The organism is Paenibacillus sp. VT-400, assembly GCF_001029205.1.
Classification (GTDB): domain Bacteria; phylum Bacillota; class Bacilli; order Paenibacillales; family Paenibacillaceae; genus Paenibacillus; species Paenibacillus amylolyticus.
On the sequence record NZ_LELF01000047.1, the window covers coordinates 346,029 to 403,699 of the forward strand.

Below are 57,671 nucleotides of genomic sequence, written 5' to 3' on the forward strand. Positions count from 1 at the left end.
CACAACAAACAACACCATCCATAATACATATGGAATCAGATACGCATTGCGTGTGCTGGCCTTAGTCTGCATGAGCGGCCTCTTGGTAGGCTTCGAGTCGTTTGTCGAACTCTTCTTCGGTCTCGTTAAAGCGCATGACGTGTACCGCTTCCGGGTCAAAATACAGTCCAATCCGTGCGCCTACAACGGCTTTTTTGGTTGAATGAACAAGCCACTCATTGCCCGCATCATCGTACGTGGATATCTCGTAATGCACCCCGCGGAATAACTGGGAGTCCACATTAACCTTGAGCTTGCCTTGGTCTTCGGTTGTAATCTCCAGATCCTCTGGGCGAATGACAATCTCTACCGGCTCGTCCCGCTGGAGACCCTGATCGACACACTCGTGCTGTGCGCCAGCAAATTCCACCACAAAGTCCTGCTTCATTTTGCCTGATACAATGTTCGATTCTCCGATAAAGTCCGCCACAAAACGGTTAATCGGCTCATCATAGATATCATTCGGTGTACCGCTTTGTTGGATCACGCCACCATTCAGGACAAAGATCTCGTCGGACATCGCCAAGGCCTCTTCCTGGTCATGCGTAACAAAGATAAACGTAATGCCCAGTCGCTGTTGCAACTCGCGCAGCTCGTACTGCATTTCGGTCCGTAATTTCAGATCGAGTGCCGAGAGCGGCTCGTCCAGTAGCAGAATTTCAGGTTCGTTCACAATGGCGCGTGCAATCGCGACACGTTGTCGTTGTCCGCCGGACATTTCGCCAATTTCCCGGTTTTCATACCCGGATAGATTGACGAATTTGAGGGCTTCCAACACTTTGCTGCGAATTTCAGCCGTTTTCATCTTTTTGATCCGCAAACCAAAAGCTACGTTCTCAAATACATTCAAATGTGGAAATAACGCATAATCCTGAAATACGGTATTCACCTGCCGCTGGTGGGCAGGCACACGGTTGATAAGCGCACCGTTAAAATAAATACTGCCCTGTGTCGGCTCCGCAAAACCGGCAATCAGCCGCAATATTGTTGTTTTCCCGCAGCCCGATGGGCCAAGAAGCGTATAAAATTTACCCCGCTCAATCTCAAAGCTGACTGCCTTCAATACGGCTTCATCCTGATCGTATTGCTGAGTCACCGCTTCGAAGCGGATAATCGGTTGTTGTTCTGACATGCTTCACATCGCCCCCTTATACTTGAGGTACCTCTTAAGTCTGTACACTTTTCGTTCATGCATCCTTATAGATAACCCATCTATTATATATGATTCAGGTATATCCGCAATGGTTTTGATGTAAACGCCGCGTGTCATTTCTTCTTATTTTCAAAAATTCTGCATACATTACGGGTAATGTAGATAATACGTACCCATATGGAGTAAATGAAGGATTTTTAGGATTCCATTTTATGTGTGAGAGGAGTCTTGGCTCTTGGATATTCGTCGTAACCTGCCTTTGCTGATGACCATTTGTTTCTTAAGTCAGATGGGCGGATTCATGATCCTGCCCCTATTTCCTTTGTTTATTGAAGAATTCGGCCTGTCCGGCTGGATGATGGGGGTTATTTTTGCACTCTTTTATGTGGGGAAAGTAATTGGTGGCGTTCCAGCAGCGGCAATTTATAAGAAACTAGGTGGTAAAAAGGCTCTCATCCTGATGCTGATCCTGCTGGCTGTCTGTATGGGTGGCTTTGCGGTGTCTGCTGCTGCGGTGTTATTCGGCCTGCTCCGACTGCTGCAAGGGCTCGCTTCCACTGGCCTTACCGTGGTCGTACGTTCCATCATCGGAGATGAGGGTAATGTAGACAACCGCGGCCTGTACAATGGATATATCAGCAGTAGTGAAGGTGGCGGTATGGTACTCGGTCCGGTCATTAGTGGCTGGCTCGCGCTGCACTGGCCATTGTCGGTGCCTTTTTTGCTCGTTACCGTATGTTGTCTGATGGCCGTGGTCGCTGCGATGGGGATGAAGACGACGGCACAAGCTAGAGCTAATCATGAGTCTGGGGATACGCTAAGTGATCCTCTGATGGAAGAGCCTTCAGCTGGCGTAAAGCAAGAACCTCTGGACAACTTAACACATTCACTTATCTCCACGGATGAAGTTGTAGAACCCAACACAAATGACTCCCACCCTCATACTACTGTATCAACTGCGCCTCCTTTATCTTCATCACCTTCTGATGCAAAGTATACTCAAGATTTGTCTACAAGGCGCACACAGCGTCAACAGCTTCTCGGTTATGGCACAGTACATTTTCTGGAGATGAGCGCGTATGCGGTATTCCTCACCTATTTTGCACTGTATGCAACTCACATCATGCATTGGGACCCGTTTGCAACCAGTCTCGCCTTCACCGTCTCAGGGATTTCTACGCTTGCCGCTGCTCCCTTTGTCGGTTATCTCTCTGACCGGTTAGGCGATCGTCTGTTGCTTTGCATGCTCGGCATGTTCCTGATTGGAATCGAAGTTGTTGTATTTCTAAGCACGTCCTCCCATCTATGGGTCTACGTTGGCATGTTGATTGGCGGGGTTGGTGGTGCATGTTACATGGATTCGTTCTTTGCTCATATTGGCGATCATATCCCAGACGAGAGTCGAAGCTCTGTCATAGGCAAAATTGTCTCTGCGGCCGAGATCGGCTCCATCGTATCTCCACTGGTTGCAGCGCTACTTATGGAAGTTGGCTCGCTGTACTCCGTGTTTGTGTTTAATCTAGTGCTGATTGCTGTTGCCATTGTAGTTCAGGCTGTGATGCGCAGTCGATATCGATTGAAAGAGGGGTAGTTCTTCCTTTGATAAAAAAGGATCACAAAAAATAACCCGTCTGCACAATTTAGTGTGCAAACGGGCATTTCATTGGTGCATCTCCGGCCTGCGGCTGGTGATTCTCTACCTGTGCATTCTGCTGCTCACTGCTTCGCAGTTCTGCGGCAGATGCCACGCCATCTTTCAGAGTATACGCCTGATCCTGACGGAAAAAGTTCGGCTTCACGATCTCATTACGATAGGAGCTGTGGAAAATATGTGTTGTCGCAGGGGACACTGGCGGAATCAGCCACACCCAATCTCCGGTCAGTTCACGCCCAGCTTTCTCTTCCCGCTGTTCAAATAAATCGAACTGCGTTGCCGCCGTGTGGTGATCCACAATGCTCACACCTGCTTTTTTGAACGAATGCAGCACAGCCACATTCAGCTCAACTAACGCACGATCCTTCCACAGCGTCGTTTCACTCGACGTATTCAATCCAAACGCTTCCGCCACCGCAGGCAGCTTGTTATACCGGAACGTATCCGCCAGATTACGGGCGCCGATCTCGGTACCCATATACCAACCATTAAACGGCGCTGCCGGATAAGATATGCCACCAATCTCCAGTCGCATATCGGCGATCATCGGCACACCATACCAGCGCATGCCAAGTTCCGCAATCTCCGCTCGCTCCGGGTGTTCAATAAGTACTTCCACAATCTCTTCTTCAGGCACAACATACCACTCTGGGGCTTGTCCTTGGGCCTGAATAATGAGCGGTAACACATCATAGGGGCTACCTGCCCCGTGCCAGCCAAGTGACATCGCCGCCTTGGTCAGTTCCACCGAAGCAGGATCTCCAATAATGCCTTGCTCTGTCTCATATCCCGCATAACGAATGAGCTGATGATTCCAGAGTCGTACCGGAGTTCCATTCGGCCCATCGGGTGGAAGAATGGTAATCATCGGGATTACTTTTCCACCGTTGGATGCCACATGGATATGATTCAGCACAGCTTCCGCTGCCGTTCCTGCCGTATCGGCGTGTCGGGCGTCCACGATCCGAAGTTTATCCCAGAATAGCCGTCCGATGCAGCGGTTGCTGTTCCGCCATGCCATTTTACAACCCTGCTCCAATTCCTCTGTGGTGTGCACATAAGTACCGGTTACTTCGATCTCTCCCATAACGGCAACAAGCCGGGCCTCTGCGTCTTCACGCGAATGGCCCAGCTCTTCATAACATGTATATATAAACCGTTCAGCTTCTTCCTGCAATTGTTCCAGGTCTGACCGCATCGTTCATTCCACCATTCTGTACATCTTGAATGCCATCATTATACGGCAAGCGCACCGGATTTGTAAGCGAACGGACACTTTGTTCACGGACTCTACATATCGTTGTCAGGATGTAGGGTGACTTTGCTTATTTGCCCAGAAATGCGGTTAACATCCAGACCTCTTTATCCAGCGCAGCGGTGAATCCAATCAGCATATCTTCCGTTGCGTTATCTTCCGCTTCTCCTGCTTCGTGAATGCCTTGACGAATCACTTCCACCATCGTGTGCAAATCAGCAACCACCGACTCTACCATACGTTCAGCAGACAACCGGCCTTGTGCCTCTTCAATCGGAGAGAGACGCAACTGTTCACCCATCGTAGCCACTGGACGTCCACCAATAGCAAGCAAACGTTCTGCAACTTCGTCCATATTTGCCGTAGCCAAGTTGTACAGCTCTTCAAATTTGGCATGCAGTGTGAAGAAATGAGGTCCTTGAACATACCAGTGGAAGTTATGCAGTTTCGTGTACAACACGGACCAACCTGCGATCTGACGGTTCAAAACCTCTTGAAGTGCTGTGGCGTTGTTAGTAAAAGTGTTGTTTCTAGTTTGGATTGTGCTCATGGAATTTATCCCCTCTCGAATATAAAAATAGAATTTGAATTTTATAATGGATTGCTTTGATTCGCTTCTTTTTAATTTAGACTTAATCTAAATCTTGTTTTAATTATAACACCGCATATCCTGTTTGGGAAGGCTCTGAACTACTCTTTCAAATGAAGATTCCATGAAGTACAGCTTCATAGAAACGTTGGAACAGGCTAATTAAAAAAGATGATTTTAAGCAAACTCTCCCCAACCTATTGGAGTTATGATAGACTCATCTGATCGGATTATCCATAAATTAGTGAAATAGGATGATACCCATCATAAAGATAGTTACCATTATAGGAAGTTAACTTAGTCACTATTGCGGAGGTAAACATGAGGATATTTCAATTTAAACAAGAGTCAGGGAAAAGATTACCAAATTCGATTCTAATTTCGTAATGTCACGTATAACGCAGACCAAAAAAGCAGCTCATATCGGATGTATGCATTTAGCTGAGGGTGGGGTCATAGGTTATCACCAAGCTGTAGTTCCTCAACTCCTTTTAATAGTAAGTGGAGAGGGTTGGGTTAGAGGGGAAGCAAATGAATACATCAAAGTTCGTTGTGGCGAAGCGGTTCTCTGGGATAAACATGAATGGCACGAAACCAAAACAGAAGCTGGACTCATGGCAATTGTAATTGAAAGCGAAGAGTTAGACACCTCATTAATGATGCCTTTATAGAAGGTATAATATAAAAAAGCAGACCTGCACCTAAGACGGTAACAAGACTGCTCCTTTAAACATAAATCTCCTTAAGCTTGAACACACTCAAAAGTCAGAATACGACTGATCTCTTCATAGCTTGATGCAACAAAATGAGGTTGATGATCGGACTCCGGCAGCGCCTCCCGATGGTTAAACCAGATGACTGTCCAACCTGCATCCACTGCACCTACCACATCATTACGCCACGAGTCGCCGATGTAATAGCTGGAACGGGCATCTGTCCCGGACTGCTTATTCACATATTCGAACAACCTGCGATCCGGCTTCGCATAACCAGTCGTACCAGAGATAAAGACCAGTTGCTCGTCCACGAGACTGAGTACATCCAATGCTTCAAGCTTACGTCGCTGATGCTCTCCTTCTCCATTGGTGATTAGACCAACGGTATGGCCTTCTGCCTGAAGCCTTCTGATCAGCTCATACGCTCCTTCAAAAGGTACAATCTCAAACTGTCTGCTCAGATACTGTGCTTGTAGTTCTTCAGCCTGTCCCGATTGTAGGGGGAGTCCAAACTCCTCCATCGTCAACTCAAACCTCCGACGGCGCATTCGCTCCACTGCATCCGGCTCTGGTACAGCGGACAAATCTTCTTGTGCAGACAGCCAGTCACTGTAATAGCGAAAACGGTGATAGGCCTCAGCATAAGAGAAATCATCCGGCAGGCCGAGAACGTCCTGCAACGCGCCACGAAGTGGCTGCAAGTGATCATATAACGTATCATCTACGTCGAAAAATATCGTTTTAGCATTATTTATTTCATTCATAATGGTTGTCTATCCTCCTGCTTTTGCATCCAGACATTCTCTTCTTACTATATATGTATTCCTATGCCTCGTCCAAACCATGAAACATCATGCTATGGAGATACATTAATTCCATGGGAGGATTAGCCCATTATTCAGCTGGCATATAGATGATTGCTTCATTCCATTTAATGGAATAAAATTATCTAATAACACATTAAACACTAACTACTAAAAGGTGGAATACGCGATGAATACTTCTGAAAAGAAATGCACGGATTGCGGAGGCACGTCTTTCGTACAAGCCTCGGACTTCATCAATCTTCGTCCATTGGACAAGAAAATGGCACTAGGTTCGGAAAGAGTATTTACGGTTTGTTTAGATTGCGGTGAGGTTGTTTCAATAAAAGTAAAGAATCCAGAGAAATTATTATAATCATAAGCAAACGATATACGATATGAAGAGCAGCACACTTTATTGAAGACATGCTGACGATTATTTTTAATACATTGAGAAACACCCCTGCTCACACTTGTGAGCAGGGGTGTTTTCTCAGATTAAACAATCAACGATACAACCTTACCTGCATTCACATCAATCAGGCCATAGTCCGTAATCTTCAGCGCCGGACTTACTGCAAGAGAGTGCGTGCTAATCGACATGATCGGGTTGTAATGCACATATCCAAGAGACAACATCGCTGCTCTTAGTTCCTTCACTTGATGGGATACTACTGCGAGTGGTTCTTCCGTCAATATTCCACCTACGGGAAGTTCCAGATGGGATAGCACCTTACCATCTTCCACCACACAGAAACCACCTTGGCTCGAAATTACCGTGTTAGCTGCCAATATCATATCTTCACGATTACGTCCTACAACCAGCAGGTTGTGATTGTCGTGTGAATATGTCGTTGCAATGGCACCGCGTTTGATGGTGTCTCCACCGATCAGACCATGTGCACGATTGCCGTTCACGCCATAACGTTCAAAGGTAGCGATTTGTGCATATCCGCTTTCTTCCCATAATAATTCGCCATCCGCAGACTGAACCGGTGCAATATGTTCTTCTACAAAAGTAGAACCATCTTTGACCATCATGACACGGCATTGGTGCTCACCTTCACCAGCGAGATCAACACCTGATCCACTGACTTTCGGATCTGACAATTGAATCGCAAAATCTGCTACGCCCAGCTTCTCCAACTGTACGCTCTTATAGAAATGAGGTGGGAACTGCCCGGTTATGCGCTCCTGCTTATACGGTTCGTAATCGTCATAAGCTTTGCGGCCGTTTTTGTACACCTGATCAATAGCGAGCTCCTCTAGGTTGGATACCAACACATAATCGGCCACTTTGCCTGGGGCAATGCTGCCACGATCGGTCATTTTCATCCGGGAAGCAGGGGTTGATGTTGCTGCATAAATCGCGTCTTCCGGACGCATCCCCATCTGAATTGCTTTGCGTACGATATGATCCAGATGACCACGCTCCACCAGTGAATCCGGCATTACATCATCTGTTACAAAGCAGAAATGCTGCGCCACATCATGTTGAATCAGGTACTCCATGACTTCCGGGGTCATTGATTTCTCCTGAATTTCAATAAACATACCTGCCGCAATCCGCGCCTGTAATCCCTCAATGCTCTGATGAGTATGATCGGAATCGATACCTGCGTAGATCAGTCGATGCAGATCAAGTCCAAGCAGTTTCGGTGTATGTCCTTCGATCACAAGATCCGGATAGTTTTTGCGAATATGCTGTAAAATCTGGTTTGTCTTGCATTCCGGATCACGGATGACATCGACATAGTTCATGATCTCGCCCAGACAGATGATCTCGCCAGTGGCGAGCAGCACGTCCATATCTTCAATCTCGATCGAACCGCCTGTTGTCTCCATCGGGGTTGCCGGAACGGAACTCGGGATCGCATAGAACATATCTACTGTCGTCTCCCGACTCACAGCCATCATCTCCTGCACACCCTCCAGCCCGAACACATTCGCCATCTCATGCGGTTCTGCGACAATGGACGTTACCCCGCAGCCAATCAGACCATGGGAAAAGGTTTCCGGTGTCACCATCGTACTTTCGATATGCAGATGGATATCGATCAAGCCAGGAATCATGTATCTTCCCCGGGCATCAATGACTTCGTCTGCCTGAATCAACTCAGGTCCACCGGGTCCAACATACAGGAATCTGCCGCCCAACACAGCAACGTTGTTCATTTCAAACCGTTTATAATAACTGTTATACACATGTACATTTACAATTAGTTGATCTGCACGCATGGGGCATAATCTCCTTCTTCACAAGCATTTCACCACGATGCGAACCGGACAATGAACCTGCACTTTAATCTGCTGTACTGCACATGACTGCGCACCACTGCCTCGTCCGGAATCATCGCATGAATTGCCTTCTTTACTGCTCTTATTTCTTAAAGCTACTCGCTACATTCACGACTACTCTACCAATACAAGCTTGTCCTGTGGGAAGATCAGGCTAACACGTTGCCCGCTAAGGTATGGTGTTTCCATCTCCTGATTTGCTGTAAAATCACCGAGTTCCGTCTCGATCACATACTGATAACTGCGTCCCAGATACGTGCTGACCTTGATAATCCCCGGCAAAGCATTCACCACATCCGCAGAAGTATCTCCACTAACGATCAGATCATCCGGGCGAATCGCACCTTTGCGTGCACCGGGACGTGCTGTTCCAGGATGCGCTGTTGCTGTAAACGTACGTCCACCTGCGGTCAGTGTAATCACTTCACCTGCATCACTGCGCTCCGCGAATTCAATGAAATTATGGAACCCGATGAATCGTGCTACAAACTCCGTTGCCGGATATTTGAAAATCGTTTCCGGGCGGTCGAGCTGCTCAACCACGCCTTTGTTCATAATCGCTACCTGATCCGAGATCGAGAAGCACTCTTCCTGGTCATGAGAGACATACAGCGTTGTAATGCCCAGCTCTTGCTGAATCCGGCGAATCTCCACCCGCATGTTGAGACGCAGGTTGGCATCCAGGTTACTGAGCGGTTCGTCAAACAAGAGCAGGTCAGGCTCAATGACCAATGCACGAGCAATGGCTACACGCTGACGCTGTCCACCGGACAGTTCTTGTGGAAAACGTTTCTCAAATCCATTCAGGTTAACGACTTCCAGGATTCGCATCACACGGGAAGAAATATCCTTGTCTTTTACCTTACGCATCCGCAGGCCAAAGGCCACGTTGTCATAGACAGACAGATGCGGGAATAACGCATAACTCTGAAATACAAATCCGAAGTTCCGCTTGTTCGCCGGAACCTTCGTATAATCCTTGCCGCCGAACATAAACTTGCCCTGTGATGCTTCCAGAAATCCGGCGATGAGGCGCAGCGTAGTTGTTTTGCCGCAACCGCTCGGTCCGAGCAGGGAGAGCAGTTTACCTTTTTCCAGCTCCAACTGAAAATCCTTCAGGATTGTCTGCTTATCGTATGCCACGGATACGTGGTCTAATGTCAGCAATGCCATAGCGTTCTGCGCCTCCAATTAACGTTTAGTAAAGTATGAAAATCCGCCCATGATCCGTTCGATCACGAACATTAAGAGTCCGGTCAGTACCATCAACAGCACGGAAATCGCTGCAATCGTTGGGTCAAAATAATTCTCCACATACGTCAGCATCTGGATCGGTAATGTGCTTACCCCTGGTCCGGTCATGAACACCGAGATGTCCACGTTGTTGAAGGACTCCAGGAAGGCAATCAGCACGGCAGCGATAATTCCTGAGCGGATGTTAGGAAGCACGATCGTGAAGAACGTTCTTACCCGTCCCGCACCAAGACTCAGCGCAGCTTCTTCCACTGCAAAGTCAAAGCTCGACAGACTCGACGCGATAACCCGAATGATAAATGGAAGCATGATAATCGTATGACCGATCAGCAATCCGAGGTACATCGGCAGATGGTAGATTACGATCAGGTATTTCATCAATGTAAAACCAAGCACGATTCCCGGGATCAGTACCGGGGACAGGAACAGTGCGTTCAGCACGGACTTGCCTTTGAAATCGTAACGACTAAGTGCATACGCAGCCGGAACTCCGAGCACCAGTGCCAACAAGTTTCCCAGTAAGGAAATGATGATGGACGTCTGGAATGTGCGGAGGAAACCGCCTGTGTTGAAAATATTCTCATACCAGCGGAAGGAGAACCCTTCCGGCGGAAATTTGAGTACCGTTCCCGGTTCAAACGAAGTGACCGATATGATCAGAAGCGGGCCCAGCAGAAAGATAAAGACCAGCAGACTGAACAGGCCCAGCCCGATATGTTTCTCCCGCATATGTCTACCCCTTCGGATTTAAAGTTTTGGCCATTTTGTTCATGACACCAACCACGACAAATGTAATTACAATCATAATCGCGGCAACAACCGAGGCCAGATACCAGTCGTTGAGAGTCATGGCGTTTTGATACAGGAACGTAGCAATCACGCGTTGCTTTCCTCCAAGGAGGGCAGGTGTGGTATACGCCGTCAGGCTTCCGACAAAAACAAGCACAGCTCCGATCACAAGTCCTGGCACAGCCAGTGGGAACACAACCCGGCGGAATGCCGTAATACGCGAGGCGCCCAGACTTTGTGCTGCCTTGAGCAGGTCACCGTCAATGTTTTCCAGCACGCCCACCAGAGAGATAATCATCAGTGGCAGGAACAGATGCGTCAGACCAATCATCATCGCTGCTGGTGTATACAGAATATCCAGCGGCTTGTCCACGATACCCAGACCAACAAGGGTGTTATTGATCAACCCTTTGCGTCCAAGAATGATCATCCAGCTAAACGAGCGCACGACCGGGCTCGTCAGCAGTGGGAAGATCGCCAATGCCAGCAAAATGCCTTTGCGGCGCGGCGCTTTCTGCGAAATATAATAAGCTGTCGGGAATCCGAGCACCACACAGACGATGGTGGTGACCACGCTGACTTGCAGCGTCGTAAGCAATATTTTCAAAAAGTATGGGTCTCTGAAAAAATGCATGTATCCTTCAAACGTGAAGGAGTTTTCTTGGAAAAACGTCGACCCGATCGTCAGGACAATCGGAATGATCATAAATGCCGCCAAAAACACGAATCCCGGCAGCAATAGCCAGTAGATTACTGATTTCTTCATCGCGATACTCCTGACTTGTAAATTTAATTCGAGATTGATACTTGAATACTCCGATTGCAGTACCGTCCTTCGATCCCTGTTATCCCCCGATTTATTGATTCACTTTCATAGGTAAAAATCGGGGGATAAAGGGGAACGCTTCGCTTCTCCAGATCGGTTCTGCACTCTCCGCAATCGTATAAATATCTAATTGGGGCAGAGCAACTACGCGTTTAATGCGTTGATAAACAGTTCAAGGAATGCTTCCGCATCTACGGTTTCGCAGACGAGGGTGTTGGGCTGCTCACCCAAACGATTTTGGAAGTCGCATACCATCTGGCCATCGCACAGGCGGCTGGCGGTTTCGACATCGACGTAATACGATTTGCGTCCTACCAGTTCCGGGGCAAGGACTACGCCTACGGCTAGTGGATCATGTAAAGCGCAAGCGCGGACGCCGTTCATTTGTTCGTAACGGTTGATGTAAATCTCCGTGCTCTGAGCAACGTATGCGCGCAGTGCAGGATCAGTGAGACGCTCAATCGTTGCTTCATTCAGCAATGTTTGACGCGTCACATCCAGTCCGACTTGGGTAAGCTTATCAATACCTGCGTGCAGTACGATACGTGCGGCCTCTGGATCAGCGTAGGTGTTGTACTCGGCGGTTGGTGTAATGTTGCCATGTCCACGAACTACGCCACCCATGAAGATGACTTCCTTCAATAAAGAAGGCAATTCAGGACACTTCATCAGCGCGAGTGCCAGGTTCGTTAAGGGTGCGGTCATGATTAATGTCAGTTCGCCCGGATATTGCTTGGCTTGTTCCACGATAAAGTCTGGCGCAAAACCTTCCTCGGCTTTCTTAGACACGGCCGGATCAGGCAGCGCACCGCCCAATCCGTCCTGTCCATGTACCCGGTGTTCATAATGCGACTTGCGAGTGAGCGGCCCAGCTGCTCCGGCAATGACCGGAATTTCAGGTGCACCCGCGAGTTCAAGAATTTTGCATGTATTCTCTGTTGCCTGCTGGAGTGATACGTTCCCACAGACTGTGGTGATGCCGAGAATGTCCAACTTCCGACTTTTGACGGCCAGCAAAATCGCCAGTGCATCGTCAATCCCCGTGTCCACGTCCAGAATGATGCGATTTTGCGCTTCACTCATCCGTTCTCAACTCCTATGCGGTGATATGGTTGCTTGCTGCAAATGATAAGTTGAACTAAAGAATATTTACACTTACCACTCCGATGACAGAATAACCTTCCGATCGCTGTTATCCCCAGATTTTTTTGAATCCCTTCTTCAAGGGGAAAATCCGGGGATAAAGGCGAACGCTTCGCTTCTTCACGTTATTTCTGCCCTCTCCGTTCTCGTGTAAAAAGTTTAGTTAAACATGTTGACCCAAGATAACTTTAAGTCAGTCGGTTACTTGTTTATTGTGCAATCTCACGGTTCCAGCGATCTGTCCAGCCTTTAACCTGTTGATTCACGAATTCCATATCCAGCTTGTTCAGCTTCTCAACAACTTCAGCGCCGTATGTTACGCCTTCTGCTTCTTCAGCAGTCAGTTCAACCTTTGTATTAACCGGGGAATCGACTTTTGCTTTAGCAGATTTCGCTTGTACATCCTGGCTAAGCTGCCAGTTGATGAACTCTTCAGCGAGTTCTTTGTTTTTGCTGCCCTTGACGACATTGATTGTGTTCATCACGGCATATGCACCTTCACTAGGTGTAACAAACTTCGCATTAGGCACGGCTGCTTTCAGATCTTTGAAATACATTTCCATGATCGGTCCGCCTGCAATCTCTTCTTGGGAGAACATGTTCACGAATTCGGATGTTTGACTGTAGAATTTCACCACATTGCCGCTCAGTTTTTTCAGTTCAGCAAATGCCGCATCTTCATTAAACGTATCGTTACCGGCTACACGGGAAGCTGCATCCACAACCATTGGGCCTGCTGTTGCCGTAATATTCGGGATGGTCAGGTTACCTTCGAACGCCGGGTCCCACAGGTCACTCCATGAAGTCACTTCTTTGGATACGAGATCCGGGTTATAAGCGATACCGAGCTGTCCAACCGTGTAGGCTGGGCCATAATCTTCACCAAGTGGTGCTTTGGCAATATCATAAATGTCATTTACATTTGGAATTTTGGAGCGGTCGATTTTCTCAAACAGACCTTCATCGATACCTTGCTGTGCATAGTAATCAGACAGGTAGATAACATCGACATTGGATGTACCTTGACGAATTTTATTCAGACGTTCAGCGTTATTGCCGACTTCGAGCACGATGTCTACATTATGTTCTTTTTCGAATGGACCAAATACTTCTTCATTAAAGAAATCTTCGGAGAAGCCCCAAGTGGAGATAACCAATTTGTTCGCTGCGGTTCCCCCACTCCCTGATCCGCCTGTTGCATCATCCGTGCTGCTGCCACAACCTGCAAGTAATACTGATGTCATTGCCACTGCTGCCAAACCGCTAATCCACTTTTTCATCATGATCCTTATTCCCCCTGATATGTGTGATGTGTATGAAAAAACAAAAAGAAAAGTGCTCTTGTATAAACAAGAACACTTTTCTTCGTAAACAAAGGAAAGCGACACCCGCTGCCGGTACATCATCGGTTTCTGCTTCAGAATCAATCCAAAGACAGACGCCATCATATGAAATTGTACGGAACCTGATCATGAATCCGGGCCATAACCTCTGCATACATCAACAAGAATCAATCCTGCCGATCCATCCTTAGGCCTGTTCCAGAATCACATTTGTGATTGCCCACTGAGTGGACGCATCATAATCCCGCAATATAGCTTCAATTGGCAAACCCATGTGTTGCTCGAGCTTCTCCCGGAATTTCTTCTTATATAAGACAGACATGCGGAAGTCCACTTCCAGCTTTAAGCCGGGGGCCTCCCCTTCCAGGGCGTCAGAGCGCGGTGAACGTCGGTGCTTCGCGTAGAAGGTCACAATATTCTGGTCAATGGTCACTCTCAGGAGAGTGGTGCCAAATCCGAACAGTTCCTTCGAGATTTCGTTATAATACTGGCACATCTTCTTCTTGCTCTCATTGCTGTCCAGTAGTTCCATGAACTCACCCACATCTCTTACTACCGTACATTCGACGTGTTAACACGATTGATTATACATAAATATACGATCATAGGCAACCCAAAAGATATAGTTAACATGAGAATAACACATAAAAGCGAACGATGAGACATTAACAACTAAAAACAATTCGTCTTAAACCACAGTGAATTTACATTAATATGCCTGCATGTCATTCCTATACTATTGTTGCTTCTATACTCCGTTTTCATACACAGGATTCGAGGCTTTGTTTCAACTTTCCCTAAATGGGTACTAATTCCTGCGAAACATAGACAAACTTCGTCATTAACCGTTAAAATGAGACACAATGTTGACATGTTTTTATTTTCTAGAAATTGGAGGATTATACCATGAAATGTCCAGTATGTAATCACGAAAATGGAGATGCCCATTTTTGCGAGAGGTGCGGCTCTAATCTAACGCAAACAACCTCATCACCAACTCCTGTACCGAACTCGGAATCTGCTGCTTCCGAACCCGAATATACCCGTTGGTCCAGCACGCAGGCTACCTCTTCCCAGGCATCCGTTCCACCCAACACACCATCCATCTCCATTCACAAGGAACAGGCGAGAGAATCAACAGGTACCAATGACCATGCTTCTGCAGAAGACAATAGCTCCAATCAGTGGAATAATATTGTGCAGAATGAGAAAGTTCAGCAAGCCAAAGAAGTAAGCAAACAGTATCTATCCTATTTCCTCAGTGTCTTGGCCCGTCCTTATCAGACGATGAAAACCGTTGGCGACCAGCATTCCCTAAACGGATGGCTAACAATGGCGCTAATCGCAGTTCTATCTTCTACATACTTCTTAATTACCTTTAGTCGCATAGGCATGGACGGCTTGTTCATTGGTGGATTTTTAAGACCGTTGTTGTTCACCGTCATTATCCTGATTGCCTCTATTGCACTGATGTACGCTATTCTGAAGATTGAAAAAATAACCTTCCGTCCCAAAACACTGGTTGCCCAGTTTGGTACATTGCTTGTTCCTGCTGTCGTATCCCTTGTTCTGGCGAATCTGTTTATTATCATCTCGTATTCCATCGCGATTTCATTGCTTGCTGTCTCGTATATCATTATCTTTGTTGCGCTGAACTCGGTGCTGTTCCAATATCCACTGAATCGTACCAAAGCAGCCATCGACAGCATGTACAGCGTGCTGATCGCCAATGTGGTCGTGTTCTTTATTCTGTATCGATTGTTGGGTGAGATTATCATTGGACTGATTGGCATGATGCTTTCGCCTTTTGGACGTCTGTAAACTATATCAGTTGGAATAAAGCTGTTTACACTCGTTACTTCGATGACAGAACAACCTTCCGATCGCTGTTATCTCCAGATTTTTTTATTCACTTTTACAAAGGTGAAAATCTGGAGATAAAGGCGAAGCATATGCTTCCGAAGCAGCTTTCTTGCAGAAAGCTTTTAGCTTCCGCTTCTTCAGGTTCTTTCTGTCCTCTACGTTTCGTGTAAATGGTTATTTCAATAAATATAAATCTTACTGACTCTTTGGATTTATATTAAGGCCTTCCTTGCTCATGCCGGGAAGGCCTTTTTTAGGTTTTCTATGGCAGCGTTGCGCCGAGCATGTATCATACACTATAATGTGTAGTGCAACAGGTATGTTCTTATTTACGTAATAAACCAATCCAGCAACTCTCGTTACGTAATGTGAGGATTCATCGTTGCCACCAACACTACGTTATGTAGTGTATTAATCACTCATTTTACAAAGAAAGCAGAGGAACTCTCTATGGACATGACTCATATGAATCATATGCAAATGGAGCACGAGGCAGGTACATCCTACCTGTGGCTCATCGTAGGTGTAATTGTATTGCTGTTCTCCATCGCCACCTATATCTGGGCATCACGCACACAGGGTAAAATCCTGAGCCACATGAAAAAGAAGGAAAGGGCGGACATCCAGAAAAAAAGTCGCTCCCTTCGGCTGGCTGCACATGTAATGATGGCAGTGTCGATTATTACGTTTGGCCTGTTCTTCATGCAAGGAGCAGGTAAAACATATAATGTAGCTGATCTGGAATCCAACGCGACAATCGACGTGACGGACGATAAATATTATGGGGCAGACCATACGGAGGACCCCATTCAGTATGAGATGACAATTCCAACATCGGGGCCGCATAATCCGCATGATATCAAGTTTGGATTTTACACCGACTTCCCAGGCTATAATTATCTGGTACACAATCTGGAGCACGGGGACATCATCATCTATTATCGTGAGAACGCAAGCCAGGATTTGAAGGAACATCTGAAATACCTAGCCAAATTCCGCGAAGCCGGAGCAGGTATTCTGGCTGTACCCAACAAGGATATTCCCGAGGGCAGTGAAGTCGTGGTGACCGCATGGACCAAAACAATGAAGCTCGACCAATTCGACGATGCCAAAGTAGGTACTTTTATCAATAAATATATTAATCAGGGACCTGAAAAGATTCCTGCCTCTGTTCGCCAGGGCGGCGGAACGATGTAATGACGTAATCACTCAGTCATGTGAAGCCCCTCTATGTAGTGACAATGAGGTGTGTTCCAATGATGAGCATGGTCAATATAGGATTGAAACGAAACCAGCTCCCGGGTCAAATTGACTCGGGAGCTAATTCTTTATGGACCGGATGCCGATATTTCAAGTAGAAAACTGTATATTTGATATACAATACATACGAACCAAAGAAGAACGACAAGCACCAAGTAAAGAGACAAAAAGACGATTGATTTAACAGATCAAGGGGGAACACTTTTACCAATGAACAGTTTGTTTATGAGGATCTTTTTATTTTTTTCCTGTCTGATGCTGGCCGCGGGTGCGGTTCTTGGCATTACCATGTACCGTTCATCGGCCCAACTGGTCGAGCAATCCATGGGGATGCAAGCACAGGCTGTGGGTGAACGGGCAGCTGCATTAATTGACACCTCTCTGTATGCACCACTCAGTACCGGACAGGACGAGACAGCGTATTACGGCATATTGCGTGAGCAGCTCAGTCAGCTGCGAGAGGCCAATGGACTCAAGTATCTGTACACCCTTGGTACACGCGAAGAAAATGGAACAAATACATATTTCTACGTTGTGGATGGGGCTGCTGCCGATGTGGCAGAGGATGACTTCTCCCCTTACGGTTCCGCAGAAGAGACCCATTATGAAGGAATGCTGCAAGCTTTTGAACAGAATGAGCCTATTCGGGGTGAACTCACACAGGATGAATATGGCGCTACCATTACAGCATATGTGCCGATCCATGGGGCTGACGGGAAAGTACTAGGATTGGTCGGTGCGGATCTGGATTCCACTGCGGTCTATGAACTGATGTCCCGCAACCGTATGACCATGATCTGGACAGCCTTAGCTATTGTTCTGCTGAGTGTCTTGCTGGTGTATGGATTCGCCCATTACTTGACCCGACCATTGGTGAAGTTGAAGAAGTTAATTACCCAGGTAGGAAAAGGCGATCTGACCGTCAACGTTGAACTTAGTCGCAAGGACGAGGTAGGACAACTCGCTTCCGAGTTCAAACATCTGGTTACAGGTACCCGTGATGTCATGACGGGCATCCGTCAAAGCTCCGACTCTCTGCTACAGGCTGCAGAAGGAGTATCGAAACATTCACAGGCGACTGCAGAAGCCAGTCAGCGTATTGCCGAGCATACGAATCATACGGCCAGTGGAGCTGCCGAACAGGTGGCTCGTGCGGGCGAAGTTACGGTAGCCATGGAAGAGATCACACGCAGCATGCAGCACATTGCGAATTCTTCTTCTATAGTCGCGGATGTATCACAGGAAACGACCAATAACGCGGTGCAAGGTCAAGCCAACATCAACACGGCGATTGACAGCATGGACAAAATTCATCAAGCAAATGTGCAGATGGTGGCCTCCACCTCTCAGCTGGAGCAGTACTCAGGTAAAATTGAGTCGGTAGCACATCTGATGAAAGGCATCGCTTCACAGACCAATCTGCTCGCACTTAATGCAAGTATTGAAGCGGCTCGTGCAGGAGAGTATGGCAGCGGGTTTGCGGTGGTTGCCTCAGAGGTTCGCAAGCTTGCGGGGGAATCAGAGCAATCGTCCCAGCATGTAACCGAACTGATCGCCGAGATGACACGCCAGACTGCCCTGTTGTCAGAACATATGTCTGCCAGCACATCAGCAGTCCAATCCGGTCTCGCTGTTGTTCAGGAGGCAGGCCGTTCATTCACATCCATTCATACCGGGATTGAGACGATGAATGAACGTCTGCACGAAGTATCCGCAGCATCTGAGCAGCTGTCTGCCAGTGCAGAAGAAGTATCCGCTTCTGTGGAGGATATGGAACATATCTCACGCGAATCCTCTTCGAGCATCCAGAAGGTATCGCACGCTACCGGTAGCCAACTGCAATCCATGGATGAGATGAGTGCATCCGCCGAATCGCTGCGGGTATTGTCCAGTGAGCTGAACGGATTGATTGGTCGATTTAAAATATAGCGGGTAGCTAGATTACTATATAAATCAGCCCAAAACAAAAAGCCGCACGGCAGGGACGGGATTAAGGGGTTCAACCCCATATCCAGACCACTGCCTGCGGATTTATTTTTGTACCTTTAATGTTGGCAAGCCCTGAGGCTGCCTGAATTAGTAGCGCTGCGGAGCAGCTTTTTTACCCAAATCCGTCATGTACGTAAAGAACGCTTCCGGATCGGTATCATACACCAGTTGTACTGGACGTCCGTCTGCTTGCTCCACCGTGCGGCCCTGGCTAGGACCATCCGGGATGACAATACAGTTTACGGTTTTTTTCTTCACGATGTCCTCGCGTCCAACGGAAGCCGTTGTCAGAACATCCCACAGATAGTATGTGGAATTTGTCTCACTGTACACCAGTGGCGGACAACCTGCGTAACAGTTACCCAGGAAATCAACACCTTCGAAGCGACGCTCTGCTGCCCAGCGGTTACGAACGGCTGGAGTCAGAGGTACTTTATTCGTGCTTTCCAGTGCAACCAGATCGATCTGGATACCACTCTGCCATACACGGTAAGCCGCTTCCGGGTCCCAGAATACGTTCCACTCAGCTGTGCCATCATGCTCAGGTTCTTCTACGTTACCACGCTCAAATGTACCGCCCATCCATACCAGCTTGTCGATTTTCTCTTCAATGTCTGGTGCTTCGTCCAGTGCACGCGCAAGGTCTGTCAGTGGGCCTGTGAACAGGAGCAACGTTTTGCCTTCGGTATTGCGCACTTTCTCGATCAGATGCTGGTGTGCCGGAACGGCAGAGAGTGGTGCTTCCATTTTGCCGGACTCGTTCAGTACAGGAAGTGCATCTACATAGAAGGAATGCAGTCTCCACGCCGCAGGAAATGGATTTTTCCCTCTGGAGTTAGATTTGGATACCTCTACGGAATATGTACCGAAACGATCGATAATTTTACGGCTGGCATCTGTTGCTGGCTCCAGATATCCGTCTGCCGGAATAACCGATACGCCGGTTACATGTACATTGTCCATTTGCAGAAGCATGAACAGCGATACGAGGTCATCCACGCCGCCGTCATGGTTAAAATACACATTAAGTTGGTTCGTCATGCTTGCTTTCATCCTTCCCCTGGTTGTCCCATTGATGTTGATCATCCGTCTGCTCAAGGCCGACGCTCTCTCTATTATGTCCCATAACCCTTGGCTACGTAAACCTTCCCCATGCAAAGAAAACAAGGATCACGCCTCATCCTGCGGATATTTTACAGTTCCACCATTCCATCTCAGGAGGACAACTGGTAGAGGTCATCATCGTTCGGAAAATAAAGAAATGGACAGCAGGCTTGAAGCCCCGCCGTCCATCTCACCCAATCCATGCATTACATGGACTGGTTTTGTTTCGCCTCATTCTTCTCTGCAATCGGAACATACTTGCCTGGCCAGAAGGCCCATTTACCCAGCAATGCGGTGATCGCCGGTACCATGAAGGGGCGAACCAGGAAGGTATCCAGCATCACACCAACGGCTGTGATTATACCAAACTGCACCAACACCTGAATTGGCAATGTAGCAAGTACCGCAAACGTTCCTGCCAAGATCAGACCTGCAGATGTAATAACAGAGCTTGTCTCGCCAACACCTTCTCTGATCGCTTGACGAAGCGGCATCGTTTTGCGTTTCTGCCAGATGCTAGAGATCATGAAGATGTTGTAGTCTTCACCCAGTGCCACGAGGAATACGAAGGAATACAGCGGAATCGCTCCCTGAATGGCATCTGCGCCAAGTCCGTAGTGAATGATGATCCAACCCAGACCCAGTGCAGAGAAATACGACAGAACAACAGTTGCAATCAGGTATGCTGTGGCTACGATTGAACGCAAGTACAACAGTAGTAACAATGTAATCATGCCGATGACCACCGGAATAATGATCTTGGCATCCCGTTCTCCGGTTACTTCAATGTCATACTGTTCAGCCGTCTGACCATCAATCCAGACTTGACTGTCCACATTAGCTACACCAGCATCTTGAAGCGCCTGTTCCGCAGTAGCCCGCAGATCTGGAATATGCTGCATTGCCTCCATGGAATATGGATTCAGATTAAATTCCACATCAAAGGCGGTAATGTTGGCATTCTCGGCACCCTGCTGAGCATCGCCTACTTTACTAATGTAATCCAGCGATTCGAGACGTTGCTTCAGATCAGTTTCTTTGCCTTCGGCATCAACGATCACTTTGACTGGAGCCAGCTCACCTTGGGAGAATTGTTCACCGATGACGGTGAAACCTTCGCGGGAAGGCACATCCTCCGGGAAGGAAGACAACAGATCATACGTGAATTTAACCTGAGTAGAGAATGCCGCCAGTCCTCCCAGCAATACCAACGTAATTGCAAGAACGGTCCATGGCTTTGTTACTACAACACGGCCAATCCAGCTTTCCTTCACTTTGCGCGGGGCAGGAGCCGGTTTGCCTTTTTTCTTAGCACGCTCCACTTCCATCTCATGTGTACGTGGTACGAACGGATAGAATGAACCCCGACCGAAGATCGCCAGAAGCGCCGGAACCAGTGTCAGACTTGCAATAAACATGATAAAGATGGACAGACTGAATGGTACGGCAAAGCGATGATATGCACCGTATTCAGCCAGCAACAGTACCAGTAGTGCTGCAACGACCGTGAATCCACTCATGGCAATGGCGCCAGATGATCCGGTAATTGCCTGGAAAATGGCTTTCTTTTTGTCCGGCTCATGATAGAGAATCTGGCGGTATCTGGAGATCATGAACAGGCAGTAATCCGTTCCTGCTCCAAATAACAACACGGTCATGATCGAAATGGACTGTGCATCCACCGTAATCCAGCCCTGATCTGCCATGAATCCGAGAATGGGGCTTGTCACCATATACGCGAATCCAACCGCAATGATCGGGATAATTGCCAGTACAGGCGAGCGGTAGATCAACAGCAACAGTACTAATACCAGTACAACCGTAGCGATCAGCAAGGATACATCGGCGGAGGAGAATAGCCCGCTCGCATCAATGGATATCCCTACTGGCCCTGTCACACGGGCAATCAGTGTATTGGCATCATCTATGGCTACATCAAACGGGTTTGCCCCGAAGATGTCTTGTGTTTTTTGCTCAAGTGCTTCAATAGCTTCCTTCAATTGTTCTGAATCGGCACCTTCATTGAAGAAAAGTGGCATAACCAAAGTACTTCCGTCTTCCGAAAGCTGGCCTTTCAATGCCTGTGGTGGCAATTGATAGAGTGGCACAACGGACTGTTGTTGTTCTACCGGATCTTGATCCAGTCGCTCCGTTAATGCCTGAATGTTCTCAATCTGCTCATCCGTCAGACCGCCGGCTTGACGCCATACGATCAGTGCGGGCAATCCTTCACCGCCAGGGAATTCCTTCTCGGCAAGTGCAGCTGCCTGAACCGATGGTTTAGATTCACTCAGATCCTGTGCGTTATTGGTTTCACGATCACCTACAGCAGGCCATACCATACCAAGCACAACGGCGATAATGACCCATACCAACAGCGTAATCCATTTGCTTCGTTTGCCGGCAACCCAGCGGCCGTAACCCGAACCTTCCTGCATTGTCTCTTCATCTCCCTATTCTGTTTCTATGAAGCCCTAATATATATGATGGTATAGTAATGAACCACGGGTCATAGTATAATCGAGTTAATTATATATACCGGAAGGTTAATTTTGCAATGCCTAATTTTGTGAACACTTCTAACAAGCAATTAAATACGTAAAGAGGTATGTACTTATGAGCAAAAAAACAAACATTCCCCGTTCACCGGGTAGACCCAAAACAGCTGTGGATCAAGCATCTGTGCAATCCAACATATTGATGACCGCGTCACGTCTGTTTATGGAATACGGGTATGAACCCGTCTCTCTCCAGCAGATCGCTTCGTTATGTAATGTGACCAAAGCATCAATCTATTATCATTTCACCAGCAAAGCCGACCTGTTCACCGTTGCCATAACCCGCATGATGGCGATGGGCATGCAGCAGACTTCGCTACGCCTGGATGAACCTGGTACGTTGCAAGAACGACTGGTTAAGGTTGCTGAAGCGAAGATGCAGCATTCCCATATTGAAACGGAGACCATGATGCGAGAAGCCGAGAAACATCTGGACACGGAGCAACTCGCTCAGATTCGGGAAGCAGAGGTTCGCATATTCGAAGTACTAGCTACCCATTTTCAGAAGGAGATGGATAATGGTTATATGCGGGTCGGGAACCCTATGCTGCTTGCCCATGCATTTACGTCACTGCTGATGCTCGCAAACCGCGAAGATGTACGCAACATGAATGGCGGCAGCATTGAGGAACTTGCGCAGGAACTGGTGGCCCTGTTTCTGGATGGAGCTGTTAGGCGAAACTAAATATATAGCTGTATCTCAAAAGCAGTTATGCCAAAAACCATCGGGCGATGCAATGAACACACCTACCGATGGTTTATTGGTTGAAATCTAATCATGATTATAGGACTCTGCTCCTGAAAGTTTTGAATTGATCCTGTAATTACTTACCTGTTACTTAATCGACAGTGATATAAATAGATATATTAGGGCCATCACTACTATTCTCCGTATAGAATTTACCTTCACCCGTTGGTCTTCCGTTTTTAAACATGCCCACATAGACTAACTTACCGTTTAAGTACCCTTTACCTTTGCCGGTAATAGCTCCATTTTTAGCCTGCCCATCATAGATGATTACACCATCTTCGTACAATTTAATTTTGCCAGAATACGTGGGTACTCCTTTATCAAATGCACCAACATAGGCAATTTCTCCATATTGATATGCTTTACCTTGTCCCTGTGGCAAACCATTCTTAAACGTACCCTGATAGAACATTTCACCATATTCTGTATACCACTTACCTTGACCATGAAACGAACCATTCAAAAAATCGCCCTTATATTTAACCGTTCCATTTATGTCGTACTCGGTACCTTTACCTGAGGGAAGCCACGTTTCCTTATCCACCTTACCAACATAATTAAACTTTCCATTTGGGTAATAGATCTTTCCCTGTCCATTAGAGATATCCGAGTAAAGCTTCCCATCAGAGTTATACCTTTTTCCTTCATGAGGCCTCCCCGCTACAAACTTACCTTCAAAGCTCTTCTTCCCATTTGGAAAGTAGGATATTCCTTTACCATTAGGAACACCATTTTTGACTTCTCCCACATATCTGTGTTTCTCACCAGAAAGAGTAATATAGATTTCTTTTTTCGCTGCTAAGACCTGTCCAGGTGAAGTAAACAGCGGTGTAACCAAAATTAAAAAAACAGTAAACCACTTCAAATAATTCTCTAACTTTCGCATTTCGTTAAATCCCCATTTCTATTATATAAAATCTATCGGCCTGCTAAGGTAAACTGATACGTCTGTTTAAGACTATGAATGTCTGGTTTACTACAACGCAGCTATGTATACAGTACAGCAAATCAAAATATGTAATTCGAGCAGAGTAATACGAATCTTCAAACTAGGTTTCTCTTCGGCTTAGCAAGCACGACAATACTTATATCGACCATTATAGCTACAAGCATGAGAAAATATGGTAAAGTGTTGTTAATTATCTATTTCCCGTTGATTAATACGATACATAACATGAATAACACTAGCCTTGAACTCATAGGAGGAAACAACAATGTCACCACCAAAACCATCCCCACGTATCCCTCGTCTGCTGGAAACGTCGCGCATATACCTGCGCCCTTTCGAGATTACAGATGTGGATGCTTACTTCCCCGGCCTGTTTGACGCCGAGATGCGCAGGCTGACGGGTACACAGAACAGTTTCACACGTGCTCAGGTTGAACGTTATGTTGAGAGCGCTGCACAAGATGACACCAGACTCATGCTACTTATTGCTTTACAGGAAAATGACCAGATCATCGGAGATGTCGTCCTGATGGACATGCATGCCAAGAATCGCAGTGCACATATCCGGGTTGCCATCGATCAGGCGGAGCATCAAGGAAAAGGTTACGGTAGCGAGGCGTTGCTACTTATGCTGGACTACGGCTTCGGAATCTGTAACCTGCATCGAATCGAGCTTGAGGTGTACGCCTTCAACGAGCGAGCCATTCGCACGTATGAGAAGCTTGGATTCCAGCGCGAGGGTGTGAAGCGGGATGTCTTGTTCTACAATCATCAATACCATGATGCCATTCAGATGAGCATGCTTGAGGATGAGTTCAGGCAACGTGATATGAGAGATCAGCCAGGGAATGTTTAAGTTTTCGATCAACTAAAATCAAACTAAAAAACCGGGGGATTTAATAACCCTCCCCGGTTAGAAACTTCAGGTGACCCGTCAGCACCGACAGCTCGGCGGGTGTCTTCATATACAATTCGCCGTCCGTGTCAGCTGACATCGGCGCATCCGTCTTCACTTTTAACGTAGATGCCTTGAAGTATGAAATACTCTCACTCTGAGGTTGCCATTCTCCCTCTGGCTTGTGCGACAGAATCTCTCGCAGCAGCGGAATGCCTGTCTCATGAATAATGAGCACGTCCAGTTCGCCATCCTGCAACGCATCCGGTGCAAAGGGCAATGCATTTGTTCCCAGAAAACGGCCATTGGCTGCATAGATCATCACCGCTTCGCCTTCCATCTCTTTCCCATCCGCCTCCAGTTGGTAACGAAACGGTTCCGTATGACTAATTGTCTGTAAGGTACTGATAAAATAACTGAGCTTACCCAGCGCGCCTTTCAGATTCTCGTTAATATTCTGCGAAGCATCACTGATCAAGCCAATGCCAAAAAAGTTCGTGAACACCCGATCATTAGCTCGTCCAACATCAATGGATACCACCCGACCTGCCAGCATTTCTTGTGCCGCAGTCTCTGCATCCGGTGAAATCCCGAGCGAACGCGCAAAGTCATTACAGGTGCCTCCAGGCAATATACCAATCAACGGAGGATGTTGCAGATCGGCCAGTCCATTCACGCATTCATGCACCGTGCCATCCCCACCCAGGATAAACACCACATCGAATTGCTCCCCGCGTTCACGACACAGCTTCTCTCCTTCACCAGCTTCATCCGTACGCACAATGACGAGTTCATGGACAGCGGGAGCCAGCACACCAGCCACAAGGCCCACTGTATTCTCACGACTGGCCTTGCCCGAATGATGATGATGAATTAACAACGCTTTGTTAAACTCCATCCCTCTTCCTCCATTCCAATGCTTGTTACCCTTTACCCACAAAGGTCGAAGCCGTAAACAAGCCCTTCGCTAAGTACACATCATGATTCCAAATAGGTTTCCCAATCAGGTATGCATCCTAATCCTCATTCATTCGTAATAGCTAGATGACCCGTTTATCCATAAACCATTTCCTTGTTTAACCAGATGTATGCATGGAAAAAAGGGTTTCTCCGCACCTTAATGTCATAAGGCTGCAAATTTTGCTGGTGAGAACCCATTCAAATTGAGTCAAAACGGTTATATCTATACCATATACGAATGGAGGGATTCCCTATGATTCCGGCAACGTTGGAACAATTGGAGCAAGTTCGCAAGGAATGCCGTACCATGGTTCGCAAAAGAGCTACCGCTTCTGCCGGCACAACACTCGTTCCGCTGCCCGGTACAGACGTACTGGCTGATGTGGGGATGCTGATGCAGCTGTTGCCTGCCATTAACAATAAATTCGGATTATCACAAAAACAGCTGGACGGCATGGACCCCGAGACCAAATCCATGATCTATGGATTCGTGATGTCCATCGGAAGCAAAGTCATTGGTCGTATGATCACCAAGGAATTGGTTGTCCAGGTTCTGAAAAGAGTCGGCGTACGCGTAGCCACCAAATCCGTCGCCAAATTTGTCCCATTTGCAGGACAGGGATTGGCTGCCGCACTCAGCTTCACAGCCATGCGCTATGTGGGTAACAAACATGTGGATGACTGTTATGAGGTTGTCAAACGCATGATTGAGCAGCGCGAATTAATCCCGGGTGAACCCGCTCCGTCTGCGCTGGAGGAAGCTAACAGCGACGACGTGAAGGCAGAAGTAAGGTCGGTCTCTAGCAATGACACTGATGAACCTGCGAACGATTCTAAGGATCAGTAAAATGCGGGTCATGCTATGCCCAAACTGAGGCTTACAAAGTATCTCATGACCAATCTGGATTTCCCAATCGGTGATCTTATGCCCGTGTGGTTGTATCTCGATTGGTGTACGATGAATTCAAAATATAAACAAACGGGACAAAGCAGTGTAGTTACACCGCTTCGTCCCGTTTTTACTTTTGCAGCATGGCATATGTAAGACAATTATGACTACGGTTTATTTGAAAGTGTTTAACGAACTCAGCACACTCTAATAGGCACAATTCCACAATACCGGCGTTCTAACGAATCATAGACACTTTATTTCCTCATTCTACAGTTTATTTTACCGCTTTGTGCTGCTTATCCGAGAAATAACATGTCTCAAGTTCGTTAGAATTGGGAGTGCTTGATAATCCTCCATATAAGGTGTCTACGATTCGTTAGCATGGACGAAGGATGAACCCTCATCCTGTCTGCACTTCACGCAAACAACTGAAAGGCTGACGAGCACCACAACCCAATTACTATGCCAACGTTCCTTCATATCTTATAGATCCATCGTATCCAAACGAATCCAATCTGCTCCACATTAGAATCGACTCCTCTGGATACACGACAAATAGCCGGGAGCCCCCCTAAGAGTGCTCCCGGCTATTCTAGTTAGTTACAGTGTAATCAGATCGCCTGCGGTTGTTGCTCCGCAAACTGACTATTGTACAGATCGGCGTAGAAGCCCTGACTTGCCATCAATTCATCATGATTACCCTGTTCAATCACGTTACCATGATCCATAACCAGGATCAGATCGGCGCCGCGAATGGTAGACAAACGGTGTGCAATGACAAAGCTCGTGCGATCCTTCATCAGATCATTCATTGCTTTCTGGATAAATACTTCGGTCCGTGTATCCACGCTACTCGTCGCTTCATCCAGAATGAGGATAGCCGGGTTCGCCAGAATCGCTCTTGCAATGGTCAGCAATTGTTTCTGCCCTTGAGAGATGTTCGACGCCTCTTCATTCAGCACCGTATCATAACCATCAGGCAGTGTACGGATAAAGTGATCCGCATGTGCCGCAACGGCTGCCTTGATTACATCGTCTTCCGTAGAACCTTCTCGACCATAGGCGATGTTGTCCCGAATCGTTCCGTTGAACAACCAGGTATCCTGAAGCACCATGCCGAACAGACTGCGCAGCTTACCACGCTCCATGTCCTTAATGTCTGCACCGTCAATCGTAATCCGACCATCCTGAATTTCGTAGAAACGCATTAACAGGTTGATCAGGGTGGTTTTACCGGCTCCCGTTGGTCCAACAATGGCTACCGTCTGTCCCGGTTTTACATCAATATTCATGTTATGAATGAGCAGTTCATTTTCTTTATATCCAAAATTAACACCTTGGAATGCAACCGCACCTTTAGGCTGCTGTAATTGCACGGGTTGTTTGGACTCCGGAACTTCTTCCTCTTCATCCAGCAACTCGAATACCCGTTCTGCCGAAGCAATCGTCGATTGAATAATATTCGAGATATTTGCAATCTGGTTAATCGGTTGTGTAAATTGACGGGAATATTGTGTGAAGGCCAGAATATCCCCAATAGAGATAGAACCACGTGTAACGAAGATCCCACCGACCACACAGATCAGTACATAACCCAAGTTACCCACAAAACTCATGAGCGGCATAATAATACCGGAGATAAACTGGGCTTTCCAGCCAGATTCATACAATTCTTCATTGACCTTCTCAAATTGCTGTACGGATTGTTCTTCGCGTCCAAATGCTTTGACGACCTTGTGTCCCGTGTACATCTCTTCGACATGACCATTCAGTTCCCCAAGGGATTTCTGTTGACCCGCAAAGTGTTTTTGCGAACGAGATGCAACCAGCATGACAACAACTACACTGAGTGGCAACGTCAAAATCGTGATCAGCGTCATCCATGGACTAATCGTCAGCATCATGATAATTACGCCGACAATTGTGACGATGGACGTAATGAACTGTGCCAAACTTTGCTGAAGTGTATTACTGATATTGTCCACGTCATTCGTGGCACGGCTAAGTGTCTCCCCAGTTGTGCGGGAGTCAAAATATTTCAAAGGAAGACGTCCAACCTTCGCACTGATCTGCTCACGCATGTCATACACAACACGTTGGGCCACACCGGCCATCAGGTATTGCTGAACATACATAAATGCAGCACTGAACAGATAGAGTCCGCCAAGCAGGTATAATACTTTTATCAATGCAGGAAAATCAATTCCGGCTCCCTGTACACCCTGAAGGATGGCGATGGCGCCTTTACTGAGAATATCCGTTCCTTCGGCCATAATTTTTGGACTGATGATGCTGAATACGGTACTCAAAATGGCTGCAACCAGCACACCTAACAGACGAGAACTATGGGGCTGGAGATAACGAATCAAGCGACGCAGTGTGCCTTTAAAATCTTTTGCTTTCTCAGCGGGAGGTCGCATGCCCATTCCGGGACCTGGACCCGGCCCACCATGGGGACGAGGCGACTTGCGTTCTGTACGTTCACTCATGCGATCTCCTCCTCTGTCAGCTGGGAGGATACAATCTCGCGATACACTTCATTGTGCTCCAGCAGCTCTTTATGTGTTCCTGAACCGACAATTCGGCCCTCATCCATAACCAGAATGCGATCAGCATCCATTACTGTACTTACGCGTTGCGCAACAATTAGCACAGCAGCTTCTGTCGTTTCGGACTTCAGCGCAGCACGAAGTTTAGCATCCGTTTTGAAATCGAGAGCAGAGAAACTGTCATCAAAGATATAAACTTCCGGACGGCGAACAAGTGCGCGAGCGATGGACAGACGTTGCTTTTGTCCACCAGATACGTTGTTACCACCTTGAGCGATAAGGCTGTCATATCCCTCTTTCATCTCGGTAATGAAGTTCTCCGCCTGAGCCGTGCGGGCCGCATGAACAACTTCATCCATTGTGGCATCATCTTTCCCGTGACGAATATTCTCCGTAATCGTACCCGTAAAGAGGACTGCTTTTTGTGGTACAAAGCCAATTTTGGCACGCAGATCTTCCTGCCGAATTTCACGCACATCCGTACCATTTACCCGAACACTGCCTTCGGTCACATCATAAAATCGTGGAATAAGGCTGAGCAATGTCGATTTCCCAGAACCCGTACCACCGATAATGGCTGTTGTCTCACCTGAGCGAGCTGTGAAGGAGATATTGGACAAAGCTGGATTCTCTGCGCCCGGATAACGGAAAGTTACATTGTCAAACTCAATCATACCCTGCATGGATTTCATACCACGAGGCTGCTCGGGATTGCTAAGATCCGGCTGCATATCAAGCACTTCGTTGATCCGTTCTGCCGATGCTGAAGCCCTTGGAATCATAACAAAGATCATCGAAACCATAATCAGTGAGAACATGATCTGCATTGCATACTGGATGAAGGCAATCAATGCACCGATGTTCATATTACCAGTGTCGATCCGCATTCCACCAAAATAAAGGATGGCAATCATCGAAAAGTTCATAACCAGCATCATCACAGGCATGATGGTCGCCATGAGCACATTAACTTTGATCGATGAATCTCTCAGTTCTGTATTGGCCCCGTTAAAGCGCACTTTCTCATGCTCCCCACGGTTAAAGGAACGAACAACCCGAATCCCTGTTAACTGCTCACGTAGCACCAGGTTGAGTCGGTCCAGCTTTTTCTGAATGGTTTTGAACAAAGGTAAACCCTTGGCACCAATCAGCGCAATAGCTCCACCGAGTACCGGAAGCACGACCAGGAAAATCGTAGATAATTTGGCGTCCTGAGATACCGCCATGAAGATACCCCCGATACACATGAGCGGAGCCATAATCATCATGCGCAGCATCATTGTAAGTACATTCTGTACCTGCGTGATGTCATTCGTCGTACGCGTAATCAGTGAAGCAGTACCCATCTTATCGAACTCCTGGAGCGAGAAGTTCTCCACATGGCGGAATACTCTGCTACGCAGTTGTTTGGCAAATCCACCCGCTGTTCGAGATGAGAGATAACTGGCAACCACCGAACACGCTGTTCCGCCAATCGCGATGACCAACATCCATCCACCAATCTGCCAGATATACGGGATATCCCCTTTAATGATGCCATCATTCACAATATCTGCCATTAACGTAGGCAGGTACAATTCAGCAAGCGACTGAAACAGTACCAAAACCAGAATGAAAATAATCGGAATTCGGTATGGCTTCAACATGCTAAACAGTTTCATCATGGCTTATCATCTCCTCTTGTCGAATCATCCTTTTGCAAGGAAGTTAATGTATCAAAAAAGGTGTATACCTTTGTCAACAACTCAGCCAGCTGAGTACTGTCTTGCTCACCCAAATGCTCAACTAACTTATTGAATATTTCCATGCGTTCTTGGTGAGCAGCCCGAATAATTTCACGACCTGCCTCAGTAATCGTGATACGAACAGCACGACGATCCTCCGGGTCCATCGTCCGTTTGACCAGCCCCTCATCTTCAAGGCCACGAATAACAGGTGTAATGGTCGGTGACTTCACTCGTAGCAATGCGCTGATTTCCGAGACTTTCATCCCGGGATGATTGGATTCGATCGTGTCATTGAAATCAGGCGGATTGTCCTGCCAGTTCAATTGTTCTCCCGGATGCATCCCGTGGAGTAAACAACCCAGCACCATAATTTCATTGTGATTGCGCCCATGAGGTTTATGTTGCCTCCATTTGCCTTTATTAAACTGCATAATGGAGTACAAAAGCTTCTGAGCGACCGGATCTATACCAGTCATAATGGGTCCCTCCTTCTTTCTTTATCATTCCATAGACATCCAACATCATAGGACATCTATTAAATAGTAGTACAATTAAATAGATGAACAATTAATTAGGTGTACTAAGTATATTATCGCAAGAAGCAAATGTCAAACATCTAAAAATAAACAATATAAACCCATAACCAAGAGCCTATACGCGCTTGATTTTGGTTTTTGTCATTTTGCCGTCATTGGAGCTTGCTATACTTATTATGTGCAATCGCACGAATTCAACTTACAAAGAAACTCCCATTCCTTACTCCGATGGATGATGACCCGGGGGTAAGAAATGGGAGCATTATATATTACGATTGAAAATTAGAAACTAGAGAAACTTCATATTGCATAACTTGCATGATTAGGTGCGTTTGTTGCTCATTAAGACTGTGAAGCAGAGACTGTTTTTGGCACTGAAGCAAACGGGAAATACTCTTTTGCATTGTTGTAGGCGATGCCCTGTACGATCTGACCAAGCAGATCCATATCCTGCGGTGCCTCCCCTTGTTCGGCCCATTCACCAATTAGGTTGCAGACCAGACGACGGAAATACTCATGCCGGGTGTAGGACAGGAAGCTGCGTGAATCGGTCAACATGCCAACAAAACGGCTGAGCAGACCAACATTCGCCAAGGCTTTCATCTGAGCGAGCATGCCATCCTTCGTATCATTGAACCACCAGGCGGCACCAAGCTGGATTTTGCCCGGAATGCCCCCGCCCTGGAAGCTGCCGATGATCGCCGCGAGCACTTCGTTGTCCCTTGGATTCAGAGAATACAGAATCGTTTTGGGCAGTGCTTGTTGCTGCTCCAACGCGTCGAGCAATCCAATCATCGCTGCGGAAAGCGGCGTATCATTCACGGCATCGTAACCAGTATCCGGCCCAAGTTTGGCAAACATCCGTGTGTTGTTGTTACGGGCTGCATTAATGTGGAACTGCATCACCCAGCCCCGATCTGCATACAGTTTGCCAAGGAACGTCAGCGTTACCGTCTTGTACTTGTCCTCTTCCTCACGAGTTACCTTCTGACCCGCAAGTACCTTTGCAAAGATGGCAGCTGCTTCTTCGCGTGTAGCCACGCCGTAAGGAACATAATCAAGTGCATGGTCAGAGACTCTGCCGCCGACGGAATGGAAAAATTCCACACGTGACTCCAGCGCAGCAAGGAAGGATTCATAATCTGAAATGGCAGTGCCAGATGCCTGCGACAGCTTGCCCACCCATTCCACGAAGGTATCCCGGTTCAATTCCAAGCCTTTATCCGGGCGGAAAGAAGGTAATACCGCCGTATCAAAGCCTTCGATTTCCTGAATTTTCAGATGATACTCCAGAGAATCCGTTGGATCATCGGTTGTGCACACAACAGTGACATTGGATTTGGTAATCAGATCGCGTGCACCGAATCCGTCACTGTTCAGTTTGGCATTTACTTTTTCCCAGATGGCCGGTGCGCTTGTCTCATTCAATACTTCGTAGACGCCGAAATATCGCTGTAATTCCAGATGAGACCAGGCGTACAGTGGATTACCAATCATCATCGGTACCGTTTTGGCATAAGCCATGAAACGATCGTAATCGGTTACTCCCTCGCCGCCGGTCACATATTGCTCTTCAATTCCGTTTGCGCGCATGAGCCGCCACTTATAGTGATCACCGTATAACCAAGCCTCTGTAAGATTGCCAAAGGTTTTGTTCTCGTAGATCTCCTGAGGACTGAGGTGGCAATGATAATCAATAATCGGCATGTCTTTGGCATAATCCTCATATAACTTGATCGCCGTTTCATTGTGCAGCAAAAATTGTTCATCCAGAAAAGATTTCATTCGCCTCGCACGCTCCCTTTAGGTGAGTTTACGTTCATATGGGTTCACTTCCCATCTTTACGCTACACTGTTTATCATCAAAGTTCAATATAAAATGATAGCGTTATCAAAAAAGGTTGATTTAGGCATATATTCGGGAACAAGGTATACTGGATTTAACGCAAGGATGCTGATCTGAAGATCACACAAGGAGATGAAATGAATTGAAAATCACTTTTCTCGGCACAGGAGATATGTTCAGCATGGAGCAGCACCACAATAGTATGTTGGCCGAATTTGGAGGAACGCATCTGGTCATTGATTTCCCAGAATCAAATGCTAAAGCACTCAAGGAATATGGATTCGCCATGACCGATATCCACAATGTGTTCATTACCCATTTGCATGAAGATCATATTAATGGTGTACAGATGCTGGGTTATTACGCACAGATCGTAGGCGACCGCAAACCCCGTCTGTTCATCCACGAACAATTGGTAGAGCCACTCTGGAACATTCTATCCCCCGGCATGCGCTACACAACGGATGGTGAACGTACCATGAGCGATTACTACGATGTCATCCCCCTGCCAGATGGAGGCACATTCGAACTGGGCGGCGTGACGTTTGAGACGTTTCGGACGCAACATGTTCCCGGTATGGTCAGCAATGGGCTACTCGCCAAGCCTTACTTCTTTTACAGTGCAGACAGTACACTCGATCAGGAACGGGTGGAGCAGGTTGCCGCTGATGTGCAGCTGATTTTCCATGAATGTCATATGCACGATCTGGTGATCAAATCCCATACCTCATTGAAGGATCTGGAGCAGTTACCCGCGGAAGTGAGACAGAAAACCGTACTGATGCATTATCATGATGAGTACGCGGATGCGGACAAACGGGAACAGTTCAACCGCGCGCATGATCTACGGATGGTTGGTACGTTGGAATCATTTGAACTGGAGTAGGTAAAACCACAAACCCGAAAAGCCTGGAGCATTTTCAATGGAACGAAGTGAGTTCAATCGAATGTGGGATACGATGAATCAGTATTTTGAAAAGCAATAACCTTACTATCTCAAATAGATGAACCGGCAGCGTCTACTCAGATTCCTCATACGGAACTGGCGGATGCTGCCTTTCTATTAATCTAATCTCTCTCCAATGACTTCATATACTCAATCGTCCTTGGAGACGGCTCGGCCTGAACATGAAAATAATCTTCCGTTCGCTGATCATTTGGGCCATAGGAAATTTTGATATACATATCTGCATAACGCTGGAGGATATTGCTGTCGATCTCCGCCTTTGGTTTCAAGACATAACTTCTGCTCAGACTCAATCCAAGCGGTTCCTTGTCCGGCCCTAAACTAATTTCGTGTGTATTACTCACATTGGAATGAAGTATCTCTCCGGCATCTATTCGATTTATCATGTTGGGATCGAGGGTGAAGGTCTGAATGACATTAACCATGGGCACCCGAGCCTCATTCACCAAAATCTCATAAGTAATCCGATCAACTCCGGATTCATGACTCACATCCACCGTTGCTGTCAAATTATAATCATCAGGCGTATCCGCTGGCCCCTGGTTTGGTCCCAAACTGCAAGCCCCCAGACACACGGCTATTACACATAGGTACATGACCAACGGGAAGAAACGGTTCATCTCTCTTTTGGGACTCATGTCATCTCTCCTCTTCTCCAATCCTCTGCAAAGAATATCGCTTATTACGTTCTCTCATTTTGTTTTCTAACACTCCATATTTGGATTATTGTACCATGTATTAAGATGTGGAACCGAACTGTTCCTTTCTCATTTCATGTTTTTACTAGTAGCAGTGATTCGTTAGCTTAACTCAGTTAAGCTAACGAATCTGAGAGGCCTTATTCGGTTGAAATCCGAGTTACCAGTATTCTAACGAATCTCAGACGCGTTAATCTGGTGATGTTGCTCCAATTGGCGTTATTTCAATCGTTTTTGAGAGTAATAAGATTACTGAGATGCGTTAGAATTCCAATAACGCTAATTCAGTGCAAATAAGGCGTGCTGAGTTCGTTAGGATGGAGTTTTAGTTACACCTAGAAAAATGCAAAAAAAACACCTGAACACAGGCATGCATGCTCTCCTGTTCAGGTGATTCAACGATCTATATATACTGTTTTTATACGGTCGGTGTATCATTTCTTATCCTGCCTGGCACATGCCGTTACTCAGCGTCAGCGCAGTCCTCATTCTGTTCAGGAAGAGCCCATACCGAGACGCCTCCACCACATACATGGAAGGTGGCCCAGCCGTCTTTCTCAATGGTAATCTGATCATCACAGCTCTTCGTCAGATCCACCCAGACTTCACCAGCACGATGCTCTCCGATGAACATTCTCTTCTCACCGTCATCCCCGTTGGAGATGACCACTGCACAACCGGAACCTTCGATTTCCTCTACGCCACGACGTACCCAGCCAATCGTATTGGCGTGATCGAAGTAATCTTCCTGCTCTCCATACGCCTTGTTGCAACGGGCAGACAGCAGAATGTCCAAAATCTCTTTTTTGCCATCCACAGGTTCAGGTCCACCAATACCATAATAATCCCCGTAAAATACAACCGGATAACCATCGCGACGTAATAGCGTCAACGCATAAGCGCTCGGCTTAAACCAATCACCAATCCATGATTCCAACGCTTCATGAGGTTGGGAGTCATGGTTATCTACGAAGGTTACCGCATGGGTAGGATGTGTCTGCACCAAGGTATCATCAAAAATTTTGGAGAGATCAAAGTCTCTACCTGCAAGCGAAGCCTCATGCAACTTGTAGTGAAGAGACACGTCAAACAGGTCGATCTGATAGTCTACCGTATCGAGGAATTCACGACATGCATCCAGGTTTGAATTCCAGAACTCGCCTACGATGTAGAAATCCTGACCGCGTTTGCGGATCATCTCTGCTGCGAACTCCTTAATGAATTCGTGGTTGATATGCTTAATCGCATCCAGCCGGAACCCACCACACTGGAGGGTATCGATCAGCCATTTCCCCCAATCGATCATCTCGCGCCGAACATCCGGGTGGTTATAATCTATATTGGCGAACATCAGATAGTCATAGTTGCCAAACTCATCATCAACATTCTCATTCCATTTTTTATTCTCTCCTGCGATGCGGAATACACCTGTTCGTTCTCCCTTGGCATCAAAGTCCGTGCCGTTGAAGTGTTCAGAGTTCCATTTAAAAGAGGAGTATTGATCCCCGCGACCCGGGAATGTGAATTTGGTCCAGCCCTCAATCTCAAACGGCTCAGAAATTTCCTTCGTTCGATCATTGGGATCAACCTCAATCACTTTAAAAACTTCCGTCTCATCTGCTCCGGCCTTGTGATTCATGACCAGATCCACATAGACGGCGATTCCGTTTTTCTGACACTCGGCAATGGCCTCCACCAGTTCCTGCTTGGTGCCATATTTGGTCCGTACGGTACCCTTTTGATCAAATTCGCCCAGATCGTACAGATCATATACACCATAACCTGTATCTTCTGCTGACACCGCCTTGGTTACGGGTGGCACCCATACCGAGTCAATGCCTTTGGCTTTCAGTTCCGGGGCCATTTCAGCCAGTCGCTTCCAATGATCTCCGTCTGCAGCCAGGTGCCATTCAAAAAACTGCATCATGGTATGATTTCTCTTCATTATAACCGACCTCCTTGATTGCTTTCGAAGCGGACCGCGGAACGGATAGGGTAATCGCCGTTGTTCGTTCGTTGCTAACCAAGTTATAACCCTTTCACCCTACCCTTCAATCATATAAAGAAAAGAAATCTGAGAAAAATGTTAAACTTCTTGGTTCAGCATTTGCCTGATTCCATTGAAATTGCTGTGGAAATGCATCATATTCAAATTCGTTTATAGTCCCGCCACTCCTCTGGCAGCAGGGAACGATAAGGTTCCTGGATAAACCGATCGTCGACCAGCACCAACACACCCCTGTCTTCCTCCGTCCGAATCAGCCGTCCACCCGCCTGCAGCACCTTGTTCATACCCGGAAAGATATAGGCATAATTGAATCCGTTGCGTCCTGTCCGATCATAGTAATCACGTAATACGTTGTTCTCCAGACCAATCTGCGGCAGCCCTGCACCTACCACAACCACACCATTCAAGCGGTCTCCCGGCAGATCGACCCCCTCCGAGAATACGCCACCCATGACGGCAAATACCAAGCGTGTTCGTTCAGGATTCGGCTGAAATCCATCCAAAAACTGCTCCCGTTCCAGTTCGTTCATGCCCTGCTTCTGTATGACCGTATCCGCTTCATTCGGAAGCTGTGCATAGGTTTCATAGATCTCCCGCATATAAGGATAAGAAGGGAAGAACACCATTAGATTGCTGCGCGGCCATTCACTTACCAGCTGTTGCAGCATCTCCGCAATGGGGCGCCGGGATTGCTCCCGATCCTTATAACGCACGGATAAGGGCAGGAGTCTCACATCCAATTGTTCGCGCTGAAACGGCGATGGAATCTGCAACGTATAATCCTCTTCCTCTGCACCCAGCATATCCCGATAATAGCGAAGAGGTGACAATGTGGCCGAGAAATGAATGAGGGAGCGGAATCCTTTGGCCGTCTGACGAAGCAGTACCGAAGGATCGAGACAAAATAACTTCACTCTCACTTCACTTCGAACACACTCTGCATACGTAATAAAACGTTCATCATACAGCTTGGCAATACGCAGGAAATTCTGTGCCGTGAAGTAGGCATCCAACAGCAGCTGATCCGTCTCGGCATTCCCCGAGCCACCTTCAACAAGGCATTGCTCCGCGACCATGACAAAAGGCTCCAGTCGTTCAATCAGTTCCTCCGGTGCTTCCTGCTGGATGATCTTTCCTTCTTCTCCACCGTTTTTCCGAAGGGTAATCAGATACTTATCAATGGCCCCGGTGTAGTCAACAATGGCTTTGGCAGCAGGCACACCGCTGTCCAGCGACTGGAACTCTCTTTTCACATCCAGAAATACTGCCTTCTCCAGCTCAGCGGAAAACATCATTCGGCCACGATCGACCAGATTATGAGCCTCGTCCACCAATAACACCGTCTTGCGTTTCTGCTCCTCCAACATTCTTTTCAGAGAGATCCTCGGATCGAAAATATAGTTATAATCGCAGATCACCGCATCGGCTGCATACGCCGCATCCAGTGAAAACTCAAACGGGCACACCCGATGTTTGCGCGCATACTGCTCGATGACCGGACGTGTCATCAACGTCTCATGTTCCAGCATGTCCAGCACGGCCCCGTTAATACGGTCATAATATCCTTCACACATGCCGCATTGCCCCGTATCACAAGCTTCCTCTTCTTTAAAACATATCTTGTCCTTCGCGGTCAGACTGATCACATGCATCTTCAATCCTTCCGATTGCATCCGGGCAAAAGCTTCTTCCGCCGCCACCCGTGTCGTCGTCCTCGCGGTCAGATAGAACAATCGGCTTGCTTCGCCTTCGCCAATCGCTTTGACCGTGGGGAACAGTACGGACATCGTTTTACCAATGCCTGTTGGTGCTTTCGCCATCAGTCCCTGACCCTCACGGATTGTTTTGTAAACGGCTCCTGCCAGCTTTCGCTGTCCCTCCCTGTATTTGCGAAAAGGAAACGGCAGCTCTTTCACACTGATATCACGCTTTTCTTCATATGCAGCGATCATCTCTGCATATGGCGCATAACCGGCAATCACTTCTGCCGCAAACTGCTCCAGTTCCTGTCGTTCTGCCATTCGGCGAAACCGTCTTTCTTCATGGGTAACCGAATGCACATACGTCAACTGAACTTGCATACGTGGTTCGTCTTGCTGAACGGCGTACATGTAGGCATACATCATGGCCTGCGCCCAATGCACGGGAAGCCCCTCACCCAGATCATCCAGATTGCCCGCAGTTGATTTGATCTCATCCACCGTCAACTGACCCTCCAACCGGATCAGGCCATCACATCGTCCCTCCACCACATAGGTCAGATCCCCATGTTGAATCTCAGCTTCGAGCACAATCTCTTTTAAATCCTCTTCCGTGTACTCCTTCTGTACCCGCTGATGAATTCGAGTTCCCTCCTGCATCGAGGCATTGGTCCGGAACCCTGGACGTATGCTGCCACTGCGGTACACATACTCTACCAAAGGTCTAACCGATATCCGAATTGTTGTTGTCATACGATCACCCGTTCTGTTTGTAGTGATTATACTTTATCATGAAAAGACGTACTCAAACCAGTTGATCCGCCGATTGGACTCGCACAATCCCATATGCTATGTTGAGATAGAATGTACTTAATAAGGAGGCAGCTTCTATGTATATCTATTTGGTTCCTTCACCGATTCCGGATGCACTTGCTGCATACCCGCATCTGACTTTGCGAAGCGAAGAGCACGTGCGCCTGGCTATTGAATCCGCAGAACGCCTAATGAATATCGAGTCTGATGATAAAGTAGCCGCATATGAAGCTTTCGATGCTGCAGGCTCCTGGACTGGCGGTGGTTACGCTGTTCTCAACAATATCCCTGTCACAGAGGATGGTCGTAACGATTTCGAAGAACGGTTCAAGAGCCGTGCCCGCAAGGTAGAAGACGAGCCTGGCTTTGTCGGTATTCGTGTGCTTCGTCCTCTGAAGGATGACACATATGTCGTACTTACACTCTGGCAGTCGGAGGAACACTTCAAAGGCTGGCAGGAATCCCAAGCATATAGTCACGCTCACCGTAACCGCAGTACAAGCGAAGGCCTGACCGCACAGAAGCCTACCATGTTCCCCAGACCTTCTTACGTCACAACGTACACTATAGAATAACGAAATTGGGTCGCATCTGTCTTTTATCGCAGTAGCCCATGTTTTTTTCAAACCTCTTCCTGCATGGAAGAGGTTTTTTGCCGTCAATTGTAGAAGGCTCTCATTTTTGACACAGCCATGCTGAGATAGGATAATACTTGTTAAATGAAACTTCGGAAGGGAAGGCGGTACCTTGTCACGCAGTTCACTCACCCGATTTCTAAGCGGACCGTTTATATTCTTTACCATTATCATGATGATCAAAAGTTCACTGGCCTGGATTGTTATCTTTGATGACATCCCTGTCTGGAAACCACTGCTGACCGAATTGCCGCTCATCTGGATCGGCTTCTGTCTAATCGAGTGGTTTGCTGCCAAGCGGCGAATGTGGATATACCTTGCCATGAATTTGCTGCTCTCAGGGATTTTCTTTGCAGCCATCATGTACTACAAATACTATGGCGTAATCGTTAACTATCATGCGTTGGCACAGGTGAATCAGGTGACCTCGGTCAAGAGCAGCATGTTTTCTTTGCTTGACCCCTATTATTTGTTTATTTTTGCAGACGTTCTGATTATCGGGGGGATACTCATTCGTCGTCGGATCAAGCTCGGGAGTACAGAACGTCCGAACCGCATTCCGCTTGAACGACGTGCCAGAAGAAGGGTTGCCTCGGTCATACTGACCTTGTCCATGATCCTGTGCATGCTCAACATCTATCCCAATCGAGCCAGCATGAGTGAGCTTACACAAGCAGAACAGATGGGCATCCTCGGTTACGAGGCGTATACCATCCTGGATCGACCTGATAAACCTGTGCCCATCGCTCACATTGATCAGACTGACATCGACCAACTGAAACAAACGACCGAACTTCCTGCGATTGTGGAGAAGGGTGCCGCGAGCGGACGCAATGTGATTATGCTCCAGTTGGAATCGTTTCAGAACTTTCTGATTGGATTAGAGGTAGATGGACAGGAGATTACGCCTAATCTGAATCAATTGGCTAGACAGAGCCTGTATTTTCCGAACTTCTATCAGCAAGTGGGACAGGGAAATACATCAGATGCAGAATTTGTTGTGAACACATCGTTCTACACCCCGCCGAACGGGGCAGCAACAACTGTATATGCGGATAAAGCTCTGCCGAGTCTACCCAAGCTGATGTCAGCAAACGGATATCAGACAGCTACATTCCATACAAATGATGTTCGTTTCTGGAATCGGGATCAGTTATACAAGGCACTTGGATTCGACCAGTATTATGATATTAATTATTTCGGCACACAGGACTCTATCGCCTTTTCGGCCTCGGATGAAGTACTATATTCCAAAACACTGGATAAGCTGGAATCCCTGCAGTCTTCGGGTGATCCCTTCTATGCCCATATCATCTCCATGTCAGCCCACCACCCGTACACTTTGCCTAAAAACAAGGTGAAGCTGACGCTGCAAGAGCGTTACAAGGATACGTTGCCCGGTAATTATCTGATATCACAGCATTATGCGGATCAGGCGGTTGGACAGTTGATTGCTGGATTGAAAGAACGGGGATTATGGGAAAATAGCTTGTTTGTCTTGTACGGGGATCACCTGGGGCTTCCCATCTATTCACTGGATCGGGATGACAAAGTCCTTATGAAAGAGTTGTATGGTCGTGAATACACATCAGCAGATATGATTAATATTCCACTCATTATCTCGGCCCCGGGCGTTACCCCGGGTGTACAACTGGAACAGATCGGAGGCCAGGTGGACATTCTGCCAACGATTGCGGGGCTCACCGGTGTATCGCTGAAGGACCAATTACACTTCGGACAGGATTTGTTACACGAAGGTGGAAATCTGCTACCCGAACGTTATTACCTTCCTTCCGGGTCGGTACTAAACGATGCTTCTCTCTTCATACCGGCGAAAGGATACGGGGATGGGACGCATTATTCCCTAGCTGATGCGGGCAGACAAGATGCCAAGCAACAGCAGATGAATGTTCCTTCAGAAGAAATACTGAAGAATTCGGGAGATGGGGAATCTCCAGCATTCGCCACGCCCAATAACAGTGCGGTGCCCTCTTCACGGTTTATAACGAAGGAACAATATGATCGGGCATTGGATCTTGCACACTTGTCCAACAGTTATTTGAGCCAGCTCCCGGATCGAAAGGACGCGAACTGATTTTATTTTTCTAATATTCTAAAAAGAGCTTCATAGTGAATCACCAAGTACTGAAGTTTCTTCAAGATTACACATCTATAACGTACATGATCAATCCTGCAAGGATGAACATGTACGTTATTTGAATTACACACAATCGGCATTCAACCCTTTTCCATTTCAGAAGGCTACAAGAGCTGATGGATCAATATTCTTTAAAATATTTCAGTAGTTCCGATTGGAAACTTTCAGCAGTAAAACTACGCTCTCGATTTTTATGAACAATCAGACCATGCGTAAAGCTTATTTTAGAAGTAAAAAGAAGAATTTTTAATCTACCCATCTTTAGTTCGTTTTTGATCGCTATTTTAGGGACCAAGGCAAAACCTTTTCCACAGCATACAAGTTCCTTGATCATCTCAAGACTTGAAAGCTCTAACGCATCCTTAACCACAATCCCTTCATTCTTTAGAACATCTACAGCAGTCGTATGATACAAACAAGATGTGCCGTTACTGATAAACACCTCGTCATTTAAAATCTGCGCCCCTACACTTTCCACTTTCCGAACCAAATCCTCAGATGCAACAAAAACAATAGTCTCTTCCATAATCGGATAAAAGAGAATGTCATGTCGCTCAGGGTTTTGAGGAACAATGCCAAAATCCAGGGCATAATCCAGCACACTTTTTAGAATATCTTGATGCGCCCCTTGTTCAACACGTAAATTTACGCTTGGAAAGTTTCTCGTATATTCCTGTACAAATGGAAGCATGCGTGTAAGAAAAAAGGATTCCTGTAGTCTAATATTTATTGTTCCGCACGGCTCATTCATATCATTCATACTTTCTTTAAGGGATTCACTTAAGTGGACATACTGATAAGCATATTTGGAAAATACTTTTCCAGCTTCCGTAGGTTCCACCCCTCGTGGAAATCGATGAAACAACTTCTGTCCGCAGATCTTCTCCAGCTGTTGAATATGAGTTGTTACTGTGGACTGGACATAACCTAAGCGCTCCCCAGCTCGGCTGAAACTCTTCTCTTCAAGCAAAGCAATAAATGCCTGAAAAAAACGACCCTCTAAGGAATTTATCATATCTTTCACCCTTTTGTATTTCGATTTAAAATAGCTAGTATTCAATCTATTCATTATTCAAATAAATATATTAATTATACAATAAAAACACGTCATCACCAGTTGTACAAGTAAGTAACAGAAATAATATTGGACTTCTTAATGAACCAGAAGGAGATGTAAAAAAATGAAGATTAGTTATCAGCATCAGAAAGTTGGAGATGTCGAAGTTTTTTACCGTGAAGCCGGGCCTAAGGATGGCCCAGTTATTTTACTATTACACGGGTTTCCATCCTCTAGTCATATGTTTCGCGACCTTATTCCCAAACTGGCAGAACAATACCGTGTCATTGCCCCTGATCTTGCTGGGTTTGGTCGCACAACAACTCCACCGCGTAGTCAGTTTGACTTCACATTTGACGGCCTGTTTCGAGTTATTGAAGGTTTCACTGAAGCATTAGCTCTTAAGAAATATGTAATGTATGTGTTTGATTATGGGGCACCTGTCGGTTATCGCTTGGCAGTGGCTCACCCGGAACAAGTTCAAGCCATTATTAGTCAGAATGGCAACGCATATGTCGAAGGGTTTAGTGACGCATGGGGACCTTGGGAGATGTATTGGCACTCTCCAACACCTGAAAATCGTGAAGCATGTCGTGATTCCTTAACCCCCGAAACTATCCGTAACTTTCAGTATCTTCATGGAACTGATGCTAGCCTCGTTTCACCAGACGGATATTCACTGGATATTGCCTACATGTCACGCCCGGAAGCTGAAGAAATCCAACTGGATTTAATCCTCGATTATAGAACAAACGTGGATCTTTATCCTGAATTTCAGGCTTATTTCCGCAATTATCAACCTCCTCTTCTAGCTGTATGGGGTAAAAATGATCCTGCTTTTCTTCCTGCTGGAGCTTTAGCTTATAAGCGTGATATCCCATTTGCAGAAGTGCATTTACTTGATACTGGGCATTTTGCTCTCGAAACACATGTGACAGAGATCCATGAGCTCATTCATCACTTCTTAAAGAAAATATTTTAAAACCAACTTACATTGGCTCAATCTCAACCTCGAACTAAATAGAAAAAGCCCGTAGAAAGCAGGTCCAATAATGGCCTGTTCTACGGGCTTTTTGCATCTGTCATCATTCTTCAAGGTACTTGCAACGCCACTATGATCTAATGTTCTATCCCGTCCAGTTTACAACGGCAGTAGCGCAACCGACTTGCGAGCAGTCAATTGCTCTACCATGGCAAGCCATTCTTGTGGTTTGTTAGGAAGCACTGCATAATATCGATTCAGGAAATCAGCCACTAGGCTTGCTGGCAGTTCACCAAGCGACTCATCACCTGGCATGAAGCACAGGTCCAAGCCGCCAACTGCTTCACCGTCCCCTTGCCAGGATGGATGAACATACGGGAAGTCCAAACGCTGATATCCCAGATGGGACAGCACTTCGCGACGCACATACGGGTCCATTGGCTTAATGCCGCCAAACTCGTGATCCTGACTCAGATAAGGGTTATAGATTTCGGCAAACATGCCGAACAATTCTTTCCCGTTTGCTGCAGCCAGCTTTTGCAGATCACGCTTGCGGTGATTCGCCAGGAAACTGCCGATCCCCAGACCTTCACGCCCAATAATCGTAAAGTCCGTCATGGCTACGTTCCAGTCCTCGTAATAACGGTACTCCGTCGCTCCAACAACCTGTCCCTCATGCACAGCCACGAACACCCGAATACCCGGATCTTCCAGCGGTTCTTCCCACAGGGGGAAGTCCAGCACTTCTTCCCGCGGGAAAATCTCCTGCATCAGCTTGTGCATTTGTGCAAACAATGGATCTTTAATAGATGTAATACGCGTGAATTCCATGGATAAATACCCCCTCGATTGATGATGTATTTCATTTGATTTTATTTTTATTTGAACGGATTCCGCCACTCCATCAGGGCAGCATAATTACAGGACTCCTCATCGTCCAGATAGTCTGCGGTCACACCAACCGGCATGCGGCCACAGCGAAGCAGGAACGAGATCACCGGGTCACGCCTCTCTCCCACTGCTACCTGATCCAGATATTCCTGCGCAGATAGTTGGTCTGCAACCAAATGATAACCGGGCATTCTACCAGCACCTAGTAACCGATCCATCCCCTGAGCGATGACAAGGTGGTACATCGCCTGCATCATAAGCTGAGCCAGTCCCCATTTGCGGTACTTTGGACGAACACAGAGATCAACAATATACAGCGTGTTGCCAGCTGGCTGGTGGTTACGAATATAACCGTCATCCGTTACTTCAGCCCAGGTATGACTTGCTGGATGTGCAGGGTCCCACTGCATCCGTAGCGAGGTCATTGAGCCAGCCAATTCTCCATCGACTTCAATACAGATGGCACCCTCCGGGTAATGCTGTACATGACTGGTGAGCTGCTCGTGACTCCAGAGCAGTTCTTCCGGATAAGGAGGAGGGAAACTCTCCGCCTGAATGCGAATGAGTTCCTCAAAGTCGGATGCAACATAATTGCGAACGACTACTTTTACCCTTTTGCCACTTCGCTCCGGGTCGGTGATCAGCATTTCTTTGGTATACATGTTGCCGGGTCACCCCTTTCCACTGACAAAATGAATTCCCTACTCTGTTTCGTTCGGTTTTAAGAGCAACTCGCTACTCCCAATCGGTATACAGATCAGTACGGCGGTCACGCCAGGTCGTTACCGATCCACGTTCGCGCACCTCATACAACAAGTCCAGATCCAGATCGGCGGTCACGATCATATCGTTGTTAATCTCACCCTCGGCCAGAATGCCACGTGGCGGGAACGGAATATCATTTGGCGTGATGATCGCAGCCTGTCCATAGTTGGCCCGCATGAAGTCAACGGTCGGCAGATTACCCACTGTTCCGGTTAACACAACATACACCTGATTCTCCACCGCGCGGGCATGACTCGTATAACGCACACGGTAGAATCCATGACGATCGTCCGTGCAGGAAGGACAGAAAATTACGTCTGCGCCTTTGGCTTTGGCCATCCGCACAATTTCAGGGAATTCAATATCGTAACAGGTCAGCATGGCAATACGGCCTTTGTCCGTGTCGAACACCTCAAGTCCCTCTCCGGGAGCCATGTTCCATTCCTGGACTTCGGTTGGTGTAATGTGAATCTTGTCCTGACGCGCGATGCGACCATCTGGGTAGAACATGTGGGCTGTATTATATAACTTCCCTTCACGGCGAATGACGTGGGTTCCCCCGATGACGTGCATGTCGTACTTGGCAGCAAGTGACGTGAACAGTTGTTCATATTGCTCCGTAAAGTTTGGCAGATCCTCAATCGTCAGTGCATTGCCTTGTTTGTTCCCAATGGACATTAATTGCGTTGTGAAAAATTCCGGGAACAGCACAAATTCGGTTCCGTATTCACTCGCTGTCCGTATGTAATGCTCAGCCTGAGCGGCGAACTGCTCAAACGAGCTGATTGTTTGTAGCTGGTATTGTACAGCGGATACCCGCAATTTCATGTTCGTACACCTCCATCATGATTATGCTTCCATTGTAACAACGATCCGGGGTCAACAAAAGAGTATTTACACCGGGCACTACAATGACAGAGCAACCTTCCGATCGCTTCCCTTACTCACCTAGCATCGACTGTGTGAATCCGATCCACTCTCTCGTGGCAAAAGACAGATAGCGGTCCTTCCGCCAGATCATGCCGAGCTGCCATGGAATCACCGGTTCCACCACGGGTATAATGCGCACGCGCATGTGGTCTACCTCACGACAGATCGTCTCCGGTAGCAAGGCTACTCCCAGATTGGCGGCAACCATCGCGCTGAGCAGATCCCACTGGGAGCTCTCATATACCACACGGGGCTGGAACCCAGCATGCTGACAGGCCACAATAATCCGGTCATGCAATGCAAAATCCTCCCGAAACAGCACAAAGGCGTCGTTTTCCAGTTCATGCAGGGCAACCGACTCTTTCCCTGCAAGCGGATGTGAAGGGTGTACGAGCAGGTTCAGCTTCTCTTTCACAAACACAAAATGATCCAACAGTTCATCCACGGTTGGCAGTACGGCAACGCCAATATCCAGTGCACCACTGATCACATCGGCCTCCACTTTTTTGGCACCATCCTCAAACAGCTGAATGGTCACCTGCGGGTAGGCTTTGTGAAATTCACCAATGATCATGGGGAAAAAGCTTGATCCTACCATTGGCGGCAAGCCGATCCGCAGATGGCCTTTCTTCAAATTCATCAGGTCGTCCAATTCGGACGACAGACTGCGGAATGATTTTTCAATCTCAAGTGCCTGCCGAAAAAACACATGACCTGCATCGGTTAGTTCAACTTTCTTCCCATAACGGTCCAGTAAAGTGATACCCAATTCCTCTTCAAGACTCTTGACCGTCTTGCTGATCGTAGGCTGGGTGATATACAGAACTTCGGCGGCTTTTGTGAAGCTCTGCTGCCGGGCAACTTCCAGAAAATATTGCAAATGACGGATATCCATCGGTTGATTCCCACCTCTCATAGATAAATGGAATAGTAAACATTCTTAATATGCATTTTACTCATGAAAGAATGCCATGTAAAATTTGTGATATCAAATGAATCATTTTCATTTTCATAATAACTTAAACGATTACGTTGATTATACAAGGAGGGATTGAAGTGAAAAAATGGGGCCTTGGTATTGCACAAGTTGCGCTCTTAATGGTTTTTTCACTGCTCATGGACCTGCTGGCCCGTACTCTCCATCTTCCTGTACCCGGTTCAATACTCGGTATGGTCGTGTTATTCATTCTGCTTCAGACTCGTGTCGTGAAGCTGCGCTGGATTGAAGTTGGAGCTGCCTGGTTGCTCGGTGAACTATTGTTATTTTTTATCCCGTCAGCCGTTGGCATTATGAACTATATGCCCATGTTGGAGCATGACGGATTGCAGATTTTATTCATCGTACTACTTAGTACTTTCCTGGTCATGTCCTGCACAGGCCTGGTTGCTACACGAATCGCGAAACGAAAGGAGCGTCACACCGGATGATTGGATTTCTCTGCCTGCTGTTAACCGTCGGTATCTATGGGGTCGCCAAACGAATGTATCGTAATCTGCCAAAAGTATATCTGTCTCCACTGCTCATTACGCCGCTGCTTGTTGTTGGCATATTGCTTGCAACAGGAACGGATTATGCCACGTATAGCAGTGGCGGCAAATGGCTGAGTCTGCTTCTTCAACCGGCCACCGTGGCTTTTGCCGTACCGCTCTATACCTTTTTCCATGTACTCAAAAAACATATTTCCGAGATTGTCTTCAGTGTCATGACCGGCTCGGTCGTTGCAGTACTCTCTTCTGCCCTGCTCGCCAAATGGTTGCGCCTGGATTCCGGTCTCATTCATAGTCTGATCCCAAGATCGATTACAACCCCAATTGCCATGAACGTATCCGCCACAATCGGTGGCATACCCGCAGTGACAGCTGTTTTTGTTATTATGACCGGTTTGCTAGGGGTGATTATGGGACCTTCGATTGTCAAAATGCTGCGCATCGATGGGGAGATTGCACGAGGCACACTGTTTGGAACCGGTGCCCATGGCACAGGGACATCCAAGGCGTTTGAACTGAGTTCCCTGACCGGTACCATCTCCAGCATCTCCATGGTGCTCGCTGCATTGTTCACTTTAGCCGTTGCACCCGTGCTTTCCAAACTTATTTTTCCATAATAGATGGCATTATCCCACTTTTTTGAAATATTATTGTTGTATTAAAGCCCTTTCTTCCTTACAATAAGGACAGGTTTTTAATTGTGAATATTGCGGGGGAGATGCGATGAAAAGAACCGGAATGAAGAGATCTCTGGACCGTCTTGGACGAATTGTCCTTCCCAAAGAAATGCGGGATACGATGGAAATCCATATCGGCGATCCGCTTGAGTTTTTCATTGAAGGGAAAGAGTTGATTTTAAGAAAGTACAAATCAACATTATGTATTTTTTGCGGTGATGTAGATACGGAAATGTATTTCAAAGAACAATTCATCTGCCGGACTTGTGCAATTCAATTAAAACACCCGGATGACTCTCCCGACTGGTTCGTACCTCAGAACAAACAGGCTCCTGCACCCGTGGAGCGTCCTGCTTCCAAATCCGCCCCAGTCTCATCTCCCGCTAGGGAAGAAGGGACCACAGCTGACAACCAAGAATACCCGGACCTGCGGCCAAAGACGGCACGCATGCTGCAACAGATGAAAGAAATTGTTGAACAGAATCCCGGTTTGGCTCAACAGCAAATTGCGGAAAAGCTTGGCATCAGCCAAGGACGCGTCTCTCAATTAAAAAAGTTACTATAATCAAAATGGCATTTGATCATTTATAGTCAGAAGACCTTCCGATCAGGAAGTCCCGCTGCAAGAGAACCCGTTGTTTTTCGTGGGTTCTTCTTTTTTTTATATTCATATTGTAATGGAAAGGAGTTCTATGGATAAAATTCTGTATTTATCACAATTCGACCTCATGTCCTCCTTATCCGAGGCAGACCTGATTGAAATGGATGAGATGACTTCTATTACGACCATACCCAAAAACAGACATATCCAGACACCCGATACGTTTACAGAAGGTTTCTATTTTGTAAAACAGGGAAAGGTTCGTTTATATACATTAAATCCGGAGGGCAAGCAGTTCACTCTCGATATTTTGACGGAAGGTAACGTGTTTGGAGAAATGAACGGAATCTCACTCGGAACACGTGCCGTTTATATCGAAACGATGGAGGAGTGTGATATTTGCCTGATGAACAAACAACGCTTTGAACAGTTTCTGATTGAACATCCGGAATTTATGATGAGACTGATGAACGTACTAAGCGAGCGGATCAAACGAATGAGCGAGTTGACACAGACGCTCGCACTCGGAAACCTGCATGAAAAGGTGATACATAATCTCTTCCGGCTGGCTGAACAGATGGGATGGATCGAAGAAGATGAGTACTGCCGGATTCAACTCGGGCTTACCCATCAGGAGATTGCCTGGATGGCAGGAGCCACACGGGAATCGGTTACGATTGTCATGCAAGAGTTAGCAAGAGCCGGCCGTATTCGTACCGGATTCAAATCAGTCTCCCTTCATCGTGACGAAATCGCTAACCTCCGGAAAATCACTGCCCACTTGTAAGATGCCTTACATCCCTGTTCTCCAGCAAGTTGTATTGTATAACGCATGATGTTATACAACCAAGGAGGAGTATACCGTTGGATGCTAAGCCAGATCTATTTATCCCTGAAGACATTTTTCTTCGCAAAGGTGCCCGTAAAGCAACGGAAATCCCTGAGCATATCCGCAATTGGCTGCAAGCAGGACATATCGAATCGGTCAATCTGACCGAATGGCTGGCTGTAGATCATGTTTCTCTTTTTCAGAAGGTTACCCATGAATGGGGAATGGATGCCGAAGCCAGAGCAATTACAGAGCAGTTAACACAGATGGATGAGCAGCGGATCATGAAAATCATCCCGGCCATAGCCACTGTATGGCTTGATCTGTTGAAACGTCCATCAGTCAATCAACAAACGAATCTCTTTTGTTCCATTGCAGAGCATCGTTCAGACAGTGTTCGCTGCTGGGCGGCTTATATCATTGGGCTGGATTCCGGTCTGAACCTGACTGAAAAGTTGGAGCATATTCGGCCCTTTGCAGCAGATCATCACTTTGGTGTAAGAGAAATCGCCTGGATGGCTGTACGGGAGTCCATCTCTGCCGAATTATCCTTAGCCTTGCAGCAGTTAATCCCATGGAGCGTTGACCCTGATCCACTGATCCGTCGCTTTGCCATAGAATCAATCAGACCTCGTGGCGTCTGGGCCAAGCATATTCAGGAGTTAAAAGAAAATCCGGCCTTGGCCCTTCCCTTGCTTGACGCGGTGAAATCCGATGCCCATAAGTATGTGCAGGATTCGGTAAGTAACTGGCTGAACGACGCCAGCAAGACCAATCCAGAGTGGGTGCGGCAGGTCTGTGCCACTTGGACTCAGCAGTCGGATACCCAACATACACAGCGAATCGTTACACGTGCCACGCGAAGTCTTACATAAAAAAAAGATGACCACCGCTCACTGGCAGTGGTCATCTTCTGCATAGCATCCGCGTTTACATTCCTTTTGACAGGAATACCTTTTCCTCAGTAAATAGCCCAATAAGGTTCCCTCTTATCTTTAACTTACGCCTGAACTGCGTCCATCTGGCCTTCTTCTTCCGCTTCCAATCTGCGCATGCCTACCACCAGAACAATGATGTTAGCTACCAACAACACAGCCGGGAACGGAACAGCAGCGTATTGTGCATAGATCAGATGACTTCCCACGGCCCCAATCAGAATGAAGGTCAGTATGCCAGAAGCCAGGATGCGAGTCCGTGGAATCAGCAGTCCTACAGCACTAAGCAACTCCGTAGCGCCCAGCAGATACATCGTCCATGTCGGATAAGAGAAACTTTCGAATGTCTGAATCATCATGTCTGCCCCACTAATCTTGTTAAATCCCGTCATGACGAAAACACCTGCTAACACAACCAGAAAAACGTAACCCAAAATCTTGTTCATATGTAGATCCTCCTATAACAAATTATATGTTCCTACTATGTAATGATTATTTTTGCTGCACATTGTAAAAAAAGAATCTATGTGAAAGTTCCCAAAGGTCACTCTGTTTTCAAGCGTTCAGCCCAGTTCAATTTTCAGAATAGTACGCGTTCATATTATACGTATTATTTATCACCAACTTACTTTTGTGAAGTTAGTATATAATAATAATATAATTTCTTCAAGTAATTTTTTGCTGTATGATGTATAATACATACAAAAGGTATGTTACAGTATATTTTGTAGTAACCCTCATTTACTTGGATGTCCTATATTCTTAAAGCGGCAGAAATCATGTCCTTTCATATACAACTTTGAAGAAAATCATTATGAATCGAGGTGAACACGTTGAAGCTGAAAAAAGTAAAATCACCAAGTCCCTGTATGATCACTCAAGCCATAGACATCATAGGCAAGAAGTGGGTACTGTTAATCATGTACCAACTGTTGTCCGGACCCAAGCGGTTTACGGAACTTGAAGCAGAGATGGCGATCAGTGGACGACTTTTATCGGAGAGATTGAAGGAAATGGAGACGGAAGGTATCGTAACCCGACACATGTTTCCCGAGATACCTCCCCGTGTAGAGTATGAATTGACACCGAAAGGCAGAGCCATTGAACCTGTCATTGATCAGATCTACAGTTGGTCATCCGACTGGTTGAAACAGCAGAAATCCGATTAGTTGAATTGCTGCTCAATAATCTCTACTCAACACAAATACGCCTGAATCAGGCTGATCTGCGGATCATTCCCTGATTCAGGCGTATTTGTATTCCATTCAAATTTTATTAATGAGAGAGATGTTTTGAAGGCTGAAGCTGTACCGGCAGACCGGAATCTGCCGATGCCAAGGCCGCCGTCGTGATCTCCTGTGTACGGCAGGCATCCGCATAATCGGACAGAATTCGTGAACGGTCTCCCGTACGCAGGGCGTGAATGAACGCTTCATTCTCACGCTCGTATGGGTTATGTCCTGCCGGAATCTCCAGACCTGCCATCGCATGTTTTGCGGCACTTGGCAGAAGCAAACGTTCTGGCGTCCAATCCCACACACCTGCATCCGTGTAGAACTGGAGTCCTGCGCCGCCCTCTCCGTCTGGCAACAGACATGTATTGGCGATACTGGCAATCGCTCCACTTTCCAGCTTAAGCGTCACATTTGCCACATCGGCTACGGTCACATGTTCATGCTTCTCATGCATGCTTCGCTGAGCTGCTACAGCATATACCTCCGTAACTTCTCCTGCACAATACCGAAGCAAGTCTACAATATGTGTAGTCTGCTCTACGAATTGTCCTCCTGAACCGTCCTGACGCCGCCACCAGGCGACCCCTGGCATTCCGCCCATCCAGCGGCCAAGAGCCATGCCGACCGTCTGTTCTTTCATCGATTGCTGCAGGACCTGCGCGGCCTCCTGATAACGGAAATGGTATCCTACAGAGGTTAACAATCCGCTCTTTTGCACCTGATCCAATACCTGACGCGGAACATCCATTCCGGTGCTCAACGGTTTCTCCACCAGGAATGGAATACCGCGGCGGATTAATTCGGACTCAATCGATCCGTGAGACATCGGAGGCACACAGATATACACCGCATCCAGCTTCTCACCATCCAGCATATGTTCAAGTTCCCCGTAACCAACAGCATCATAAACGGAGGCCATAGCCTCTGCCTTTTCGAGCGATGTTCCACAGACACTCGCAACACGAACACCTTCCATCCGTGCGAGAATATCCGCGTGTACCTTACTGAACCAGCCTGTTCCAATGATTCCGATCTGTAATGTCATGGATGTAATCCCCTCTCTATGTTACACGCTTACATGTTCCATTCGACTCTCGATCTTGAAATCCTGCCTCAGATTTTGCCGGATGCTTCCAGCAACAGCTGATCCAGTTCCTGTGTATGTTTAACCACTTCCTCTTCCGACCAGTCCAAACGACCTGCCATATACGAGATAACTGCTGCTTTATAGCGACGAACTTCATCAATACGGAAGAATAAATCACCTGTTCTTCGTACCAAAAAGTCAGATGGGGTTACAGCCATCTCTTCATCAATCGCGTAATGTAGCATAAGCAATAGCTCCTGTGGCATGCCATGAAGCTCGGACTTGGTGCGTGGATCGGGCATTCGCTCATACAGTGCCTCCACATTGGAACCATACGTGCGAACCAGCCGCTCCGCAGCAGGTCGGGCAAGCCCGAGGGCAACACCGTCCTTGATCTTGCGCTCCGCATACGATACAAATCCAGCCGATCCCCCTACATCACCGCCGGAGATGGGCATCTTCTTCGTTACACAAGGGCCTATGGAAAGCCCACTCTCCTGCTCCATCTGGCGTGCGACCAGATCAACAACCATCTCGGCCATTTTACGGTATCCGGTTAACTTGCCCCCGGCAATCGTAATCAGATTGGATTCGGATACCCAGACTTCATCTTTACGTGATATTTCGGAAGGATTCTTGCCTTCCTCATGAATTAGTGGACGTACACCCGCCCATCCGGATTCCACGTCCCCGGTACCAATGTGTACATCTGGAAACATGCCATTAACTGCATCAATCACATAATCGCGATCCGAATCGGAAATTTGCGGGTGTGCAGGATCATCCTGATATACAGTGTCGGTTGTTCCTACATAGGTTTTGCCATCACGTGGGACAGCAAATACCATTCGACCATCTGGTGTATCAAAATAGACGGCCTGTCTTAATGGGAATCGTTCACCATCAAAGACCAAATGAATACCTTTGGTCATCTGCAGCGTTTTCCCCTGGCGCGAACCGTCCAATTCCCGCAGACCGTCCACCCATGGACCGGAAGCGTTGATCACCTTGCTTGCTTTTAGCGTATATATCTGCCCATCGATCTGATCCATAGCTTCAATACCTGTAATCTTGCCATTCTCCTTCAGGAACGCTTTCGCCTTGACGTAGTTCACGGCCTGCGCCCCACGTTTGACAGCTTCTTTCATAACTTCAATGGTGAGCCTGGCATCGTCAGTCCGGTACTCCACATAGAGTCCACCACCCAACAACCCCTGTTTGCGTAATAAAGGTTCACTATCTGACACCGCTCCAGCACTCAACATTTGGCGTCGTTCACTGCGCTTCACCCCGGCGAGCCGATCATACACCATCAGTCCAATGGATGTGCTGAAGCGGCCGAACGTGCCTGCCGTATAGATCGGTAACAACATCGGTTCCGGTGTGGTCACATGTGGCCCATTTTCATAAACAACAGCCCGCTCCCGTCCTACCTCAGCAACCATCTTCACTTCATATTGCTTCAAATATCGCAATCCACCATGGACAAGTTTGGTCGATCGACTGGATGTACCTGCTGCAAAATCCTGCATTTCGACAAGCGCCGTCTTCAATCCACGCGAAGCCGCATCCAGTGCAATCCCTGCGCCTGTAATCCCACCACCAATAATTAATACGTCAAAATGTGCATTCGCCATGCTTTGCAAATATTCGGTCCGGTGTGCTGACGAGAACGTTTCTGTCATTCTTGAACCTCCTATTGATTTTCTCAATTTTTCCGTAAAAAAACAAAAAAAGGACCACGTCATTCGCTCAGCAATTGCTGAGCGGCACGTGGTCCCTCCCGATCTCCAGACATCATTTTTTAACTTGTGCCTTTATCCTATCACAGATTTTTGACGGCGTGAAGTCCTGAAATGACACATTATTCAAAAAAAATTCAAAAAGTTGTTCTGCCAAAGGATGGAATTTCAAATGAATCCACTAACCTTGTATTTTTCCTTATAGTGGGTATATATTTTGTCTCCTACAGGAAGAATAACCCTGTAAATCATGCATCATTTTCCACCAGTAAATATCATTTATAACATATGTTTAGTTAAAAAGTACAAATACCCACACCAAGAAATATTCATTTCATTTCTTTTATTTAAAATCCATTGCTGCGTTCACTGCACGCTTCCAGCCTGTATACAGTTCTGTCCGTTGTTCCTCAGCCATAACAGGCTGGAAGACACGCTCCGTATTTTCATGATCCGTCAATTCATCCGCACTCGTCCAATATCCAACCGCCAATCCTGCCAGATAAGCCGCACCCAATGCAGTCGTTTCATTCACCGTTGGGCGTTCGACAGGAATGCCCAGAATATCACTCTGGAACTGCATGAGAAAATCATTGGCCGCCGCTCCTCCATCCACACGCAGAGCATGCACGGGAATACCCGAGTCGGATTCCATTGCCTCCAGTACATCTTTGGTCTGATACGCCAACGCCTCAAGCGTAGCACGGATAAAGTGTTCCTTTGTCGTGCCTCGTGTCAGGCCAAACACCGCACCCTTAACCTCACTATCCCAATACGGACTGCCCAGTCCCACAAATGCAGGTACCATATAAACGCCGTCTGTCGAAGGCACACGTGAGGCGTAATCCTCACTATCTTTTGAAGAGCGAAGCATTCTTAATCCATCACGCAGCCACTGAACCGCTGAACCCGCAACAAAAATGCTGCCTTCGAGCGCATATTCAACCTTGCCATTCATCCCCCAGGCAATCGTTGTAATCAGTCCGTGATTGGATTGTACCGGGTTCTCTCCCGTGTTCATAAGCATGAAACAACCGGTACCATATGTATTTTTCATACTACCCTTGGTGTAACAGCCCTGACCAAACATCGCTGCCTGTTGATCTCCTGCCGCTCCCGCAATCGGAATCCGATGACCGAAGAAATGATAGTCTGTTGTGTGTGCATACACCTCGGACGAACCCCGTACCTCTGGCAACATGGCCTTAGGAATGTCGAGGATATCCAACAATTCGTCATCCCATTGCAGATCATAGATGTTATAGATCAGAGTACGTGAGGCATTGGATATATCCGTGACATGTGTACCCCCGCTCAGTTTCCAGATCAGCCAGCTATCAATCGTGCCAAACAGCAGTTCACCCTTCTCTGCCCGCTCCCGGGCACCAGGGACATGATCCAGAATCCACTTCACCTTTGTTCCCGAGAAGTAGGGATCGATCAGTAATCCTGTTTTACGGCGGAAAAGGTCCCCGAGACCCTGTGTCTTCAGTTCTTCACAGATATCCGCGGTCTGTCTGGATTGCCATACCACTGCATTATAGATGGGTCTGCCTGTTTCTTTGTCCCATACCACAACGGTCTCACGTTGATTCGTAATTCCAATTCCGGCAATCTGAACAGGTTTGATTCCGCTCTCTGCCAGACATGAAGCCATCACGGCAAGAATGGAACTCCAGATTTCGTTGGCATTCTGCTCTACCCAGCCCGGTTTGGGGAAATATTGAGGGAA

Annotated in this window: 50 protein-coding genes and 1 pseudogene (2 of these 51 cut by a window edge); 19 read left to right on the forward strand and 32 right to left on the reverse strand. The window is 47.1% G+C overall.

Annotation, left to right across the window (positions count from 1 at the left end; translation table 11 throughout):
* Positions 1–72, reverse strand: partial view of an ABC transporter permease gene (locus tag EL84_RS03935; protein WP_017691799.1) — the beginning only. 762 nt of this gene lie to the left of the window's left edge; 72 of the gene's 834 nt are visible here — the first part of the coding sequence; its start codon is at positions 70–72; the stop codon falls past the left edge of the window.
* Complete coding sequence (locus tag EL84_RS03940; protein WP_036612848.1) at positions 62–1,171, reverse strand: ABC transporter ATP-binding protein; 1,110 nt, start codon at positions 1,169–1,171, stop codon at positions 62–64. The genes EL84_RS03935 and EL84_RS03940 overlap by 11 nt, the downstream gene beginning before the upstream one ends.
* A gap of 256 nt (positions 1,172–1,427) precedes the next feature.
* On the opposite strand from EL84_RS03940, the gene EL84_RS03945 reads away from it, so the two are divergent.
* Positions 1,428–2,783, forward strand: coding sequence for an MFS transporter (locus EL84_RS03945; RefSeq protein WP_053061375.1), 1,356 nt, complete (start codon positions 1,428–1,430; stop codon positions 2,781–2,783).
* Positions 2,784–2,832: 49 nt separating this feature from the next.
* Here EL84_RS03945 and EL84_RS03950 read toward each other — a convergent pair whose 3' ends face one another.
* Together EL84_RS03950 and EL84_RS03955 are read right to left on the reverse strand one after the other, a co-directional pair.
* The gene (locus EL84_RS03950; RefSeq protein WP_047840793.1) at positions 2,833–4,044 is read right to left on the reverse strand and encodes a nitric oxide synthase oxygenase; all 1,212 of its coding nucleotides are present in this window, start codon (positions 4,042–4,044) and stop codon (positions 2,833–2,835) included.
* A 127-nt stretch (positions 4,045–4,171) separates the two neighbouring features.
* Positions 4,172–4,651 (reverse strand): Dps family protein, encoded by a 480-nt coding sequence (locus tag EL84_RS03955; protein ID WP_082218829.1) that lies wholly within the window; start codon positions 4,649–4,651, stop codon positions 4,172–4,174.
* A gap of 360 nt (positions 4,652–5,011) precedes the next feature.
* Between EL84_RS03955 and EL84_RS03960 the strand changes: the two are divergent.
* Positions 5,012–5,361 (forward strand): annotated as a pseudogene (locus EL84_RS03960) (cupin).
* Between the two features lie 71 nt (positions 5,362–5,432).
* Here EL84_RS03960 and EL84_RS03965 read toward each other — a convergent pair.
* Positions 5,433–6,170 carry an HAD family hydrolase gene (locus tag EL84_RS03965; protein WP_047840794.1) on the reverse strand — a complete coding sequence of 246 codons (738 nt, stop codon included), beginning with the start codon at positions 6,168–6,170 and terminating at the stop codon, positions 5,433–5,435.
* Positions 6,171–6,399: 229 nt separating this feature from the next.
* On the opposite strand from EL84_RS03965, the gene EL84_RS03970 reads away from it, so the two are divergent.
* Positions 6,400–6,585, forward strand: a complete 186-nt coding sequence (locus EL84_RS03970; protein WP_047840795.1) for a hypothetical protein — start codon at positions 6,400–6,402, stop codon at positions 6,583–6,585.
* 122 nt (positions 6,586–6,707) lie between these two features.
* Here EL84_RS03970 and EL84_RS03975 read toward each other — a convergent pair whose 3' ends face one another.
* The 7 genes from EL84_RS03975 to EL84_RS04005 all read right to left on the reverse strand — a co-directional run bounded on the left by EL84_RS03975 (position 6,708) and on the right by EL84_RS04005 (position 14,394).
* Complete coding sequence (locus tag EL84_RS03975) at positions 6,708–8,447, reverse strand: adenine deaminase C-terminal domain-containing protein (RefSeq protein WP_047840796.1); 1,740 nt, start codon at positions 8,445–8,447, stop codon at positions 6,708–6,710.
* Between the two features lie 174 nt (positions 8,448–8,621).
* Positions 8,622–9,680: an ABC transporter ATP-binding protein gene (locus EL84_RS03980; protein ID WP_047840797.1), complete on the reverse strand. Its 1,059-nt coding sequence runs from the start codon at positions 9,678–9,680 to the stop codon at positions 8,622–8,624.
* 18 nt (positions 9,681–9,698) lie between these two features.
* A complete protein-coding gene (locus tag EL84_RS03985) occupies positions 9,699–10,490 on the reverse strand; it encodes an ABC transporter permease (RefSeq protein WP_017691790.1) in 792 nt (263 codons plus the stop codon).
* Positions 10,491–10,494: 4 nt separating this feature from the next.
* On the reverse strand, positions 10,495–11,316 hold the full coding sequence (locus tag EL84_RS03990; protein WP_036612869.1) for an ABC transporter permease: 822 nt from the start codon (positions 11,314–11,316) through the stop codon (positions 10,495–10,497).
* A gap of 204 nt (positions 11,317–11,520) precedes the next feature.
* Entirely contained in the window at positions 11,521–12,459 is a 939-nt protein-coding gene (locus EL84_RS03995) for a nucleoside hydrolase (protein WP_047840798.1), read from the reverse strand.
* A 269-nt stretch (positions 12,460–12,728) separates the two neighbouring features.
* Positions 12,729–13,799, reverse strand: coding sequence for an ABC transporter substrate-binding protein (locus EL84_RS04000; RefSeq protein ID WP_036613093.1), 1,071 nt, complete (start codon positions 13,797–13,799; stop codon positions 12,729–12,731).
* A gap of 250 nt (positions 13,800–14,049) precedes the next feature.
* Positions 14,050–14,394: a Na-translocating system protein MpsC family protein gene (locus EL84_RS04005; protein ID WP_017691786.1), complete on the reverse strand. Its 345-nt coding sequence runs from the start codon at positions 14,392–14,394 to the stop codon at positions 14,050–14,052.
* Positions 14,395–14,768: 374 nt separating this feature from the next.
* On the opposite strand from EL84_RS04005, the gene EL84_RS04010 reads away from it, so the two are divergent.
* The 3 genes from EL84_RS04010 (at position 14,769) to EL84_RS04020 (ending at position 18,914) form a co-directional block, all read left to right on the forward strand.
* Positions 14,769–15,683: a hypothetical protein gene (locus EL84_RS04010; RefSeq protein WP_047840799.1), complete on the forward strand. Its 915-nt coding sequence runs from the start codon at positions 14,769–14,771 to the stop codon at positions 15,681–15,683.
* Positions 15,684–16,175: 492 nt separating this feature from the next.
* A complete protein-coding gene (locus tag EL84_RS30690) occupies positions 16,176–16,922 on the forward strand; it encodes a DUF3105 domain-containing protein (protein ID WP_053061376.1) in 747 nt (248 codons plus the stop codon).
* 273 nt (positions 16,923–17,195) lie between these two features.
* Positions 17,196–18,914, forward strand: coding sequence for a methyl-accepting chemotaxis protein (locus EL84_RS04020; protein WP_047840800.1), 1,719 nt, complete (start codon positions 17,196–17,198; stop codon positions 18,912–18,914).
* A gap of 147 nt (positions 18,915–19,061) precedes the next feature.
* On the opposite strand, the gene EL84_RS04025 is transcribed toward EL84_RS04020, so the two are convergent.
* Positions 19,062–20,015: a nucleoside hydrolase gene (locus tag EL84_RS04025; protein ID WP_017691781.1), complete on the reverse strand. Its 954-nt coding sequence runs from the start codon at positions 20,013–20,015 to the stop codon at positions 19,062–19,064.
* A gap of 269 nt (positions 20,016–20,284) precedes the next feature.
* A complete protein-coding gene (locus tag EL84_RS04030; RefSeq protein WP_047840801.1) occupies positions 20,285–22,516 on the reverse strand; it encodes an MMPL family transporter in 2,232 nt (743 codons plus the stop codon).
* Positions 22,517–22,694: 178 nt separating this feature from the next.
* On the opposite strand from EL84_RS04030, the gene EL84_RS04035 reads away from it, so the two are divergent.
* On the forward strand, positions 22,695–23,321 hold the full coding sequence (locus EL84_RS04035) for a TetR/AcrR family transcriptional regulator (RefSeq protein WP_047840802.1): 627 nt from the start codon (positions 22,695–22,697) through the stop codon (positions 23,319–23,321).
* A gap of 154 nt (positions 23,322–23,475) precedes the next feature.
* Here the strand turns inward: EL84_RS04035 and EL84_RS04040 are convergent, their stop codons facing one another.
* Positions 23,476–24,273, reverse strand: coding sequence for a hypothetical protein (locus EL84_RS04040; protein ID WP_047840803.1), 798 nt, complete (start codon positions 24,271–24,273; stop codon positions 23,476–23,478).
* A gap of 328 nt (positions 24,274–24,601) precedes the next feature.
* Here EL84_RS04040 and EL84_RS04045 point away from each other — a divergent pair, with 328 nt between their 5' ends.
* On the forward strand, positions 24,602–25,192 hold the full coding sequence (locus EL84_RS04045; protein ID WP_047840804.1) for a GNAT family N-acetyltransferase: 591 nt from the start codon (positions 24,602–24,604) through the stop codon (positions 25,190–25,192).
* Positions 25,193–25,232: 40 nt separating this feature from the next.
* Here the strand turns inward: EL84_RS04045 and EL84_RS04050 are convergent, their stop codons facing one another.
* On the reverse strand, positions 25,233–26,129 hold the full coding sequence (locus EL84_RS04050; protein ID WP_047840805.1) for a diacylglycerol/lipid kinase family protein: 897 nt from the start codon (positions 26,127–26,129) through the stop codon (positions 25,233–25,235).
* Positions 26,130–26,444: 315 nt separating this feature from the next.
* Between EL84_RS04050 and EL84_RS04055 the strand changes: the two genes are divergently transcribed.
* Positions 26,445–27,038, forward strand: coding sequence for a hypothetical protein (locus tag EL84_RS04055; RefSeq protein ID WP_036612896.1), 594 nt, complete (start codon positions 26,445–26,447; stop codon positions 27,036–27,038).
* A gap of 656 nt (positions 27,039–27,694) precedes the next feature.
* On the opposite strand, the gene EL84_RS04060 is transcribed toward EL84_RS04055, so the two are convergent.
* The 4 genes from EL84_RS04060 to uxaC form a co-directional block, all read right to left on the reverse strand.
* Positions 27,695–29,572, reverse strand: coding sequence for an ABC transporter ATP-binding protein (locus tag EL84_RS04060; RefSeq protein WP_047840806.1), 1,878 nt, complete (start codon positions 29,570–29,572; stop codon positions 27,695–27,697).
* A complete protein-coding gene (locus EL84_RS04065; RefSeq protein ID WP_047840807.1) occupies positions 29,569–31,296 on the reverse strand; it encodes an ABC transporter ATP-binding protein in 1,728 nt (575 codons plus the stop codon). Before EL84_RS04065 ends, EL84_RS04060 begins: the two co-directional genes overlap by 4 nt.
* Entirely contained in the window at positions 31,293–31,835 is a 543-nt protein-coding gene (locus tag EL84_RS04070; RefSeq protein ID WP_036612904.1) for a MarR family winged helix-turn-helix transcriptional regulator, read from the reverse strand. Before EL84_RS04070 ends, EL84_RS04065 begins: the two co-directional genes overlap by 4 nt.
* Before the next feature lie 402 nt (positions 31,836–32,237).
* On the reverse strand, positions 32,238–33,680 hold the full coding sequence (uxaC, locus tag EL84_RS04075; RefSeq protein WP_036667887.1) for a glucuronate isomerase: 1,443 nt from the start codon (positions 33,678–33,680) through the stop codon (positions 32,238–32,240).
* 203 nt (positions 33,681–33,883) lie between these two features.
* On the opposite strand from uxaC, the gene EL84_RS04080 reads away from it, so the two are divergent.
* Complete coding sequence (locus EL84_RS04080; protein ID WP_047840808.1) at positions 33,884–34,627, forward strand: MBL fold metallo-hydrolase; 744 nt, start codon at positions 33,884–33,886, stop codon at positions 34,625–34,627.
* A 182-nt stretch (positions 34,628–34,809) separates the two neighbouring features.
* Here EL84_RS04080 and EL84_RS04085 read toward each other — a convergent pair whose 3' ends face one another.
* The 3 genes from EL84_RS04085 to EL84_RS04095 form a co-directional block, all read right to left on the reverse strand.
* On the reverse strand, positions 34,810–35,346 hold the full coding sequence (locus tag EL84_RS04085; protein ID WP_152682959.1) for a hypothetical protein: 537 nt from the start codon (positions 35,344–35,346) through the stop codon (positions 34,810–34,812).
* 523 nt (positions 35,347–35,869) lie between these two features.
* Positions 35,870–37,351 carry an alpha-amylase gene (locus EL84_RS04090; RefSeq protein ID WP_047840810.1) on the reverse strand — a complete coding sequence of 494 codons (1,482 nt, stop codon included), beginning with the start codon at positions 37,349–37,351 and terminating at the stop codon, positions 35,870–35,872.
* 203 nt (positions 37,352–37,554) lie between these two features.
* The gene (locus tag EL84_RS04095) at positions 37,555–39,867 is read right to left on the reverse strand and encodes an ATP-dependent DNA helicase (RefSeq protein WP_047840811.1); all 2,313 of its coding nucleotides are present in this window, start codon (positions 39,865–39,867) and stop codon (positions 37,555–37,557) included.
* A gap of 137 nt (positions 39,868–40,004) precedes the next feature.
* On the opposite strand from EL84_RS04095, the gene EL84_RS32835 reads away from it, so the two are divergent.
* A complete protein-coding gene (locus EL84_RS32835) occupies positions 40,005–40,502 on the forward strand; it encodes an antibiotic biosynthesis monooxygenase family protein (protein WP_053061377.1) in 498 nt (165 codons plus the stop codon).
* 172 nt (positions 40,503–40,674) lie between these two features.
* Positions 40,675–42,657: an LTA synthase family protein gene (locus tag EL84_RS04105; protein WP_047840812.1), complete on the forward strand. Its 1,983-nt coding sequence runs from the start codon at positions 40,675–40,677 to the stop codon at positions 42,655–42,657.
* A gap of 184 nt (positions 42,658–42,841) precedes the next feature.
* Here EL84_RS04105 and EL84_RS04110 read toward each other — a convergent pair whose 3' ends face one another.
* Positions 42,842–43,735 (reverse strand): LysR family transcriptional regulator, encoded by an 894-nt coding sequence (locus tag EL84_RS04110; protein WP_047840813.1) that lies wholly within the window; start codon positions 43,733–43,735, stop codon positions 42,842–42,844.
* A gap of 166 nt (positions 43,736–43,901) precedes the next feature.
* Between EL84_RS04110 and EL84_RS04115 the strand changes: the two genes are divergently transcribed.
* On the forward strand, positions 43,902–44,759 hold the full coding sequence (locus EL84_RS04115) for an alpha/beta fold hydrolase (RefSeq protein WP_047840814.1): 858 nt from the start codon (positions 43,902–43,904) through the stop codon (positions 44,757–44,759).
* A 159-nt stretch (positions 44,760–44,918) separates the two neighbouring features.
* On the opposite strand, the gene EL84_RS04120 is transcribed toward EL84_RS04115, so the two are convergent.
* The 4 genes from EL84_RS04120 to cidR form a co-directional block, all read right to left on the reverse strand.
* The gene (locus tag EL84_RS04120) at positions 44,919–45,590 is read right to left on the reverse strand and encodes a hypothetical protein (RefSeq protein WP_047840815.1); all 672 of its coding nucleotides are present in this window, start codon (positions 45,588–45,590) and stop codon (positions 44,919–44,921) included.
* A gap of 47 nt (positions 45,591–45,637) precedes the next feature.
* Complete coding sequence (locus tag EL84_RS04125) at positions 45,638–46,312, reverse strand: GNAT family N-acetyltransferase (RefSeq protein WP_047840816.1); 675 nt, start codon at positions 46,310–46,312, stop codon at positions 45,638–45,640.
* A 73-nt stretch (positions 46,313–46,385) separates the two neighbouring features.
* Positions 46,386–47,243, reverse strand: coding sequence for a carbon-nitrogen hydrolase family protein (locus EL84_RS04130; protein ID WP_047840817.1), 858 nt, complete (start codon positions 47,241–47,243; stop codon positions 46,386–46,388).
* Between the two features lie 112 nt (positions 47,244–47,355).
* Positions 47,356–48,240, reverse strand: coding sequence for a cidABC operon transcriptional activator CidR (gene cidR / locus EL84_RS04135; RefSeq protein ID WP_047840818.1), 885 nt, complete (start codon positions 48,238–48,240; stop codon positions 47,356–47,358).
* Positions 48,241–48,401: 161 nt separating this feature from the next.
* On the opposite strand from cidR, the gene EL84_RS04140 reads away from it, so the two are divergent.
* The 5 genes from EL84_RS04140 to EL84_RS04160 all read left to right on the forward strand — a co-directional run bounded on the left by EL84_RS04140 (position 48,402) and on the right by EL84_RS04160 (position 51,815).
* Positions 48,402–48,773, forward strand: coding sequence for a CidA/LrgA family protein (locus EL84_RS04140; protein WP_017691758.1), 372 nt, complete (start codon positions 48,402–48,404; stop codon positions 48,771–48,773).
* Positions 48,770–49,450, forward strand: a complete 681-nt coding sequence (locus tag EL84_RS04145) for an LrgB family protein (RefSeq protein WP_047840819.1) — start codon at positions 48,770–48,772, stop codon at positions 49,448–49,450. Before EL84_RS04140 ends, EL84_RS04145 begins: the two co-directional genes overlap by 4 nt.
* A 106-nt stretch (positions 49,451–49,556) precedes the next feature.
* Positions 49,557–50,075 (forward strand): AbrB/MazE/SpoVT family DNA-binding domain-containing protein, encoded by a 519-nt coding sequence (locus tag EL84_RS04150; protein WP_047840820.1) that lies wholly within the window; start codon positions 49,557–49,559, stop codon positions 50,073–50,075.
* Positions 50,076–50,202: 127 nt separating this feature from the next.
* Entirely contained in the window at positions 50,203–50,898 is a 696-nt protein-coding gene (locus EL84_RS04155) for a Crp/Fnr family transcriptional regulator (RefSeq protein ID WP_047840821.1), read from the forward strand.
* A 77-nt stretch (positions 50,899–50,975) separates the two neighbouring features.
* Complete coding sequence (locus tag EL84_RS04160) at positions 50,976–51,815, forward strand: DNA alkylation repair protein (protein ID WP_082218831.1); 840 nt, start codon at positions 50,976–50,978, stop codon at positions 51,813–51,815.
* A 125-nt stretch (positions 51,816–51,940) separates the two neighbouring features.
* Here EL84_RS04160 and EL84_RS04165 read toward each other — a convergent pair whose 3' ends face one another.
* Positions 51,941–52,321, reverse strand: a complete 381-nt coding sequence (locus tag EL84_RS04165) for a DoxX family protein (protein WP_053061378.1) — start codon at positions 52,319–52,321, stop codon at positions 51,941–51,943.
* Between the two features lie 423 nt (positions 52,322–52,744).
* Between EL84_RS04165 and EL84_RS04170 the strand changes: the two genes are divergently transcribed.
* The gene (locus EL84_RS04170; protein WP_047841062.1) at positions 52,745–53,044 is read left to right on the forward strand and encodes a winged helix-turn-helix transcriptional regulator; all 300 of its coding nucleotides are present in this window, start codon (positions 52,745–52,747) and stop codon (positions 53,042–53,044) included.
* Between the two features lie 106 nt (positions 53,045–53,150).
* On the opposite strand, the gene EL84_RS04175 is transcribed toward EL84_RS04170, so the two are convergent.
* The 3 genes from EL84_RS04175 to glpK all read right to left on the reverse strand — a co-directional run.
* The gene (locus tag EL84_RS04175; RefSeq protein ID WP_047840822.1) at positions 53,151–54,155 is read right to left on the reverse strand and encodes a Gfo/Idh/MocA family protein; all 1,005 of its coding nucleotides are present in this window, start codon (positions 54,153–54,155) and stop codon (positions 53,151–53,153) included.
* Between the two features lie 68 nt (positions 54,156–54,223).
* A complete protein-coding gene (locus EL84_RS04180; RefSeq protein ID WP_047840823.1) occupies positions 54,224–55,882 on the reverse strand; it encodes a glycerol-3-phosphate dehydrogenase/oxidase in 1,659 nt (552 codons plus the stop codon).
* 400 nt (positions 55,883–56,282) lie between these two features.
* On the reverse strand, positions 56,283–57,671 hold the 3' portion of the coding sequence (gene glpK, locus EL84_RS04185; protein WP_047840824.1) for a glycerol kinase GlpK. The gene runs 99 nt beyond the window's last position; only the last 1,389 of its 1,488 coding nucleotides appear in the window; its start codon lies beyond the right edge, outside the window — the gene reads right to left on this strand; its stop codon occupies positions 56,283–56,285.

Excerpts from the sequence above, each read along its gene's own strand:
- EL84_RS03940 (WP_036612848.1), bottom strand. The coding sequence starts at position 1,171 with ATGTCAGAACAACAACCGATTATCCGCTTCGAAGCGGTGACTCAGCAA.
- EL84_RS03950 (WP_047840793.1), bottom strand. The coding sequence starts at position 4,044 with ATGCGGTCAGACCTGGAACAATTGCAGGAAGAAGCTGAACGGTTTATA.
- EL84_RS03955 (WP_082218829.1), bottom strand. The coding sequence starts at position 4,651 with ATGAGCACAATCCAAACTAGAAACAACACTTTTACTAACAACGCCACA.
- EL84_RS03965 (WP_047840794.1), bottom strand. The coding sequence starts at position 6,170 with ATGAATGAAATAAATAATGCTAAAACGATATTTTTCGACGTAGATGAT.
- EL84_RS03970 (WP_047840795.1), top strand. The coding sequence starts at position 6,400 with ATGAATACTTCTGAAAAGAAATGCACGGATTGCGGAGGCACGTCTTTC.
- EL84_RS03975 (WP_047840796.1), bottom strand. The coding sequence starts at position 8,447 with ATGCGTGCAGATCAACTAATTGTAAATGTACATGTGTATAACAGTTAT.
- EL84_RS03980 (WP_047840797.1), bottom strand. The coding sequence starts at position 9,680 with ATGGCATTGCTGACATTAGACCACGTATCCGTGGCATACGATAAGCAG.
- EL84_RS03985 (WP_017691790.1), bottom strand. The coding sequence starts at position 10,490 with ATGCGGGAGAAACATATCGGGCTGGGCCTGTTCAGTCTGCTGGTCTTT.
- EL84_RS03990 (WP_036612869.1), bottom strand. The coding sequence starts at position 11,316 with ATGAAGAAATCAGTAATCTACTGGCTATTGCTGCCGGGATTCGTGTTT.
- EL84_RS03995 (WP_047840798.1), bottom strand. The coding sequence starts at position 12,459 with ATGAGTGAAGCGCAAAATCGCATCATTCTGGACGTGGACACGGGGATT.
- EL84_RS04000 (WP_036613093.1), bottom strand. The coding sequence starts at position 13,799 with ATGAAAAAGTGGATTAGCGGTTTGGCAGCAGTGGCAATGACATCAGTA.
- EL84_RS04005 (WP_017691786.1), bottom strand. The coding sequence starts at position 14,394 with ATGGAACTACTGGACAGCAATGAGAGCAAGAAGAAGATGTGCCAGTAT.
- EL84_RS04010 (WP_047840799.1), top strand. The coding sequence starts at position 14,769 with ATGAAATGTCCAGTATGTAATCACGAAAATGGAGATGCCCATTTTTGC.
- EL84_RS30690 (WP_053061376.1), top strand. The coding sequence starts at position 16,176 with ATGGACATGACTCATATGAATCATATGCAAATGGAGCACGAGGCAGGT.
- EL84_RS04020 (WP_047840800.1), top strand. The coding sequence starts at position 17,196 with ATGAACAGTTTGTTTATGAGGATCTTTTTATTTTTTTCCTGTCTGATG.
- EL84_RS04025 (WP_017691781.1), bottom strand. The coding sequence starts at position 20,015 with ATGACGAACCAACTTAATGTGTATTTTAACCATGACGGCGGCGTGGAT.
- EL84_RS04030 (WP_047840801.1), bottom strand. The coding sequence starts at position 22,516 with ATGCAGGAAGGTTCGGGTTACGGCCGCTGGGTTGCCGGCAAACGAAGC.
- EL84_RS04035 (WP_047840802.1), top strand. The coding sequence starts at position 22,695 with ATGAGCAAAAAAACAAACATTCCCCGTTCACCGGGTAGACCCAAAACA.
- EL84_RS04040 (WP_047840803.1), bottom strand. The coding sequence starts at position 24,273 with ATGCGAAAGTTAGAGAATTATTTGAAGTGGTTTACTGTTTTTTTAATT.
- EL84_RS04045 (WP_047840804.1), top strand. The coding sequence starts at position 24,602 with ATGTCACCACCAAAACCATCCCCACGTATCCCTCGTCTGCTGGAAACG.
- EL84_RS04050 (WP_047840805.1), bottom strand. The coding sequence starts at position 26,129 with ATGGAGTTTAACAAAGCGTTGTTAATTCATCATCATCATTCGGGCAAG.
- EL84_RS04055 (WP_036612896.1), top strand. The coding sequence starts at position 26,445 with ATGATTCCGGCAACGTTGGAACAATTGGAGCAAGTTCGCAAGGAATGC.
- EL84_RS04060 (WP_047840806.1), bottom strand. The coding sequence starts at position 29,572 with ATGAGTGAACGTACAGAACGCAAGTCGCCTCGTCCCCATGGTGGGCCG.
- EL84_RS04065 (WP_047840807.1), bottom strand. The coding sequence starts at position 31,296 with ATGATGAAACTGTTTAGCATGTTGAAGCCATACCGAATTCCGATTATT.
- EL84_RS04070 (WP_036612904.1), bottom strand. The coding sequence starts at position 31,835 with ATGACTGGTATAGATCCGGTCGCTCAGAAGCTTTTGTACTCCATTATG.
- uxaC (WP_036667887.1), bottom strand. The coding sequence starts at position 33,680 with ATGAAATCTTTTCTGGATGAACAATTTTTGCTGCACAATGAAACGGCG.
- EL84_RS04085 (WP_152682959.1), bottom strand. The coding sequence starts at position 35,346 with ATGAGTCCCAAAAGAGAGATGAACCGTTTCTTCCCGTTGGTCATGTAC.
- EL84_RS04090 (WP_047840810.1), bottom strand. The coding sequence starts at position 37,351 with ATGAAGAGAAATCATACCATGATGCAGTTTTTTGAATGGCACCTGGCT.
- EL84_RS04095 (WP_047840811.1), bottom strand. The coding sequence starts at position 39,867 with ATGACAACAACAATTCGGATATCGGTTAGACCTTTGGTAGAGTATGTG.
- EL84_RS32835 (WP_053061377.1), top strand. The coding sequence starts at position 40,005 with ATGTATATCTATTTGGTTCCTTCACCGATTCCGGATGCACTTGCTGCA.
- EL84_RS04110 (WP_047840813.1), bottom strand. The coding sequence starts at position 43,735 with ATGATAAATTCCTTAGAGGGTCGTTTTTTTCAGGCATTTATTGCTTTG.
- EL84_RS04115 (WP_047840814.1), top strand. The coding sequence starts at position 43,902 with ATGAAGATTAGTTATCAGCATCAGAAAGTTGGAGATGTCGAAGTTTTT.
- EL84_RS04120 (WP_047840815.1), bottom strand. The coding sequence starts at position 45,590 with ATGGAATTCACGCGTATTACATCTATTAAAGATCCATTGTTTGCACAA.
- EL84_RS04125 (WP_047840816.1), bottom strand. The coding sequence starts at position 46,312 with ATGTATACCAAAGAAATGCTGATCACCGACCCGGAGCGAAGTGGCAAA.
- EL84_RS04130 (WP_047840817.1), bottom strand. The coding sequence starts at position 47,243 with ATGAAATTGCGGGTATCCGCTGTACAATACCAGCTACAAACAATCAGC.
- cidR (WP_047840818.1), bottom strand. The coding sequence starts at position 48,240 with ATGGATATCCGTCATTTGCAATATTTTCTGGAAGTTGCCCGGCAGCAG.
- EL84_RS04145 (WP_047840819.1), top strand. The coding sequence starts at position 48,770 with ATGATTGGATTTCTCTGCCTGCTGTTAACCGTCGGTATCTATGGGGTC.
- EL84_RS04150 (WP_047840820.1), top strand. The coding sequence starts at position 49,557 with ATGAAAAGAACCGGAATGAAGAGATCTCTGGACCGTCTTGGACGAATT.
- EL84_RS04155 (WP_047840821.1), top strand. The coding sequence starts at position 50,203 with ATGGATAAAATTCTGTATTTATCACAATTCGACCTCATGTCCTCCTTA.
- EL84_RS04165 (WP_053061378.1), bottom strand. The coding sequence starts at position 52,321 with ATGAACAAGATTTTGGGTTACGTTTTTCTGGTTGTGTTAGCAGGTGTT.
- EL84_RS04170 (WP_047841062.1), top strand. The coding sequence starts at position 52,745 with ATGATCACTCAAGCCATAGACATCATAGGCAAGAAGTGGGTACTGTTA.
- EL84_RS04175 (WP_047840822.1), bottom strand. The coding sequence starts at position 54,155 with ATGACATTACAGATCGGAATCATTGGAACAGGCTGGTTCAGTAAGGTA.
- EL84_RS04180 (WP_047840823.1), bottom strand. The coding sequence starts at position 55,882 with ATGACAGAAACGTTCTCGTCAGCACACCGGACCGAATATTTGCAAAGC.